We start from the raw sequence: 57,671 nt of genomic DNA on the forward strand, positions 1-57,671 counted from the left end.
GTTGCAGGCTTACAGGCAATTGCTACTGCGAAACGTTTAGGTGCTGTGGTTGAAGCAACCGATTTACGTCCAACGGCGAAAGAGCAAGTGCAGTCTTTGGGTGGTAAATGGTTAGACGTGCCTATGTCTGAGGAAGAACAGCAACGTGCAGCAGATGCTGCAAAAAATGGTTATGGTTGGATGCCAGGTGAGCAATATATTAAAGACCAAGCAGCTATTGTAGATAAGGCTGTGAGTCAGGCAGATATTGTAATTACTACAGCACTATTACCAGGGCGAAATGCACCAAGGCTAATTAAAGCTGAAACTGTGAAAAAAATGAAACCTGGGTCTGTCATTTTAGATATGGCAGTAGAAACAGGAGGGAATGTTGAAGGTTCTGTAGAGAATGAAACAGTCGTTACAGAAAATGGAGTACAAATTTTGGGTATTCCGAATATTCCATCTACTGTAGCAACAGAAGCTTCAGCACTGTACGCACGTAATGTTTATAACTTCGTAAGTACATTATTTGATGAAAATAAGAAGTTAAATATTACTTTAGATGATGAAATTCAAAAAGCACTGCTCGTTACCCATGATGGTGAGCTGTTGTTAAAGCGTAGCTAAGGAGCGAAAAAAATGATTGAAACTATAACAATTTTTGTCTTGGCTGTATTTGTTGGTTATTACGTTGTATGGGGTGTAACACCAGCTTTGCATACACCTTTAATGGCAGTTACTAACGCGCTTTCTTCTATTGTCATTGTGGGTGCTATGTTGCAGACCGTAGGTTTGCCAATGTTGGGTATTGAAGGAAATGTTGCATTTCAGAGCATAAATATTGTGAGTGTACTGGGTGCAATAGCAGTCTTTTTAGCAAGTATTAATATTTTTGGTGGTTTCGCAGTAACAGCAAGAATGCTTGAAATGTTTAAACCAAAGCAGAAAAAGAAAGAAGAGGTATAAACAATGGAATTAATAAGAGAATATTCTGGTTGGTTATACCTTGTTGGGGCAATTTTATTCATTTTGACACTACGTGGACTATCTAGCCCTAAAACAGCTATTCAAGGTAACCGCTATGGTATGGTGGCCATGGCAATTGCTGTTTTAACCACATTTTTTGTGGCAGATCATGTTGTTGTATGGCTTATTTTAGTACCAATGGCACTTGGTGCTGTTGTAGGTGTTGCACGTGCCCGTACTGTTCCTATGACGCAAATGCCTGAAACTGTTGCTTTAATGCACTCATTAGTTGGATTATCTGCTGTATTAATTGCAGTTGCTGCAATTTTACATAATAACCATTTGGTTGACCTATTTGCGCAAAATACAACTGCTTTACAAAGTTCAGGTGTAGAGCAACCACACATGAGCAAAGTACATTTCTTTGAACTATTTGTGGGTTGCTTTGTCGGTGCAATTACGTTTACTGCATCATTATTTGCTTATGGTAAATTGGCTGCGAAAAAATGGGCAAAAACTATTGCGGGTGGTTGGGTTAAACCATTACAAACTATTTTATTTATTGTCATGATTATTTGTGGTGGTTATTTCTTCACTACAGGCAATATGGCTGCTTTTTGGCTTATGACAGCTTTTGCACTTGCATTCGGTTGGGTATGGATTGCACCTGTGGGTGGGGGCGACATGCCAGTTGTTGTTTCATTACTTAACTCTTTTTCAGGGTGGGCGGCTGCAGGAATTGGCTTTACACTTGAAAACAACATGCTCATTGTTGCGGGCTCATTGGTCGGTTCTTCTGGTGCAATTTTGTCTTACATTATGTGTAAAGCAATGAATCGTAGCATTCTCAATGTGTTATTTGGCGGTTCAGCAACTACAGCGGCTGCGGTGGCTTCAGGTGAACAAGTAGAAAGAAACTATCGTTCTGGTTCGGCAGATGATGCAGGCTTTCTTATGTCAAATGCAGACAGTGTTGTAATTGTACCAGGTTATGGTATGGCACAAGGGCGTGCACAAAATGCAGTGAAAGAGCTTGCGATGTTACTTAAAGAAGAAGGCGTAAAAGTGCGTTTTGCAATTCATCCTGTTGCAGGTCGTATGCCGGGACATATGAACGTATTGCTTGCAGAAGCTGATGTACCTTATGAAGATATCTTAGAGATGGATGAAATTAACTCAGATTTTCCTGCTACAGATGTTGTTTTAGTGATTGGTGCGAATGACGTTGTAAACCCTGCTGCAAAAGATAATCCAGGCTCTCCAATCTATGGTATGCCAATTTTGGAAGCTTATAAAGCACGTACTATTATGGTGATTAAGCGCTCTATGGCAACAGGTTATGCTGGACTAGATAATGATTTGTTTTATGATGAAAAAACAATGATGATTTTTGGTGATGCAAAAAAAGTTGTTGAAGATATGACAAAGTCAATTAATGGTTCTGGTCATTAAGTCGTATTATACTGAAATAGGGCACATTTTAGATGTGCCTTATTTTTTTATATAAAGATAACTATATGTTAAATAATATTTTATTAAAATAAAATGTAATATTTTTTATTGAGAAAAATTCTTATTATCGTTAATATCCACTCGCTTAGACTTCTGCTTAATTTCCATTTTTATGAAAATATTGACTCATTTTGTAAGAACTGCTTTATCTGTCTCTCTGTTCTCTATATTACAAACAACTTTTGCCAACGAGGCTGTATTACCTACTATTTTGGTTAACTCAAATGATGATCCTGATATTGTAAAAACAACAGAAAGTTTTAAAACACATCAAACTTTATTTAAAACTGCAAGATCTGTCAGTGTGGTAAGTAAAAAACAGATTGAGCAGAAACAAGCCATGAATTTAACAGATGCACTCAATGGCGTTTCAGGTGTGATCTCGGCACCTCTTGGACGACGAGGTGCAGATGACTTTATTATTCGTGGGCAACTTGCTTCAGATGCAATTTATATAGATGGACTTAGGCAAGCACAAGCAAGCGATTCTCCAGTAGATATTACAGGGTTAGAACGGGTAGAGGTAATTAAAGGACCAAGCTCAATGGATTTTGGTTTGAGTGCACCGGGTGGTTTAGTAAATCTTGTAACAAAACGAGCAATACAGGATAACTTTAATACAGTTGAATTACGCTATGGCTCTCAAGATCTACGCCAAATCATATTCGATACAAACCATACTTTAAATGAAAGTAGTAAAGCTGCATGGCGTTTGAATACTTCATATTCAGATCAAAATGATTCTACAGATAATGTTTATTTTAAAAATTTTTATATCTCGCCAACTTACACCTTCGATTTGGGCGATCAAACCGATTTATCTGTAATAGCGAGTTATAGTCATAAAGAGTATATGAGGCAACAAGGCATACCTGTATACGGTAGTCTTTTAACAAACTCATATGGTCAGCTTAACCGTAGTTTATTCATTGGAGAGCCAGATCAAGACCCTTATATTTCAGATGTATATCGTGTTGGATATAATTTTGCACATCGTTTTAATGAAGGATGGGAGTTTAAACAAAATTTCGCACTTCAGAAAACACGCTTAGATGGACAAGTTATTTTTGCAAATAGTTCAAGTTTAAATAGTCAGACCATTAAACGTTCGGGCAGAGATCAACTATATAAAGATCTAAATTTTAGTGTGGATAATAATTTATCTAAAACATTTGACATGGGGGCGACCCACCATCATGTGATGTTAGGTGTAGATGCAATTCATGATACACGTGATATATGGAATTATACCTGTACCGTAGCAGGAAACTTTAATATTTATCGTCCTAACTACTTAGGAAATAGTTGGTGTTCTAAAAAAACTTTGCGTAGCGACAGTGTGAAAACTACATTAAAAACAGTCGGCACTTATTTAAAAGATCGTATAGATTTGACTGAAAATCTAAATTTAGATTTGGGAGTACGCCATGACTGGGCCACAGTATCGGCTTTAAGTCATTATGATCAGTCAGATAACAGTAAAAATAGTCATGCATTTTCAGGAAACATAGGAGTTTTATATGATATTCATCATATTATTTCTCCTTACATGAGCTATTCAACATCATTTTTACCAGTTACTGATGTTGATGAAAATGGAAAAATTTTTGAACCAGAAAAGGCAAACCAGTATGAGGTTGGTTTTAAAATTCAATCACCATCTCAACGAATTCAGGCAAGTTTAGCATGGTTTGATCTTACTCGTTTTAATGTCGTTTCTTCCGATGCAGATGGTGTAAATTATCAAACAGGGAAACAAAACTCAAAAGGCGTAGAAACCGAAATTGTAGCAAAAATCCGCCCAAATTGGCTTGTTTCGGCAAACTATACCTATACGCCTACCGCTAAAATCGTAAATGATGAAATTACAAGCTATATTGGTAAGCGATTAAACAACGTCTCTAAACAAGCATTTAATTTCTCTACGCGTTACGAGTTTTTGGGTGAAATGCTGTCAGGTTGGTATATTGGTGCAGGTGTGCGTGCAGAGTCTGAAAAGACTAGCTATAAATATGCGTATACTGTTCCGGGGTATGCACTGTGGGATGCGGAAGTTGGATATAACACAACACGTTGGCAAGCAAGTTTAAATGCAAAGAACATTTTTAATAAAGAATATTATGCTGGGGGTGTAAACAGTAATATTGTGGCTTTAGGTGATGATCGGCAAGTTAATTTCAACTTCCGTTATAGATTTTAGAAAGATAAAAAAAAGCGACATATTCTGTCGCTTTTTATCATTTACATAAAGGATTTTATGCAAGTGCTCTTTCAGGAGTGGCACGCCATAGACTTTCTAGATCGTAGAACTTACGTGCTGTTGGAAGCATCACATGTACCACAACGTAGCCAAGGTCGATAAGAACCCATTCAGCATCGAGTTCACCCTCTACACCAATAGGTCTAAAGCCTGCTTGACGTGCTTCATCTGCAACGTTATCTGCAAGTGCTTTGACATGACGTGTTGATGTACCGCTTGCAATGACAATTGCATCTGCAACATTACTAATTTCGCTAACGTCTAACTCGATGATATCTTTTGCTTTTACATCTTCGAGTGCTTCGTGAACGATGGCTAAACAGCGTGCTACATTTTCGTTTTGCGCATTCATCGCGCTTTCTTGAGAATTAGAAGCGCTGGGCGATGGTTCTAAATTCATAGAAGTCAATAATTCCTGACAATTACTCAGTATGTAATATAGCGTTTTTGCGCACACAATTCAAATATTGTATGAAAGTATCCTGTAACTAACTGCTTTTTAATTAAATATAAATTATTTTCTTATGGGTTAAGGTACTGGCTCAATTTTTTCTGAGCAGCTTCACGTGTATGTTGAATGACCTTTTTAAGCTCATTAAAGCGTAGAAGAGTTTCTTGAATGAAACTTTGATCTGCCCGCCGTTTCTCTTTACGCAAAGTTGAAATAAATTGCTCAAAATCTCCAGTAATTTCTTGGAGTTTAGGTGTGCCGACATAGCGCGTAGCCCCATAGAGTCGGTGTAGTACATGCTCTAATTGAGGGAAGTCTTCGAGCTCAATGAGTTGTTGCATTTCCTCAACTTCAGCGTCAAAACTTTCTGTAAGCATTTTAAGTAAATCTACAGCCAATTCCTCCTTATTTGCCGCAAGTTTAACACTTTGTGCCCAGTCCAGAATATTGCTATCCATTGTGGTAGAAAACTCATTGTGTAACGGAGTTTGGTTGTTTTCAAATCGGCTATTTGTCCATGTAGTGAGAATTTGTACAAGCTGCTCTATCTGAATTGGCTTGGTTACATAGTCGTTCATACCGACAGTAAGTAAGTTTTGTTTTTCATCTGAAAGTGCATGTGCTGTAAGTGCAATAATTGGAAACTCTTTACTCTTATTCAAAGTAGATTCTAATGAACGAATTGCACGAGTTGTATCTACTCCAGACATTACAGGCATTTGAATATCCATAAAGATTAAATCAAACGGTTGTTGTTTTTGTTCAATATTATTTTGAATCAGTCGGAGAGCTTCTTGTCCGCTCAGTGCTTTGGTGGTTTTTACTTTTAGCTCTGCCAGTAACGCTTCTAAAACAATAAGATTAGGTAAATGGTCATCTACTGCTAGGACGTGTAAACCTTCACCATTGAAGGTTTTGCTGACATGCTCCTCTTCTACTTGGATTTGGTTTTTAAGTAGCTGAAGTAGGGCGTGTCTACTCAGAGGTTGATAAAGTGGAGTTGCATGAAACTGACTTAATGTATTGGGTTCTAGAGCCATTTGATAGCCATAGACGGCTAAATGACCTTGATAACGCATACGAATTTCTTGAAGTAATGTGTGCGTATCACCTGCATGATCGACAATAACCCAAGTGTCATCGTGATTGGTGAGTTGATTTAAGCGGTTAAACAAGTCTAACAGAGAGATACTCTCTGTATGTTGGACGTTGTAATTTTCTAAATAATGTCGAAGAATATTTGCTGTGGCTGCATGGGAAATAAAAGATACAACTTTTACATGACTTAAATTTTCTTTTTGAATGTGTTGCGTACGTTGGTCTAAATCGAATTGAATGTTAAACCAAAATGTGGAGCCTTTTTCCGTTGGTGTACGCTCCTGATTGTCTTCAAAACCAATATGACCATGCATCATTTGTACAAGCTGTTTTGAGATTGCAAGCCCTAAGCCTGTACCACCAAATTGACGAGTAATGGATGCATCCACCTGTGAAAAAGAATCAAATAATTTTTTTCGATCTTGTTCACTTACCCCAATACCACTGTCTTGTACGCTAAAGTAAATTTGACAATGCTGATGGTTTTTATTTTCCAGACGAGTACGGACAATAATTTCACCCTCAGGGGTAAATTTAATTGCATTTGAAATGAGATTCGTCAAAATTTGTTTAAAGCGTAATGTATCGCCAATGACGTACTGTGGTAGGTCGTGCGCGAAGTAAAATGCCATATTAATATTTTTCTGAGCGGCCAAAGGAGACAACATATCCATGACATCAAAGATGGTCTCTTCAAGATTAAACTGTGCTGTTTCAAGCTCAAGTTTGCCCGCATCAATTTTTGAGAAATCTAAAACATCGTTAATCAATGCAAGTAAATGTGCAGATGACTTTCGTATAGTTTGTAAATATAGGTTCTGATCATTAGTAAGGTTGTCTTGTCTGAGCATGAGATGGATAAAGCCATCAATACTATTTAAAGGCGTTCTTAATTCATGGCTAATATTGGCAAGAAAAACAGATTTTGATTGATTGGCTGATATCGCTTGGTCACGTGCTTGTCTATAAGTAATATTTTGGACTTCAAGCGTATCTAACGTTCGACGTAAATCATCTTCAGTTTGTTCAGTATGGTCTTTAAGCTCTAAAAAGCTATGGTGCAATCTTTGTAAGGTATTTTCGATATCGCGCTGTAATAATTTTAGTTCACCACTGCTATTGAGTGTAATAGGCTGATCTAAATTATCTGCACTTAATCGTTGTAATTGCATTCGAATTTCGTAGAGGGGTGCAATCCATCGTCTAGAATAAAAGTTTAAACACATCATGAGTAAAAGAAGTGTAATAAAACCTGTAATGGCCAATACAGTCAGAATACGATAATGTGCCAATGCTAAAGGTTGGTCATCTAATTCAATGAGCAACCATGTGCTAATCCCTTTACTATTGGTCATAATTTTACTGCCATAGACCGTATTGTGATTATACGATATAGGGCCAATAAATCGGGCAGAATCGTTCACTGTGGGCCATGGTAAATATCTACGCTGACCAATGTTGAGTTTAATATGGTTGTCGCTGTCTATAATGGCAACGCGCTGCACATATTGCTCGTTTAAAACGCTTTGTAAAATATTTTCTGCACGTGGTGTAATATTTGGTGAAGTATCAATTGCTGTTGAAAGTAGTTTGGCCGTATGTTGATAGCGTGATAAGGTCGCAATTGCTGCATACTGCTGTTGGCTTTTTGCAGCAACACGGGTTTCGTTAACAACAAGGGTTGTTCCTACAAAAACAAGTACTGAAATTGGAATAAAAATAAATGCGACCAATTGCCCATAGGCATGGTTTAGCTGTAAGCGTTGTAATAGGTTTTTTCTTAATTGCGCCATAATCGAAAATAAACGATTCTTCTTGATCAGAATCTTACCATGCTTTTAATAGGCGGGTCGCGTGTATTCTTTGTAGAAAAAACAGTGAAATGAGTGCAGGATGATTATTTTTTTCATACAATAAGCACACCTAAAAACAGGTACATACTATGAGTGACAATATTCCAGACTTTTTTTCTGACGATTTTTTATTAGATCATTCTGTTGGAAAGACCCCTTTAGTTAGGCTACAACGACTTGGAAAAGATACCAAGGCAACTGTACTTGCTAAGCTTGAAGGGAATAATCCTGCAGGTTCTGTGAAAGATCGTCCTGCTTATAATATGATTATACAAGCAGAAAAACGAGGGGATATTCAGCCTGGGGATACATTAATAGAAGCCACCAGTGGAAATACAGGTATTGCTCTTGCAATGGTCGCTGCTATGCGTGGTTATCGCATTAAGCTTATTATGCCAGACAATATGAGCCAAGAGCGTAAAGATGCCATGCTAGCATATGGTGCTGAATTAATTGAAGTAACTCAGCAACAAGGAATGGAAGGCGCACGCGATCTTGCTTTAAAAATGCAAGAAGAAGGACAGGGGTTTGTATTAAACCAATTTGGTAATCCAGACAATGTTCAAGCGCACTATCTCACGACTGGGCCAGAAATTTGGCAACAAACAGGTGGTCAGGTGACACACTTTGTGAGCTCTATGGGGACAACGGGAACCATTATGGGCGTATCTAAGTATTTAAAAGAAAAAAATCCAGATATTCAAATTATTGGATTACAACCAGAAGAGGGTGCAAGTATTGCAGGTATTCGTCGCTGGCCAGAAGCATATTTACCTACAATTTTTGAGCATGAGCGTGTAGATCGTGTTATAGACATTGCGCAAGACAATGCAGAAGTGACCATGCGTCAATTGGCCAAAACAGAAGGCATTTTTGCAGGTACATCGTCCGGTGGTTCGGTCTGGGCAGCATTACAAATTGCGAAAGAGAATCCAGATGCTGTGATTGTATGTATTGTATGTGATCGTGGAGATCGTTATTTGTCGACTGGTTTATTTTCAGTTCAAGATAAGCAATAGGGAAAAAAATGCGTTTACCCGTTCTTGTATTTGATATTGAAACAGTAACTGACTTAAAAGCAGGTGCACATCTTCATGGTTTAGAGGGTTTATCTGAAGAAGATGTTGGACACGCTTTAACAAAATTGCGTCGTCAGGAATCAGGTACAGATTTTCAAAGATTACCTTTGCATGAAATTGTCTGTATCTCTGGTTTATGGGTAGATGAAAAAGGTTTTCGACTCTTTTCTTTTAGTCAGAATGACAATACTGAAACAGAAATTTTACAGAAATTTTTATCTATTTTTCAAAAACGCCGTCCAGTCTTAGTAAGCTGGAATGGTCTACAGTTTGACTTACCCGTGATTTCTTATCGTGCTTTATATCATGGTTTGTCTGCACCAAATTTGTTTGATCAAGGTGAGTTGAATCAGCAACGTCGTTTTAGTAATTATCAGAATAGATACCATCATCAACATGTCGATTTAATGGATGTGATGGCTGTATTTAATGGTCGAAATTTTCAGAAATTAGATGATGTTGCTCAATTTTTAGGATTGCCTGGAAAGCGTGAAAAAATAAGTGAGCATATTTCTTCATATATTCAAAAAAATGCTTGGGATCAGCTAGAGGCATACTGTGAAGGCGATGTTCTAAATACGTGGCTAATTTATTTACGATGGAGCTTATTAAAAGGACAATTGTCATCAATTGACCATTTGAAAGCAGTGCAACAAACCATAGAATATCTGACCAATTTATCCAAACATCAGCAATTTTTAAAGGACTGGGAACATAGTGCACAAAGTACGACTTTCAGTTCAACATTTTTCCTTAAATAATTAGGTTCAGTTTTGAAAAATATTGCCAAACCCCGTTTGAACAAGGTATTCGCATCTCAGTATACGTTTGATGTCGAATCATTGTCGCATGAAGGACGAGGAATAGCTCATTATACAAATCATGCTGAGCATCCAGCAGATAAACAAGGAAAAAAAGTCTTTATTCAATTTGCATTACCGAATGAAAGAGTGAGTGTTAATATTACTCGGCAAAGTAAGCGATTTGAAGAAGGCGATACGATTGATGTGATTGGGGCACCCTCTAAGCATCGTGTCTTACCAATTTGTGATCACTTTAAAGTATGTGGTGGTTGTAGTTTGCAACATATGGAAGCAAACGAGCAGATCCGTTTTAAACGAGATGTATTGCAATCTCATTTTCAACACTTTGCTGGTGTGGAGCCTGTGGAGTGGTTATCTTCTATTCGAGGTAGCCGAGAAGATTATCGTCGTCGCGCACGTGTCGGTATTCGCTATTTAGATAAACCGAAAAAGCTGATGATGGGTTTTCGAGAGCGACAAAGTAATCGTTTGGTTAATATTAATCATTGTCCTGTTTTAAATATAGAATTGAATACAGCACTTCCTGAAATAAGAGCAGTATTGCAAGGGTTAGATGCAAAAAACCATATCGGACATATTGAATTAAGTATGGGTGATAAACGCATTGCTTTGTTGGTTCGTCATACTGCCAATGTGTCTTCATCTGATCTCTCTAAATTAATAACGTTTACAGAGAAAAAGGGTTGGAAGCTTTATTTACAACCTCAGGGGCCTGAAACGGCTCATGAAGTTTATACAAATAAAAAAGATGAAACTGGGTTATTCTATACACTGCCCGAATTCAATTTGAAATTAGAATTTCTACCTACAGACTTTACGCAAGTAAATGCTGAGGTAAATCAGAAAATGATTTCATTGGCATGTAAATTGCTTGACCTAAAGCAAGGTGAGCATGTGTTAGATTTATTTTGTGGTTTGGGGAACTTTTCTTTACCTTTGGCGCGATGTGTTGGTGATACAGGCAAAGTAGTGGCTGTTGAAGGAAGTGAAGACATGGTCAAGCGTGGTCAAAGAAATGCACAGTTAAATGAGATTACACATGCTCACTTTTACTCACAGGATTTAACCAAAGATTTCTCACAACAATCTTGGGCGAAAGAAGGCTTTGATGCATTATTAATAGATCCTCCTCGTGCGGGTGCCGAGCAAGTGATGCATTATATTGCAAATTTTTCTGCAAAAAGAATTGTATATATTTCATGTGACCCTGCAACTTTGGCAAGGGATACTGGCATTTTGGTACAACATGGTTACCAATTAAGAAAAGCAGGAGTAATGGATATGTTTATGCATACCAGTCATGTTGAATCAATTACTCTTTTTGAAAAAATAGAACAGCGTTGCAACGAAAGTGAATAACATAATTATAGGAGATGGGTATGGTCACGGTACGTGAGCAGTTACCTGAGAGACTCACTCAGTTGTCAGAAGAAACGGCTGTAGAGCATGCCTTACAACAGCAGGATTTAGCCGAGTGGTTAAATCGTGTGAGGCAACAAACAGATGCAGAGCTAATTCAACTCGAAGAAGTTGCACATCGCACGTTAGATAAAGGCTTAAAAATAGAGAAGCCGGGGAGAAATAATACTTTTACTACAGGTATTGGTATTGCAGATATCTTGGCGCATCTTTATGTAGATGAAGCAACACTCATTGCTGCGATGTTGTATCGAAGTGTACGTGAAGGCTTAACCTCTTTAGAGGAAGTCACCGAATACTATGGACAAGAAGTTTTAGAGCTTGTTCAGGGTACACTGGCGATGGGTAAATTGTCAGACCTGATTGAAAAAAATAAACGTTTAGAAGACCATTTTAATAACAATAAGCGAGAACATCTCACTGGCATTTATAAAATGCTTATTTCTGTGACCGAAGATGTGCGTGTGGTATTGATTAAACTTGCAGAACGTACATTTGAGTTGCGTGAGCTTGCAAACTCTCCGAAAGAGCGCCAAGAACGTGTTGCTCGAGAAATTTTGACTATTTATTCACCTCTCGCACATAGGTTGGGGATTGCTCAACTAAAATGGGAATTAGAGGATCTTGCATTCCGTTACCTTGCACCTGATCGGTACAAAGAAATTGCAAAGCTACTTAATGAAAAACGTCTAGAGCGAGAACATTACATTGAATCTGTAGTTGAGCAACTTAAAGGTGAACTCGGAAAAATTAATATAACTGCTGATATTAGTGGTCGTGTTAAACATATTTATTCGATTTATCGAAAAATGAAGAGTAAAAACCTTAGTTTCGACCAACTATATGATATTCGTGCATTACGTGTGCTGGTAAATACGGTTCCAGAGTGCTATCACGTTTTAGGAATTGTTCATCAGATTTGGAGGCATATTCCACATCAATTCGATGATTATATTACTAACCCTAAAGCAAATGGTTATCGCTCATTACATACTGCAGTTATTGCAGAAAATAAGTCTTTGGAAATACAAGTACGTACGCATGAGATGCATGAAGAAGCAGAGCTAGGTGTATGTTCTCACTTTAATTACAAAGAAGGTGGCAAAGCAACAGACTTCTCTTTTAACCATCGTTTACATTCATTACGTGCAGTACTTGAACATTACCAAGAGCGTAATGAAGCAAGTGCACATGCAAAAGATGAAGAAGATGATGACTTTGAGAAAATTCAAGATTTTGAAGACTTTGAAAAGATTTATGTGTTTAGTCGCGATGGTGATATTAAAGAGCTACCACGCGGCTCAACAGTACTAGATTTTGCATATCATGTTCATACTGAAGTTGGAAATCATTGCTATGCAGCACGTGTGAATCAAAGGTATGTGCCGCTAACCTATACTTTGAAAACAGGTGAGCAAGTCGAGATCTTAACAAAAAAAGATCGTGATCCCAATCGAGATTGGTTGGTGAGCTCTCTTGGATATATTCGAACTTCACGTGCAAGAGATAAATTACGTCATTGGTTTAGACAACAGGATCGTAGCAAAAATCTGGAAGTGGGACGAGAATTACTCACGAAAGAATTACAGCGTCTTGCGATTCATCCGAAAAGTATTGATCTAAATGAATATTGCTCACACTTTAATGTCAAGTGCGGAGATGACATTCTTATTGGTTTAGTGAGTGGTGATATTAGTCTTCATGGCCTGATGAATCAGGTGAATAGACATATGAATCTAGACCAAGATGAGCCAGAGTTGATTTTAAAACCTGCACTTAATCCACGTGCGAGTCATACACTTTCGGCTCATGGTATTTTAATCGATGGTTTAGATAATGTAGAGCTACACGTCGCACAGTGTTGCCAGCCTGTTCATGGTGAGATGATTTGTGGCTATATTACGTTGAACCGTGGTGTAAGTATTCATAAAAAGGGTTGCCCTGATTACAACCGTATGATTACTCAAGAACCAGAACGTGCTGTAGATGCTGACTGGGAGTTACAGCCGACACGTGGTCAAAGTATTCAAATTGTCGTAGAAGCTTATGATCGAAGAGGATTACTCAGAGATCTGACGCAAGTTATTTTTGCTGACCAAATTAATATTCGCCAAGTAAATACTGTTTCAGAAAACGATGGTATTGCGAATATGAAGTTGCTTATTGAGGTAAAAGGTCTGGCTCAGTTGTCTCGACTTTTAGCGAGATTGGAACAGCAACCAGGTATTATTAGCGCGCGCCGTCTTGTACAAGGAAATTAGTTAAATGAGCCAGTCTTTTCTGGCTCTTTATTTGAGAGAGTTATGCCTTTAAATCAGTTGCTTGAAGTGATGAGCGTATTGCGTCAAGAATGCCCATGGGACAAAAAACAAACTCCAAAGAGTCTCACAAAATATGCAATTGAAGAAGCTTATGAGGTGGAAGATGCTGTTCGCTCAGGAAATATAGAGAATATTAAAAGTGAACTCGGCGATCTACTTCTACAAGTTGTTTTTCAATCGCAAATATATTCTGAGCAAGGCGAGTTTGATTTTAATGCTGTCGTAGATACGTTGACACAAAAGTTAATTCGTCGGCATCCTCATGTCTTTCAAAAGGAAAAATTTGATCATCTTTCAGAGCAAGAGGTAAGGTTGTTATGGCAGACTATAAAAAAACAAGAAAAGTCTGATAACAATATTTCTTCTTCAAAGCTTTCAGATGTAAAGCATGGCCCATCGCTACAGCAAGCACAAGAAATTCAAGAGAGAGCGGCTTCCGTGGGCTTTGATTTTGAGAATATAGATGATGCATTTTCAAAGGTCGATGAAGAGTTAAATGAGCTTAAAGAAGCAATACGTCGTCAACAACAAGCGGATATTCAGGCTGAGTTTGGAGACTGTCTATTTGCACTTATTAATGTAGGAAGGAAGCTTAATCTTTCAAGTGAAATGTCTTTATTGTTGACAACATCTAAATTTCGGAATCGATTTGCGTTTATTGAAGAACATGCAACTGCACAAAATAAAAGTATGGACGAGATGACTTTAAAAGAAATGGATGAGTTGTGGGAACAAGCAAAGGTCATAGAAAATAAATAAAATCAATAATATGATTTTGAAAACAAATATTCATAGATAGGTTTTTTGTGAAAAATGTTATGTAAAAGTGTTTCACAGTGTTTCTCGCTTAGTATAAGATACTGCAAATTGTCCTTGAAAAGGGCAATGCTCAATTATGGGCAACAGTTATTAAAATATTCATTACAGACGTAGGAGAGAGCGTCTTTTGCACACTTTACGCGCGTCAAAATATGGTTTATCCATTAAGAAATTACCCCCTTCAATCATTGAAGTGATTGATGCTCTCAGTAAGGCTGGTTACGAAGCATACATCGTTGGTGGTGGTGTTCGTGATTTAATGCTTGGATTAAATCCTAAAGACTTCGATGCGGTGACCAATGCAACACCAGCACAGGTGAAAGCAGTTTTTGGTCGTCGTTGTCGGATTATTGGTCGTCGATTTGAACTCGCACATGTTTATATTGGACGAGACCTTATTGAAGTAGCTACTTTTCGTGCACCTCCTAAAAAAGAGGTGACTAGTGCTCAGGGAATGATACTACGAGATAATAATTGGGGAACCATTGAGCAAGACTTTGCTCGAAGAGATTTTTCAATTAATGCCATGTATTATCAGCCAAGAAAAGGGATTGTTTTAGACTTTTGCAATGCCATTGCTGATATAAAAAGTAAAACATTGCGTTTACTTGGTGATCCAGCAAAACGCTTTGAAGAAGACCCTGTTCGCATGTTGCGTACTTTACGTTTTGCAGCAAAACTTGACTTTAAGATTTCTGAAGAGATTTTAAATGTTTTTAATGCTGAAACGGCAATGTTACTTAGAGATGTTTCTCCACATCGACTTTATGATGAATCCCAAAAATTATTTACGATGGGGCAGTTACAACGTATTTTACCGTTATTAATTGACTTTGGTGTGTGGAAACAACTTTTTGCAGACATTAAGCCGAATTTAACGCCATTTATTACGCTTGCAGCGAAGAATACAGACCAAAGAATACAGGTTGGAAAAACTATTAATCCAGCATTTTTCTATGCTGTATTGTTATGGGAAAACTTTTTAGAGCGTACACAGTTCTATTTAAACAAAAGTTTAGTACCTGCTGAAGCACGTGCTCAAGCTGGCCTCGATATTCTAAAAAGACAATGTACCCGCACTGTTATTCCACGATTCGCTGAAACTTTTATTCGTGAAGTTTGGGAAATGCAAACAAGATTATTGAATCCTAAACCTCAGCAGATTGAATCTTTGGCAAGTCATGCAAGATTCCGTGCCGGTTTCGATTTTCTATTGTTACGTGAGAAGTCTGGTGATGTGAATACTGAGGATATGGGTTACTGGTGGGATATATACCAGAACATGTCAACAGATGAGAAAGAGTCAGCAATAGCAAAGTATAATCGTCAACGTGTGAAGAAACGCCGTAAGGTATCTTCTGATGTTGCCGAAGAGGTTCCTGTATCTACTGAATCTTCTGTTATAGAGCCATTGGTTGTTGAGCAAGAGAATAATTCACGTCGTGCAAGACGTGCAAAAGCGAAAAGAGTGGCAACATCTTCTCAAGGTAATACAACTGCAGTAAATACGTCGTCTAATGTAGAAATTGATGAACGACACCCAATCTTAAAGCGTAAGCGTGTGCAACGTGACCTGAAGCATGTTGTGTTCGGGCCTACGCAATGATAACCACCTATATTGGTTTAGGAAGTAACTTAGGCGATTCAAAAGAGATTTTAAGTGAAGCCGTTGCTAAGTTACATGCATATGGGGATATAAGAATATCGCAGTTATATTCAACCCCTCCTATGGGACCTCAAGATCAGCCAGATTATCTTAATGCTGTACTTGAATTGATGACAGATCTAGAACCTTTGGCACTGTTAGATGTTCTACAGCATATTGAAAATGAATCTGGAAGAGTCCGCTTACGTCGTTGGGGTGAAAGAACATTAGATTTAGATCTCTTGCTATACGATGATGTTCATTTTTCAGATGAACGATTGACGATTCCACATATTGGTCTGTTAGAACGAGATTTTGTTCTTATACCGTTATTAGATTTAAATGAAAGTATAAAAGTGCACAATCAGCGTATATCAGAATTAGATGTCGTGAAAAATACTACACTTAAACCTATTGCTCCCTCATCTTGGTGGGTAAAGTAAACAACGATATCTTTTATAAAGTATATGCTGTTCGTTGTGAGGAGATAGAATGATTAGCTTAAGCGATTTACGCCGTTTTAAAAAAGAAGGCCGTAAGTTTTCTTGCTTAACTTGTTATGATGCAAGTATGGCAAAAGCAATGGAAATTGCAGAGATTGATACGATATTAATTGGTGACTCGTTAGGCATGACAATGCAAGGTCACGATTCTACAATTCCTGTTGAAACTGATGATATTGCTTACCATACAGCTTGTGTCCGTCGTACGAATCAGCATGCTTTTATTATGGCTGACCTTCCTTTTATGGCATATGCCACAAAAGAAGATGCTTTAAAAAATGCAAAGAAAGTCATGCAAACTGGTGCCCAAATGATAAAAATTGAGGGTGGTGCTTGGCTAGCAGATACAGTACAGTCATTAACACGTAATGGTGTACCTGTATGTATGCATTTAGGGCTTACACCGCAGTCGGTTCATGTGCTTGGTGGGTATAAAGTACAAGCGAAAACGCGTGAAGCTGCAGATCGTTTAATTGAAGAATGTCAAATTTTAGTTGATGCAGGTACTGCGATTATTTTATTAGAGTGTGTACCTGCTCAAGTTGGTAAAGAAGTTTCAGAAAAATTTCCGCATATTCCTGTCATTGGTATAGGTGCGGGTGCAGATACAGATGGACAGGTTTTAGTTGTACAAGATATGCTTGGACTAACGTTCGGACACGTGGCTAAATTTGTACGTAATTTTATGGTAGAGCAATCGGGTAGCCAAGCGATTTTAAATGCGCTTCAGGCCTATCATCAAGCGGTAAGAGAACAGGAATTTCCAGCTGCTGAACATACATTTCGAGTAGAGTTGTAAACATGAAAACGGAAACCACGATACATGGTCTTACTGCGTCATTAAGCCCAGCAAAACATGCAAAAAAACTCATTGGTTTTGTACCAACCATGGGTAATTTGCACGAAGGGCATTTAAACCTTGTTCGTGAGGCAAAGAAAATTTGCGACCTTGTGGTCGTTAGTATTTTTGTGAATCCAACTCAATTTGGTCCAAATGAAGATTTTGATAGCTATCCAAGAACGCTTGAGCAGGATAGTCATCTTTTAGCAGATGTTGGTTGCGATATTATCTTTGCTCCTGCAGTTGAGCAAATGTTTGCAAAAGCACCAAGAAAAACTAATATTCAAGTTACAGATATTACGGATGGTTTATGTGGCCATGCACGTCCTGGTCATTTTGATGGCGTTGCTTTAATCGTAACGAAGCTATTTAATATTGTTCAGCCCAATTATGCTTTTTTTGGGCAAAAAGATTTTCAACAATTGGTTGTCGTGCAACAATTGGTACGTGATCTGAATATGCCACTTGAAGTGATTGGCGTACCTACGACACGTGCTGAAGATGGTTTGGCGCTAAGCTCTAGAAATGGTTATTTGACTTCCGAAGAACGTAATAAAGCACCTCAAATTTATGCAAGTTTACAGCATGCAAAAGGTGCTTTAGAACAAGGCGAATTGTTAACTAGCGTGCTTGAAGATATGCGAAGTCATTTACAAGCTTATGGCTTCGAAATAGATTATGTAGAGGCACGTACACCTGAATTACAGACAATAACTGATTTTAATCAAGATATTGTGTTATTTGTAGCAGCAAAGCTTGGTAAAACACGCTTAATAGATAATTTAATCGTTCATTTCGCGACTTAGATACGATATCAAGGATATAGTGATGAAGCGTATTTTGATTGTTACAGGCCAATCTGGATCGGGAAAATCTTCTGCACTACAGGTATTGGAAGATTTAGGCTACTATTGTATAGATAACTTACCTTTAGCACTATTGCCTGAAATTGTGTCTAAACTTGACCATGAAAATAATCTTGAGCAATTGGCCTTAGGTGTCGATGTTCGAAGTACACAAGCAGACCTAGAAGAGTTTGATACGGTCTTTGAACAGCTGAAAAAACATGGCTCAGTTGATGTTATTTATTTGAGTACTAGCGATGGTCAGCTGATTGCTAGATTTAGTGCTTCAAGACGTCCACATCCACTAAGTGGTCGTTGTAAAAGCTTAAATGAATGCATTCAGGAAGAAAAAAGTTTATTATTGCCTATCCAGCTAAGATCGACTGTAAATATTGATACAACTGATAAGAGTGTGCATGATTTAAAACATACACTTTTATCTAAACTTGGACAGTCAGATAAACTCATCTTAATTTTGCAATCTTTTGGTTATAAGCATGGTATTCCTTTAGATGCAGATTATGTATTTGATGTACGCCATTTGCCTAATCCACATTGGGATTTAAAATTGCGTAAATTATCTGGTTTGGATGAGCCTGTTCAAAAGTTCCTTGTGGAAAGCGACCAAGTCAATGAAATGTATGACGACATTCATACATTTTTAAATAAATGGTTGCCAGCTTTTGCAGAGGGACACCGTCACTATTTAACCGTATCTATTGGATGTACTGGTGGTCAGCACCGTTCAGTTTATATCGTTGATAGACTCAAGAAGGCTTTAGAAGCCAACTGGTCTATCCAAATTTTACACAGAGAAATGAAGCACTGGTCATGATTGACACAACGGTAGATGTAATTAACAAACTTGGCTTGCATGCGCGTGCATCTGGTAAGCTTATTGAAGTCACTACAAAGTTCCGTTCTAATATACAGATCGGAAAAGGTGAAAAGCTAATTGATGCTAAAAATATTATGGCATTATTGATGCTTGGTGCAGGTAAGGGAACAACATTACGTTTAGTTGTAGATGGACCAGATGAAGAACAGGCTGTATCGGAAGTACAGGCTCTGTTTGCAGCAAAATTTTACGAGGCAGATTAATCGTGGCACGTCGACCGCAAAAAAGTTATACAAGTGAAGATTTTGAATCATTAGAGGGGCGTGCAAGTAAAAGCGAGCAAAAACGTGCAGTACAGCGAATGGCTGCACTGGGTGAACAACTTGCTGAACTCTCTGAAAAACAGATTCGACAATTGCCTGTAGAAGATCGATTAATAGACGCTTTACTTGATGTGCGTGAAATTACTTCTTTTGAAGCACGTCGTCGTCAATTTCAGCGTATTGGAAAATTGTTACGTAATGAAGATGAGGCTGTTATTTTATCTTATCTTACGCCAAAACAAGGACTCAAGCAGCAGGCTTTATTAACACGTTGGGTAGATCGTTTAATCGAGCAAGGTGATGCGGCAGTGCATGAGTTTAGCAAAAAATATAATGCCACTGAGAAGCATACATTGCGTCAGCATGTGCTTCGTTACCATCGCGATAAAAATTTACAAGCAACACCAGATGAATTAGAGCAAGCGCGTCAAAAAATTGTAAATTATGTTCAACAAGTTGCATTACTTTCAGATCAAGGAAAAGCCAAAGGCTAAGTACAAATTTCTGAAGCATTGACTGGTAATAAGTTCATATCAATACTTTCGAAAAAGTCTTTATAGATGTAAACTTATTGCCTTAATTTTATACAACCACCGTTTTTATATTTTGAGGTTTCCCTCGATCATAATCTCGCGGTGACATGCTCCTTTGTATGGGGCATCACTCCTTAAGGATTTCTTATGCCAATTATTACATTGCCAAATGGCGATAAAAAAGAGTTTGATCATGCAGTTTCTGTCATGGACGTTGCTCAGAGTATTGGGCCGGGTCTTGCAAAGAATACTGTTGCAGGTCGTGTAAATGACCGTTTAGTAGATGCAAGTGATTTAATCTCTGAAGATTCAACCCTTCAAATTATTACACCAAAAGATGAAGAAGGCGTTGAAATTATCCGCCACTCATGTGCGCATCTTGTTGGGCATGCTGTAAAACAGCTATTCCCTGAAGCCAAGATGGTCATTGGCCCTGTGATTGAAGAAGGCTTTTACTACGACGTATATATGCCACGCCCTTTCACATTAGATGATATGGCTGCAATTGAAGAGCGTATGAAGTCTTTGATTGCGCAAGATTATGACGTTATAAAAAAAATGACACCACGTGCTGAAGTCATTGAGTTATTTAAATCTCGTGGTGAAGATTATAAATTGCGTCTAGTCGATGATATGCCTGAAGAAAAAGCAATGGGGCTATATTATCATCAAGAATATGTAGACATGTGCCGTGGTCCTCATGTTCCAAATACTAAATTTTTAAAATCTTTTAAGTTAACAAAACTTTCTGGTGCATATTGGCGTGGTGATGCTAAGAATGAGCAATTACAACGAATTTATGGCACAGCTTGGGCAGACAAAAAGCAACTTGCTGCATATATTAAACGTATAGAAGAAGCAGAAAAGCGTGACCACCGTAAAATTGGTAAAGCATTAGACTTATTTCATATGCAAGAAGAAGCACCTGGTATGGTGTTCTGGCATCCAAATGGTTGGACAATTTACCAAGCGCTTGAGCAATATATGCGTAAGGTGCAAAAAGATCATGGTTATCAAGAAGTGCGTACGCCTCAGATTGTCGATTTTGTACTTTGGGAAAAGTCAGGTCATGCAGCAAACTATGCTGAGAATATGTTTACAACACATTCAGAAAGCAGAAATTATGCAGTAAAACCGATGAACTGCCCGTGTCATGTTCAAATTTTCAATCAAGGCTTGAAGTCTTATCGTGAATTACCAATTCGTATGGCAGAGTTTGGCTCATGTCATCGCAATGAACCGTCTGGTTCACTTCATGGTATTATGCGTGTACGTGGCTTTACTCAAGATGATGGTCATATTTTCTGTACAAAAGACCAAATTGGTAAAGAAGTTGCAGACTTTATTAAACTGACTTTAGATGTATATAAAGATTTTGGTTTTGAAGAAGTTCAAATGAAACTTTCTACACGTCCAGAAAAGCGTGTAGGTGATGATGCACTTTGGGATTTGGCAGAGAAGTCACTTGCTGATGCCTTAGATGAAGCAGGTTTGGCATGGGATCTTCAACCAGGTGAAGGCGCATTCTATGGTCCAAAAATTGAATTTTCTTTAAAAGACTGTTTAGGCCGAATTTGGCAATGTGGTACAATTCAGTGTGACTTTAATTTACCTGAACGTTTAGATGCTTCATTTGTGACAGAAGACAATGAACGTGACCAACCAGTCATGTTGCATCGTGCAATTCTTGGTAGTTTTGAACGATTTATTGGTATACTTATTGAACACTATGCTGGTTTTATGCCACCATGGTTATCTCCAACACAAGTATGTGTAATGAATATTACAGGTACGCAAGCTGAAGCTTGTGAAGGTGTTGTGAAAAAACTTAAAGAGCGTGGTCTTCGCGCTATTTCCGACTTGAGAAATGAAAAGATCGGATTTAAGATTCGTGAACGTACGCTAGAGCGCATTCCATATTTACTCGTGCTCGGTGACCGTGAGGTCGAAGAGGGCACTGTCAATGTTCGTACGCGCTCAGGAAAAAATTTGGGTACTATGTCAATCGATGCTTTCGTTGACTTAGTGGAAACAGCCGTTGCCGAACGTGGCCGGTACATTGTGGAGTAAGAAAGATTAAACAGTCTGATCGTAACCAACAAGGTGGTAAAACTAATCGCCCTGCGATTAATGATGAAATTCGTGCAAAAGAAGTTCGTTTAATTGGGGCCGATGGCGAGCAAAAAGGCATTGTTGCTTTGACTGAAGCAATTCGTGTTGCAGAGCAAGATGATCTTGATCTGGTTGAAATTGTTGCCAATGCTGAACCACCTGTTTGTAAAGTCATGGATTACAACAAGCACTTGTTTGACCTGAAACAAAAGCAAAAAGATGCGAAGAAAAAACAGCATCAAGTGCAAGTAAAAGAAATTAAATTACGCCCAGGTACGGATGTCGGTGATTACAACGTAAAATTACGTGCGATTATCCGATTCCTTGAGGATGGCAACAAAGTAAAAATTACGTTGCGTTTCCGTGGGCGTGAAATGGCTCATCAACAACTCGGTTTAGTACAGCTTCAAAAAATTGAGGCAGATGTTGCTGAAATCGGTGTTGTTGAGCAAGCACCAAAAATGGAAGGTCGTCAGATGGGTATGTTACTTGGACCGAAAAAGAAAAAGTAATATTGATCTGCTAGACGATAAAAAGCCAGCTTCTAAAGCTGGCTTTTTATTGAGTATTTAAAAGATTAAGATTGAGTTAAGATATTGGTTTACTTGTGCTTATCAGACAGGTTTATATTATTTTATGTATATCTTGTGATTTCTCTTATTTTTTAAGAACAAAGTTTATTCTGATAGTGAATCACGCATAAAAGTATTTATATGGTTTAAGTTGTTGTTTTATATGTATTTAATTTAATTCTTAAACTTTTTTATTCATTTTTTTGAATTAATAAGTTTTTTTATATGATCTATTTTAAAAATAAATTCAATAATTTCAATGACTAGAGTGTTTATTACAAATTACATCTCTCATGTATCAGTTTGGTGAAAATGATCTTGTTTACAATGTAAACATGTGTATATTGCTCATTATGAAATAGCGTATCTGATTGAATATCGGTGCCTAAATATAGAAATGAGAAGGGGGCTAACATGAGCCAAGAAGAAAAGTTACCAAAGATTTTAATTGTAGAAGATGATGAGCGACTAGCACGTTTAACTCAAGAATATTTAATTCGTAATGGATTGGAAGTCGGTGTTGAGCCTGATGGTAATCGTGCTATTCGTCGAATTATTGCAGAACAACCAGACATGGTTGTGTTAGATGTGATGCTTCCTGGAGCAGATGGTCTAACAGTATGTCGTGAAATTCGTCCTCATTACCATCAACCGATTCTAATGTTGACTGCACGTACAGAAGATATGGATCAGGTACTTGGTCTAGAAATGGGTGCAGATGATTATGTCGCTAAACCTGTACAACCTCGTGTGCTACTTGCACGTATTCGTGCATTACTGCGTCGTACAGACAAAACAACAGAAGACGAAGTTTCTCAACGTATTGAATTTGACGATCTAGTCATCGACAATGGTGGCCGTTCAGTCACTCTAAATGGCGAGCTTGTCGATTTTACAAGTGCAGAATATGATTTACTTTGGTTACTTGCTTCCAATGCAGGTCGTATCTTGTCTCGTGAGGATATTTTTGAGCGTCTACGTGGTATTGAATATGACGGTCAAGATCGTTCAATTGATGTGCGTATTTCAAGAATTCGTCCGAAGATTGGTGATGATCCTGAAAACCCTAAACGTATTAAAACTGTTCGTAGTAAAGGTTACTTATTCGTTAAAGAAACGAATGGAATGTAAACCATTGATGTTTGTTGCTGTTGCTTTTCCTAAAGGATAGATAGTTCGTGTTTAAACACAGTATATTCTTACGTATCTATGCTGGCGTTGTTATTCTCGTTGCGTTGGTTGCTGTCTTTGGTTACTTGTTGGTACAGGTAATTAACTATCAGCGCGCCCAAGAATACCGTGAGTCATTAACAGATGGTATTTCTTATGTCATTGCACAAGGAATAGAACGCCAGCCAACAGCACAGCAAAAGAAAGATTGGATTTCCGATGCATCTGATCTTTTAGAGTTACCTATTTATTTAGTAGATAGTAGCAAAGTTGAATTATCTCGTTCTGAAAAGAAGCGAATGGATAATCAACAAGCTGTTGTACGTTATGATGCACAAACGTCAGTTGCAGATATTTATCTTGGATTGCCTAGTGATCCAAAGCATTATTTATTTATTAATGCGAACAAAATAGGCGAGCGCCAAATTAAGGCACTTCCTATTTTTATTTTAGACTATCTGATTTACTATCCCGGACAAGAAAAAGAGTATTTAGACAAAATACATCGTCACTTTTCTTATCCAATTGAAATTCAGCCTATTTTGAGCCTAGGCTTAGACTCAGAGCAAGTGGGTCGACTGCGCCAAGATCAGAGTATTTTATTGTACCGTGATAACGCAACAATGCGTGGTACAACGATATCTATCGTATCTCCAATACCAAATAATCCATCTGAAGTCTTAGTCATAGGTCCTGTACCTATGTTTAATTGGATGCCATTTCAAATTGCCGCTGGTATTACTTTATTAAGTCTATTCTTATTAAGTTTGGGCGTATATGTGCTTATTTTTCCATTACAAAGAAAAATTAAACAGGCAATTCTTGCACTTAATAAAATTAAAACTGGTGATATGTCTACACGGTTACCTGTAGAGGGTACAGATGAAATGGCAAGCCTATCTTCAAGTTATAACGATATGGCAACACATATCCAACGTTTGATTGAAGCACAGCGTGAGCTTATGCGCGCGGTATCACATGAACTAAGAACACCTGTTGCACGTATTCGATTTGGTATGGAAATGCTTGCAGAGGAAGAAGAATATGAATATCGCTTAAGTCAGGTGGAGATGATCGATAAAGATATTGAAGCATTAAATACTTTAATTGATGAAATTATGACTTATGCAAAACTTGAACAAGGTATGCCATCATTAGATATTCAAAGCATAGATATTGCTGGTGTACTTGAGCAAGTAGAGCGAGAAACACAGGCCTTAAAAACACAAAAAGATATTCAATTAATTGCCCCAGATATTGATGTGGTTGCAGATGCAGAGAGAAGATATTTGCATCGGGTGGTGCAAAACTTAGTGGGTAATGCAGTACGTCATTGTGATCAGCGTATTCGTATTAGCGGTGGTGTTGAAGAGGATGGACAAGCTTATGTTTGCGTCGAAGATGACGGGCCTGGTATTCCAGAAGAAGATCGTGAACGAGTTTTTGAAGCATTCGCAAGATTGGATGACAGTAGAACGCGTGCATCGGGTGGATATGGTTTAGGCCTATCTATCGTGAGCCGTATTGCATTTTGGTTTGGTGGAAGTATTAAAGTAGACAGTAGTCCAGACCTCGGCGGTGCAAGATTTATAATGAGATGGCCTGCTCAAAGAAGTACGGTACAACAATTAAGTAAAACAAATAAAAGCGACCTATAAGGTCGCTTTTTTAATTAATCATAGTCCATTGAATTTGGAAATAAAATAGGCTTTTTTTCATCAATCCATGATTGGATTACGCTTTCAGGGATATTTAGAATTAACTCTTTATCTTCAACATCAATCGCATATTTTTGAATAATACGCTCATCACCCGAAAGTGTTTCAATTTTATATTCACTGGCGATATGTAGAATACTATCTAGATTTGTACTTGTTGCAGCAGTATCCTCTTGAAAAATATGTTTGAGTTTTTCAAAAGAAATTCTAATTTGATGTAAGGTTTTGTCCTTATTTAATTGATCTTCAATATGTCGAATCAATAGTTGTGCATACAAAAAATAGTTTGGTTTATGTGTAAATTCTAGGTTCATTTTTTCTTTCCATTTTTACCTTTTTTATGTCGTCACATTAACAAATTTCGTAGAAATGATTTGTAATAGATTTGCTAAAAATAAGTATATTTTTCAAAGATAAATATTTATATGAGAAATGATTTAATACAAAATTATTTTAAATATAAATAATGCTGTATTTCACATAAATTAATTTTTATGTGCTTATATAAGAAGTATTCTCATTATAAGATATAATAAGGCTTTATTCCGACTATTTTGATTGGTTTTTTATTATTTTATGATTTTGGTAGAAATAAAGAAAAATATAAGATTTATTGAAAAAAAAGTGAATACTTTTTATTTTAATAGTATTCATCAATAAGTATATATACCTAAGTCTTAGGTCGGTTTTTTAAATGAAAGTGTTTAATTTCTAGTCTTTTTGACCTGATGGTATAACCTAGTAAGCAAAATAATAAATGAGTACAATAAATCTGTTTAAAGTTAATTTGTAAGCTATTTTTGAACAGTTATACAAATTTTTTTTTTTAAAACAGGCCAGCCAGGAGTTATCCCCGCATGAGTGCCATTACCTCAGACGATTGGGCAATTATTGCCTTCGTAATCGGTGTTACATTCCTTTGCGTCTTCATGCTTACTGTTCCACAGCTTCTTGGTGGAAAGTCGTGGGGACTTGCCAAACAAGAGCAGTTTGAGTCTGGTGTTGTTGGTGCAGGTGGCGCACGTATGCGTTTGTCTGCAAAATTCTATCTCGTTGCTATTTTCTTCGTTATTTTCGATATTGAAGCGCTTTATTTATATGCATGGGCAACCTCTGTTCGTGATGTTGGGTGGTTTGGTTATACAACCGTTGCAATTTTTGTGATTGATCTTTTAATTGGTCTTGCTTATGCGCTTTCGACAGGTGCATTAAACTGGTCACCATCAGATCGTTTTAAAGCTGCAAATAAACAATCCCTCGTTAGTTCTGCGCATATGGATATTGCACAGATCACACGTTTCGATTCTGTTGATGAATTAGTAAGAGATCCAACAGGAAATATACCAGCCCAATCACGTGTAAAAAAGAAAGTCATTACTGACAAGGAGTAATACGGGATGAAGTACACATTAACCCGTGCTAATCCGCAAGCGGATGAATATCCGTTACAAGAAAGACAAATTGTGGATGATCCACTTCAGGATGAAGTGAATAAAAATGTATTCATGACCCGCCTAGAAGATGTTGCCCATAGTGTTGTGAACTGGGGAAGAAAAAACTCAGTTTGGCCATTTAACTTTGGTACTTCTTGTTGTTATGTGGAATATGCAACCACATTGACGGGTGTTCATGACATGTCACGTTTCGGTGCTGAAGTGATTCGTGCATCACCTCGACAAGCAGATTTAATGATTGTTGCAGGGACATGTTTTATGAAAATGGCACCAGTCATTCAACGTTTATATGAACAGATGTTAGAGCCTAAATGGGTTATTTCGATGGGTGCCTGTGCAAATTCAGGTGGCATGTATGACATTTATTCAGTAGTTCAAGGTGTAGATAAAATTATACCTGTAGATGTGTATGTACCAGGATGTCCACCACGTCCAGAAGCACTCATTCAAGCTTTATTATTATTACAAGACCAGATTCAGTTAGAGCGCCGTCCGCTCTCTGCTGTGATTGGTGATGATCTTCAGCCAGTTTATAAGCCAAAGATGATGCCAGAACGTGATCGTAAAAATGCACAGCGCATTGCGGTAAAAAATCTTCGCTCTATGGATGAGATTAAATAATTCTAACGATAAAAAAATAAAGACTCTGGATGAGTCATTTGTCGTTAAGGATCATTAATAATAATTTGTAATAAGGAAGCCAAAACAATGGCTGAAACGGAAATTGCTATGCCAGACGAATCAAGCAAAGTTGATTCACGCCCAGCATTTGCCATCATAGAAGAATTAAAATCCAAATTTGGAGAGAACTTCTATGTGCAACCGACGTTTGAAGATTTTCCAACGATTTGGGTTGAGCGTGCTCAAGTGCAAGACGTTCTTATGTTCTTGCGTACTATTTCACGTCCCTATGTCATGCTGTTCGATTTGTCGGCAGTAGACGAGCGTATGCGTCAACATCGTGAGGGACTCCCTGCCTCAGATTTTACAGTTTTTTATCATTTACTTTCGTTAGAGCGCAATGCAGATATTCGTATTAAAGTTGCTTTAAACGAAACCGATTTGAAATTGCCTACAGCAACAAATATTTGGCCAAATGCCAACTGGTATGAGCGTGAAGCTTATGACATGTTCGGTATACATTTTGATGGTCATCCAATGTTACGTCGTATTTTGTTACCAACTTATTGGGAAGGGCATCCGTTACGTAAAGAATATTCTGCACGTGCAACGGAATACACGCCATATATGCAGAATCAGGCGAAGCAAGATTTTGAACAAGAGCATTTACGTTTTGTCCCAGAAGATTGGGGACTGAAACGTGGCAATGATGATGAAGACTTCATGTTCTTAAACTTGGGGCCAAACCATCCATCTGCGCATGGTGCATTTCGTATTATTTTGCAACTTGACGGTGAAGAAGTAAAAGATTGTGTACCTGACATTGGCTACCATCATCGTGGTGTGGAAAAAATGGCAGAGCGTCAAACATGGCACTCATTTATTCCATATACAGACCGTGTGGACTATTTGGGCGGTTGTGCACAAAATATGCCGTATGTGATGGGTGTGGAGAAACTTGCAGGTATTACTGTGCCTGATCGTGCGCAATGTATTCGTGTCATGATGTCTGAGCTATTTCGCATTAATAACCATCTATTGTTTATTGGTACAGCGATTCAAGATGCAGGGGGAATGACACCTGTATTTTATATGTTTGCCGATCGTCAAAAAATTTATGATGCAATCGAAGCAATTACAGGCTTTCGTATGCATCCTGCATGGTTCCGAATTGGCGGTACAGCACATGACTTGCCAAATAATTGGCAAAAGCTCATTCGTGACATCTTAGATTGGATGCCTAAACGTTTAGATGAGTATTACAAAGCAGCATTACGTAACTCGGTATTTATTGGACGTACCCGCAACGTCGCGCAATATAATGCAAAATCTGCCCTTGCATGGGGTGTAACAGGGACAGGGTTACGCGCAACTGGCATTGACTTTGATGTACGTAAGTACCGTCCATATAGTGGTTATGAGAACTATGACTTCGATGTGCCTGTAGAGTATGAAGGCGATGCTTATGCACGTGTCATGGTGCATTTTCACGAAATCAGAGAGTCATTAAAAATTGTACAACAGTGCTTAGACAATATGCCATCTGGTGCATATAAAGCGGATCATGCACTGGCAGTTCCTCCACCGAAAGATAAAACCTTACAAGATATTGAAACTCTAATTACCCACTTCTTAAGTGTGTCCTGGGGCCCTGTTATGCCTGCGGGCGAGTCTTCTGTGATGGCCGAAGTTGTGAAAGGAGCGAGTAATTATTATCTCACTTCAGATAAAGCAACCATGAGTTATCGCACACGTATTCGTACGCCAACATTCACGCATCTACAGCAAATTCCATCTGTCATTAATGGCAGTCTTGTTTCGGATTTAATCATTTACTTGGCAACCATTGATGTGGTTATGGCTGATGTGGATCGCTAGGGGATAATACAGATGATGATTTTAACTGATCGAAAACCACGTGTGAATGTTGAGGGAATTTTAACGCAAGAAGAAATTCATGAGATTCAACATCATGTTGGGCATTACCCTTATCCACGTGCAGCATCTTTAGATGCACTTAAATGTGTACAACGTCGAAATGGGTGGGTAGATGATGCGCAGCTTAACGCGATTGCACAACTGCTGACTATCAGTACTGCTGACTTAGAAGGTGTAGCAACATTTTATAATCGTATTTACCGCCAACCTGTAGGTAAGCACGTTATTTTACTGTGTGACTCGATTGCTTGCTTTTTAATGGGTGCAGAAACTTTAGCTGAAGCATTTCAGCGTGAACTGGGTATTCAGTTTGGACAAACTACAGCAGACAATCGTTTTACTTTATTGCCAATTTGCTGTTTAGGAAACTGTGACAAAGGGCCAACACTCATGATTGATGAAGACACACATGGGTTAGTAGATGTTGCCTCAGTCAAACAATTGTTGGAGAAGTATGTATGAATACGACACCAAAACCAATTTACGGCGATGGCAATCCTGAAACACATCCTTTAACTTGGCGTTTAAGCCAGCAAGAATATGTTCATTTGCTTGACGACTATGAGCGTCTAGAGGGTTATGCAGGGTTTAAAAAAGCAATTACTATGCAACCTGCAGAAGTATTAGATGTGATTAAAGCTGCGACAGTAAAAGGTCGTGGTGGTGCAGGTTTCCCAGCAGGCATTAAGTGGTCGTTAATGGCACCCAATGATCAGAGTGGGCCACGTTATTTAATTTGCAATGCCGATGAGATGGAACCGGGGACGTTTAAAGACCGTTTGCTCATGGAAAAGCTACCGCATCAACTTATTGAGGGGATGCTTATAGCAGGTTATACGCTTGAAGCAACGCATGGTTATATCTTTATTCGTGGTGAATATATTGAGGCTGCGCAATATCTAAATCATGCACTTGATCAAATTCGTGCCAAGGGGTATTTGGGTGAAAATATCTTAGACACCGGTTGGAATTTTGAGCTTCATGTGCATACAGGCGCAGGGCGTTATATCTGCGGTGAAGAAACTGCGCTTATTAATTCGTTAGAAGGTCGCCGAGCGAACCCACGTACAAAACCACCGTTTCCACAAGTTGCAGGTGCATGGGGTCGTCCAACAATTGTGAATAATGTTGAAACATACAACAACTTGCCTGCAATTTTGCTACGTGGTGCGGAGTGGTATGTTGGCTTATCGGCAGGAAAGTCTAAAGATCCCGGTACAAAAATTTATGGTGCTTCTGGAAAAGTAAATTTTCCGGGACTTTGGGAACTTCCTTTTGGTACAACGGCGCGCGAAGTCATTGAAGAGCATGCAGGTGGTATGCGTGAAGGCTTAACCTTAAAAGCATGGTTGCCGGGTGGTGCTTCAACCGACTTTTTAACGCCTGACCATTTAGATATCCCAATGGATTCAGACAGCATTATGAAAGCAGGCTCGCGTTTAGGCACATGCTTACTCATGGTGTTTGATGAGCAACAATGTATGGTTGCTGCAACACGTAATTTAGAAGAGTTTTTTGCAAGAGAGTCTTGCGGTTGGTGTACGCCTTGTCGTGATGGTTTGCCTTGGAGTGTAAAAGCATTACGTGCAATTGAAGCAGGTGATGGGAAGATGATGGATATTCAGCATCTCCAAGAGCTCACGAAAAAACTATGGATTGGTAAAACGTTCTGTGCCCATGCACCGGGTGCAATGGAACCGTTACAAAGCGCATTAAAATATTGGCGTGGTGAGTTTGAAGCAAAAGTGACGGATCGTCCTGTTGTTCAAACCACACATGCTGAACAAGCTTAAGGAATTCGACTATGGCTACAATACATGTCGATGGAAAACAGTATGAGGTCAATGGGTCAGAGAACCTATTGCAAGCATGTTTATCTTTAGGAATAGACATCCCGTATTTTTGTTGGCATCCATCTTTAGGTTCCGTGGGTTCTTGTCGTCAATGTGCTGTGAAGCAATATGCAAACCCAGAGGATACACGCGGGCGTTTGGTCATGTCATGTATGACACCTGCGTCTGACAATACATTTATTTCAATTGAAGATAAAGAAGCTACCGACTTTCGTGAGTCTGTGGTTGAGTTTTTAATGACAAACCATCCACATGACTGTCCTGTCTGTGAAGAAGGTGGTCACTGTCATTTACAAGATATGACAGTGATGACGGGGCATGATCGCCGTCGTTATCGTTTTACTAAACGTACTCATTACAACCAAGAGTTGGGTTCATTTATTGCACATGAGATGAACCGTTGTATCGCATGTTATCGTTGTGTGCGTTATTACAAAGACTATGCAGGTGGTACAGATTTTGGTGTGTATGCCAATGCATCTCGTGTGTATTTTGGACGTCCTGAGTCAGGTGCGCTTGAAAGTGAGTTTTCAGGTAATTTAACTGAAGTATGTCCAACGGGTGTATTTACCGATAAAACACATTCTGCACGTTATAACCGTAAGTGGGACATGCAGTATGCACCAAGTGTTTGTCATGGTTGCTCATCGGGTTGTAATATTTCTCCGGGCGAACGTTATGGTGAATTACGCCGTATAGAAAATCGTTTCAATGGTGAAGTCAATCAATATTTCCTCTGTGATAAAGGTCGTTTTGGTGCAGGCTATGTCAATTTAGACAGTCGTCCTCGTCAGCCACAATTTAGAAATAAACATGAAGTTTCTAGCATTTCAGTAGATGAAGCGCTTGATGCAGTGATTGCAACGTTGAAAGGTAAAAAAGTACTCGGCATTGGTTCACCGCGTGCGAGCTTAGAGTCTAACTTTACACTGCGTGAATTGGTGGGTACATCATCTTACTCGACAGGAATGAGCCAAAAAGAGCAATCTCTTGTAGAGTTGGCTGTTTCTATTTTACAAAGTGAAGGAATTCATAACCCGAACTTACGTGAAATTGAAAGCTATGATGCAGTTGTCATTTTGGGTGAAGACCTAACACAAACTGCACCACGTATGGCACTTTCGGTACGTCAAGCGGCAAAAAATAAAGCCAAAGAAATGGCTGCAAAAACACGTACACCTGCATGGCTTGCAGAACCTGTTTTGCGTATTGGTCAAGATGAGAAATCTCCAATTTATATTTTGGCAGCAACACAAACACGCCTTGCCGATGTAGCAACGGCTGAAGTTGTCGCATCGCCAAATGATATCGCGCGTTTAGGTTTTGGTATTGCATCTGTGCTAAAAGGTGAGCATGTTGTTGGTCTAGATGATGATGCTAAAGCGTTTGCTGAAAGTATTGCTGATACGCTAAAAATAGCAAAAAAACCGCTTATTATTGCAGGGACAAGTTTACAAGATGCCTCAATTATGGAAGCAGCGGCTGAGCTTGTACAAGCCTTAGGTGATAATGCAGGTTTGAGTTTGGTTGTACCTGAAGTGAACTCGATGGGTGTGGCACTGTTAGATGGTTTAAGTCTCGAACAAGCGCTTAGTCAGTCCTACGATGCATTGGTTATTGTTGAAAATGACTTATATAGACATTTACCAAATGCACAAGTTCAAGCGGCTTTTGAGAAAGCTGAACAAATTATTGTGCTCGATCATAGTGAAACGGCAACACTTCAACAGGCCAATATTGTGCTTTCTGCAGCGAGCTTTGCAGAGGGTGATGGTACGGTTGTTAGTCAAGAAGGGCGTGCACAACGTTTTTATCAAGTCTATGATCCGAGTTACTACAAACCTGAATATGCGATTAAAGAATCTTGGCGTTGGTTGCATGCAATTCAAACGGGATTGCGTGGTCAGTCAGTATCATGGACTGTATTGGATGATGTAATTGAACATATTGTGAAACAAGTGCCAACGCTTGAAGCAATTCAAGATGTTGCACCAAATGCAGGTTATCGTGTTCATGGTTTAAAAGTAGCACGTGAACCAAGACGTTACTCAGGTCGTACTGCTATGCGTGCACCAATTTCGGTACATGAGCCAAAACAGCCTGTAGATTTAGACTCTGCACTTACATTCTCTATGGAAGGTTATGTAGGGCCACAAGATGCATCATCACTTGTGCCATTTGCATGGGCACCGGGTTGGAACTCTCCGCAATCTTGGAATAAATATCAGGATGAAGTGGGTGGCCATCTTAAAGGGGGCGATTCAGGTATTCGACTTTTCGATCTTTTGCCAAAACGTCCTGCACGCCACTATGTAACACCAGTCGCGACCAGTCAACGTACAGACAGCTTCCATCTTATTCCAATGCATCATATTTTTGCATCAGGCGAATTCAGTATTAAAACACCTGCCATGCAGTCACGTATTCCAGAGGCAACGTTTGCCTTGGGTGAGCACGATGCAAAACGGTTAAATATTCAAGATGGACAGCAAGTTACGATTCAAGTCGGTGAAAGCCGTATTTGTTTGCCTGTGCATGTCATTGACTATTTGCCTGAAGGATATATTGGTTATCCAATTGGTCAAGCACCGGCAGTTTCTTGGGCAGAGCCTGTGGCACTTTCGTTGGGAGCACACGCATGAACGAAACTTTACGTGTACTTCCGCAGTGGGCAACAGACTGGCCTGTTGCATACAGTGTCATTCAAGCGATTATTATTTTATTGGTTGTGGTGGTTTGTGCGGCTTTAATGTCGTTTATTGAGCGCCGTTTGCTTGCGTTGTGGCAAGACCGTTATGGGCCAAACCGTGTTGGGCCTTTTGGTTCTCTACAAATTGTGGCAGACATGCTCAAGATTATGTTCAAGGAAGATTGGACACCCAAATTTGTAGATAAATTGACGTTTCGACTCGCACCTGCGGTGGCAATGGCAACAGCTGTTTTATCATTTATGATTATTCCAATCAGTCCTTATTTAGGGGCGGCCGATATGAATATTGGTTTGCTCTTTTTTATGGGCATGGCAGGAATAGCAGTCTATGCAGTACTGTTTGGTGGTTGGTCATCAAACAATAAATATGCACTATTAGGTGCACTGCGCTCATCGGCGCAAACCATCTCTTACGAAGTGTTTTTAGGTATTTCTTTAATGGGTGTGGTTGCGATTGCAGGCTCATTTAATTTAAGAGATATCGTCGAGTCACAGCGCGATATGTGGAACATTATTCCACAGTTCATTGGTTTTATGGTGTTTGTGGTGGCAGGTGTGGCAGTAACGCACCGTCATCCATTTGACCAACCTGAAGCAGAACAAGAGCTTTCCGAAGGCTACCATGTTGAATATGGTGGCATGAAGTGGGGCATGTTCTTCGTTGCCGAATACGTCAATATTATTGTGATATCAGCATTAATTGTGACGCTGTTTTTTGGTGGTTGGTTAGCGCCATTTAATCTTGATATACCGTTTATTCCAGCAGCGTTTTGGTTCATTCTCAAAACAGCATTTTTTGTCATGATGTTTATTCTTGCGCGCGGTTCATTGATGCGCCCACGCTATGACCAAGTCATGAATTTTGGCTGGAAAGTCTGTTTGCCACTTGCACTCGTTAACCTTTTGGTGACAGGTGCTGTCATTCTACTTAGACATTCAGCCTAAAACAGCAGGGAGAGCATTTAATGATTAAAATTCTAGCTGGTGTTGGCTCAATCGTGCGTTCGTTGTGGATGGTGTTTAGCCATGCAACCCGTAAGCGTGACACCATTTTATACCCAGACGTACCTGCAGAAGACATTGTTCCTCCGCGTTATCGTGGTCGTATTGTTTTGACTCGTGACCCCGATGGAGAGGAGCGCTGTGTAGCATGTAACCTCTGTGCGGTGGCATGTCCTGTCGGATGTATTTCATTACAAAAAGCAGAGAAAGAAGATGGACGTTGGTATCCTGAATTTTTCCGAATAAATTTTTCACGTTGTATTTTTTGTGGGATGTGTGAAGAAGCATGTCCAACCACGGCAATTCAGCTCACACCCGATTTCGAATTGGGTGAGTATGTACGCCAAGACTTGGTTTATGAAAAAGAAAATTTACTGATTTCAGGGCCGGGCAAATACCCAGATTATAATTTTTATCGTGTAACAGGAATGGCGGTTGCAGGTAAAGATAAGGGTGAAGCACAAAAAGAATCGAAACCTGTAGATGTACGGAGTTTATTACCATGATTTGGCCATTTTATTTGATGGCTATCGTGGCCATTGTTTCAACCATTCGGGTTGTTACGAATACGAACCCTGTACATGCTTTGCTTTGTCTGATTGTTTCTCTGCTTGCCGTTGCAGGTATTTTCATGACAGTCGGTGCGCCGTTTGCAGGTGCTCTTGAAGTGATCGTGTATGCAGGCGCAATTATGGTGCTTTTTGTCTTTGTGGTGATGATGCTGAATCTTGGACAGCATACCATGGAGCAAGAAAGAAAATGGTTGAGCTCCGATACATGGGCCATTCCTGCGTTAATGAGTTTTTTACTCGGTTTAACATTGGTGTGGATGCTTGGCAGTGATTACAACACAAAAAATGCTGTACTGGGTACAAGTTTAATCAGTGCTCAAGATGTAGGAAAAACACTGTTTACACAATATGTCTTACTGGTAGAAATTGCTGCAATGTTGCTATTGGCTGCATTGGTTGCTGCGTTTCATCTAGGTAAACGTGAACCAACTGAAGAACAGGAGCAAAGTAATGGGTAATATTCCTTTAGAACATGGCCTGATCGTTGCGACTATTCTTTTTGCATTAGGCTTTTATGGCGTGATGGTTCGCCGTAACTTCTTATTCATTTTGATGAGCTTAGAAATCATGATGAATGCTGCTGCTTTGGCCTTTGTTTTGGCAGGCAGTGTGTGGGGACAAGCAGATGGACAAGTCATGTTCATTTTTATACTGACGCTTGCTGCGGCAGAGGCATGTATTGGATTGGCACTTGTGCTTCAGTTCTATCACAGATTCCATCATTTAGATGTGGATGCAGCCAGTGAGATGCGCGGATGAATTTTCTATTTTTAACAGTACTATTTCCGCTCATTGGTTTTATTTTATTGTCCATTGGGCGTGACAAGCTCTCAGAAAATATAGCTGCAATTATTGGTGTAGGTTCAGTTGGTTTATCCGCTTTATTTGCTGCGATTGCGGGCATCAGTTTTGTAGGTAGTGGTCAACCTGTTTTTGTTCAGCATTTATGGACATGGTTCGATGTCAATGGATTTGCACCGGGCATTAACTTGCAGCTTGATGGCTTATCGTTACTTATGATGGGAATGATTACAGGTGTAGGTTTTCTCATTCATATCTTTGCATCATGGTATATGAGAGGCGATGAAGGCTACGCCCGTTTCTTCTCATATTTTAACCTGTTTGTTGCAAGCATGTTGGTATTGGTACTTGCAGATAATTTAGCGCTTTTATTCCTTGGTTGGGAGGGCGTGGGGTTATGCTCGTATCTACTTATTGGTTTTTACTATGCTAACCCTTCTAATGGGTGGGCTGCCATTAAAGCATTTACCGTAACACGTGTCGGTGATGTGTTTTTATTAATCGCACTCTTTTTGTTGTATCAACAATTTGGCACATTGCATATTCAAACGATTGTAACGCATGCGTATGAAGTGTTTGCAGGTCAGCATAATTTAGCTTTTTGGACAGCACTCATGTTGTTCTTAGGTGCTGCAGGTAAATCTGCACAAATTCCACTGCAAACATGGCTTGCAGATGCAATGGCAGGGCCAACGCCAGTTTCGGCGTTAATTCACGCTGCAACAATGGTAACAGCAGGGGTTTATCTCACTTGCCGTACACATACAGTATTTGAAATGGCACCTGAAGTGTTGCAGTTTATTTCTGTGACAGGTGCAGTCACTTTATTGGTTGCGGGCTTTGCTGCACTGGTACAAACAGACATTAAACGTATTTTGGCCTATTCGACCATGAGTCAGTTGGGCTATATGTTTATGGCTGTGGGTGCAGAAGCATATCAAGCAGGTTTATTTCATATGCTTGCCCATGCGTTCTTTAAAGCATTGTTATTCTTATCTTCAGGTGCGGTCATTTTAGCTTGTCACCACGAGCAAAACATTTTTAAAATGGGTGGTTTGTGGAAGAAGATTCCATTTGTATTTGCATGTTTTGTAATTGGTGGCGGTGCACTTGCTGCAATTCCATTTATTACGGTTGGTTTCTTCTCTAAAGATGCCATTTTAGGTGCAGTGTATGCACATGGTATGTTAAGCAATTTGCCTTTATACAATACATTGTATTGGGTAGGTGTTGCAGGTGCATTCTTAACCTCCATTTATACGTTCCGTCTAATTTGGATTGTATTTTTTGGCAAAGAAAAAACCCATGCACATGCAATCCAAGGTGTGACATATTGGGCGCCGTTATCTATTTTATTTGTACTGTCTACGTTTGTTGGTGGCTTTTTAAAAACACCTGTTGCAAATCTATTAACGTCTGCAAGTATTCCTCAATTTTTAATGCCAGAACAGGTTGAAAGCGCTGTTCAGTCTGCTGAGCACACCGCTGTGATTATTGCCTTAATTGGCTTGGCAGTGGGTGTCGGTTTATTTGTATTTGCGTATGGTGCTGTCAAATCATTTGCTAAAACTTGGTTCGGTGCAGGTCTTGTACATATCTTAGAAAATGCATTTGGTTTCGATGCGTTATACAACATTGTATTTGTGAAGCCATATTTGTTATTCGCCAAACTATTTGGACATGACCCAATTGATCGTTTATGGCTCGTGTTGCCTGCAATTGTAAAAGCAGGGAGTGGTTTTACAAGTTCACGTCAAACAGGATCGTTGCGTGAATATGCATCTAGTATGTCATTCGGTGTGGTCGTTTTATTAATGATCTTAATTGCCGTACAGATTGTGGGGAAATAAAATGGAAAACAATTTAATTTTACCCGCACTAATTCTTGTACCTTTTGTAGCAGGTTTTTTGTGTTGGTGTGTCGATAAGGTCGATCAGCATCTACCACGTTGGATTGCTATGATTGGGATGGTACTTACTTTTGTATTGACGTTATTGTTATGGAGTCAAGGCAATTACCATTTTCAATTGGGTTCAGTACAGCCTACCTTTGCTTCTGAATTTCAACTTCCATGGATTACCAGTCTAGGTATTAGTATTCATTTGGCTGTCGATGGCTTATCTTTAATGATGGTTGGATTGACTGCACTGTTAGGTATTTTGGCTGTCGGATGTTCTTGGGGGGAAATTCAAAAGAATGTAGGATTCTTTCACTTAAATCTGTTATGGAGTTTAGGTGGGGTAATAGGTGTATTTCTTGCCATCGACCTATTCTTATTTTTCTTCTTTTGGGAAATGATGCTTGTTCCAATTTATTTCCTCATTGCATTATGGGGACATAAAGGAGAGAAAGGGAAGTCACGTGTATATGCTGCAACAAAGTTCTTTATTTATACCCAAGTTTGCGGACTCATTATGCTTATTGGGATTTTAGGGCTTGTTGTTTGGGGTTATATCTTAACCAATGGCATGGTGAGTTTCGATTATAGTTTCCTCATGCAAGTTGCACATAACATACCACCAGAGTTCGCTTTTGGTTTTATGTTGTGTCTATTTATTGGCTTTGCTGTGAAACTACCAGTATTTCCTTTACATGGTTGGTTGCCTGATGCTCATGCTCAAGCACCAACGGCAGGTTCTGTAGATTTGGCCGGTATTCTCATTAAAACCGCAGCGTATGGTCTTTTACGCTTCGTTATTCCATTTTTTCCAACAGCATCGGCACAATTTGCCGATACCGCAATTGTATTTGGTTTAATTGGTGTTTTTTACGGTGCATGGTGTGCTTACCAACAAACCGATATGAAACGTTTGTTGGCATACACCTCAATCTCACACATGGGCTTTGTTATTCTTGCAGTCTATGCAGGAAGTGTTTTAAGTTATCAAGGTCTTATGATCATGATGTTGGCACATGGTTTATCGTCTGCGGCACTATTTATTATGTGTGGTCAAATTTACGAACGTCTACACACACGTGATTTACGTTTGATGGGCGGTATGCGCGGTCAATTCCGTTATTTACCATTCTTCCTCATGTTCTTTGTGGCTGCATTGGTTGGTATTCCAGGATTAGGTAACTTTATTGGTGAGTTCCTTATTCTCATGGGTGCTTATGCAAAGTTTCCAAAGTTTACGATTATTGCAGCAGTCAGCCTTGTCTTTGCGGGCTTATATGGTCTGATTCTTATTCATAAAACTTTATTCGGTAAACCGAATGAAGCACAGCAAAAACATTATCCTCATCCACTGAAAGATTTAAGTGTACGCGAGATAAGCTTACTCATGATTTGTGTGGTTGGATTAGTATGGTTGGGATTATTTCCACAAACATTCTTAGATATTTCAAACTCTACAATGCATTGGTTAGCCAATAGTTATATTCCTGTGCACAACAGCGTTGAAGTCATGCAACAGGCAGCGACCCAACTTGACCATGTGGAGGTCCAATAATGAATTACTCTGCATTTATGCCACTTGTGCCTGTATTTATTGTTGCAATAACTTCTGGGATTGTCATGGTCATTACGGCCATTAAACGTAACCATCACTTAATTGCAACAGTGTCGGTCATTGGTTTGAATTTGGCTGGACTCTCTATCTTAATGACGATGTTTGGTGGTGGTTTTAAACCAGCAGACATTATGGGTATGTTTGTTGTCGATCCATTTACGATGCTGTATCAATTACTTATTCTAATTGCAGCATTGGCATGTTGTACGCTATCTCACGCATACATTGAAGGTTATAACAATAATAAAGAAGAGCTTTATATGCTCATGTTGTTATCTGTGATTGGTGCAATGCTTATGGTTGCCAGCAGTCACTATGCATCATTCTTTATTAGTCTAGAGCTGATGTCTGTGCCTATTTATGGGTTGGTTGCATATACACATGAGCGTGAAAAATCACTTGAATCTGGAATTAAGTATTTAATTTTATCTGCAACTGCATCTGCAATGTTACTTATGGGTATGGCATATATTTATGCCTATACAGGAACATTATCTTTCTATAATGGGTTTCAGCAGTTACTACATTTAATTCAGGCAGGTAATCCAATGGTCATTCTTGGCATTGGCCTGATTATTTTTGCTGTTTCATTTAAGTTGTCTTTAGCGCCGTTTCATAAATGGACGCCTGATGTGTATCAAGGTGCACCTGCACCACTTGCTACATTTTTGGCAACCGTGGCTAAAGTAGGTACGATTGGTTTATTAATTAGATATTTATTGGCATCGGGTGCAATGATTGCATCAATTACCTTTATTTTATCAATTATTGCTGTACTTTCAATTTTAGCAGGGAATTTGCTTGCAGTACGTCAGTCTAATTTAAAGCGAATTTTGGCGTATTCATCGATTGCTCACTTTGGTTATTTATTGGTGGCATTTGTCAGCAAGAATTACTTTAGTTTAGACAGTCTAAATATGTATATGATTACTTATATACTGACCACCATTGGTGCTTTTGGTGTGGTCACACTTATGTCTAGTCCATATAGAGAAATGGGTGAGGCTGAAGGGTTATCTGCATATACAGGCCTCTTTTGGCGTCGACCAATTCTGACAGCAACACTTACAGTGATGATGTTGTCGTTGGCAGGTATTCCATTAACTGCGGGCTTTATTGGTAAGTTTATGCTTATTAAAGCGACCGTAGATGCAGGGCACTGGTTCTTAGCTGCCATGATTATTTTAGGTAGTGGTATCGGGTTATATTATTATTTACGTGTAACCGTTGTTATGTATATGACACCACCGAAACTGGTCAAAATTGATGCAGCACAACATTGGGGGCAAAAAGCAGGTGGGATTATGGTATTACTTTGTGCAATTTTAGTTCTGCTCATTGGTGTGTATCCAGATCCTGTTTTGAAAATCTCAACAGCATCTCAAATTTTAGCACCTATTCAAACGGTATTATTTAATCATTAATACGATTATTTAATCACTTAAAAGCTCTCAGTGATGAGGGCTTTTTTATTTCTACTGAAAACTCGTTATACTATGTCTAATTTGAGCTATTTTTAGGGTGTTCCTCGTGCCAATCCAAGAAATTCGTCATCCACTGATTCGACATAAAATTGGCTTGTTACGCCGTGCAAATATCAGTACGAAAAACTTTCGTGAACTTTCACAAGAAGTCACCATGTTGCTGACATATGAAGCAACACAAGATTTACTTGTGGTTGATCAGGAAATTGATGGTTGGGCAGGAAAAGTAACGACTCAGCGTATTGCAGGCAAAAAAATCACCGTTGTTCCAATTCTACGTGCAGGCATTGGTATGTTGGACGGTTTCTTAAACCTTATTCCGAGTGCAAAAGTGAGTGTACTTGGTTTAGAGCGTGATGAAGAAACACTAGAAGTACGTACTTACTATAAAAAGCTCGTACCAGATGTGGCAAGTCGTATTGCTATGATTATTGATCCAATGCTAGCAACAGGAAACTCACTAATTGCTGCCATTGATGTCTTAAAAGAAAGTGGTTGTAAAGATATTCGAGTGATGGTGCTTGTTGCTGCACCTGAAGGTATTGCAAAAGTTGAAGCACATCACCCAGATGTACGTATTTTTACTGCTTCTGTAGATCAAGGTTTAAATGAGCAAGGTTATATTGTTCCGGGTCTTGGCGATGCAGGCGATAAGATTTTTGGTAGTGTTCAAAAAGACTAGGTATACGCGTTGAGCAAATAAAAAAGGCACTTATTGTGCCTTTTTATTTACATTTCCAAAAAGCTTTGCGCCTCACAAAACTTCTTAAATGCTTTGAGTCCTGGACCCTGATATTTATGATGGTGAATGAGCATATATAGAGGACGCTTCAGCTCCCAAAATGGGGTGCTTAGTTCGACCAATTGTCCAGTTTTTAACATGGGTTTGAGGGCAAGCTTAGAAATACAAGATAAACCTAAGCCACCTGCAATAATTTTTAAAATGGCTTCATTGTGTCCAAGCGTTAAACGAATATTTGCACTGTTTAAATCTTTTAAAATAGCTGTATTAAAAACATCGCGCGTTCCTGAACCTTCTTCACGCAAAATCCACTCAATATTTTCAAAATCTTTAATGGTCAGTGGACGATCTAATTGTGCAAGTGGATGGTCAGGAGAACAGCATACAGACAATTCATCATCACGCCAATGAATGGTATGTAGTTGTGGAAGATGGCATGCGCCTTCAATAAGTGCAAGATCGAGTTGAAACTGACTGACTGCTTCAATCATTTGTCGGGTATTACCAACTTGAAGTTGTAAGTGAGCTTGAGGATGCTGACCTAGGAAACCTGCCATGAGATCTGGCATAAGATAGTCGCTAATGGTGAGTGTTGCACCTAAACGAAGATCTATACTTTGTAGCTCACCTTTTGCAATCTGTTCAAAAGATTCACAACGGCCAAGAATTTCTAAGGCTTGAGGGAGTAAAAATCTTCCCAAATCATTGAGTTGTAGTCTTTTTCCAAGACGGTCGAATAGTGGTGCGCCTAGACCGTCTTCTAGGTCAGCTAATGCCATACTTGCCGCACTTTGTGTCAATTTCACCGCATCACTTGCTTTAGTGACAGTTCCTTCTTGAGCTACGGCTACAAATACAGCCAATTGGCGTAAGGTCATGCGCATGGGTTGAAGCCTTAATTGTAAAAATATCAAAATTTCTAGGGTCATGCTAACATGGAGCTACATTTTCATGCACCTTGAAAACATGACTTCTGAAAAATTTAGTATCGAAAAAGTTTTATCTGTACATCGCTGGGCAACCAATTTGTTTAGTTTTACCATGACGCGACCTGCTCATTTTAAATTTACAGCTGGGCAATTTGCACGTATTGGTATTGAAGTTGATGGCGACTTGGTTGTTCGAGCTTACTCAATTGTATCATCTCCTTACGATGAAACTTTGGAGTTTTTTTCAATAGTTGTTCCAGATGGCGCCTTCACTTTGCATTTGAAAGATTTGCAAGTGAATGATGATTTATATTTAGAAAAAATTCCGTATGGTTTTCTAACTTTGGCACGTTATCAAACGCCTGCACCGCAGGACTTATGGTTACTCGGTACAGGTACAGGACTTGCACCATTTTTATCGATGTTACAAGAGTTTGAAACTTGGCAAAATTACACAAATATTTATCTCGTTTATAGTGTACGTACACAAGATGAATTGGCATATGTAGAAAAAATTAAAGCAACGGCTGAAACCTTTGGCGAAGGGCATCAAGGCTTTAAATTCATTCCAATTATTACGCGAGATGAGTCGGCAGAGTTGCACCACCGATTGCCTATTCTTATTGAAAATGGTCAATTAGAAAAAGTAGCAGGACGTAGTTTTGATGCATCATCAAGCCATATTATGCTATGTGGTAATCCTCAAATGGTAGAGGACACCAAGGAGGCACTAAAATCGCGTGGTTTAACCATGAATCGCCGTGGTGTGGGGAATATTGCTGTTGAAAATTATTGGTAAATAATAATGACGCATCCATCTTTAGGGCCACATGAAGGCAACGAACTAGAATTAATGCTACAAAATAAAAAAGAGCTCGCATTTTTTTATACAGGTAGTGAAATACCTGATGCGTTTAATCCATACCTTAAGACTGGGCGATTGCATTGTAAAACGATTAAGTACGATCGGTTTTTGCAAGGTTTAGATGGAGAGATGTATCAGGTGATTCATTACATTATTTCACAACAACCTGAGTCTAAAAGTGGACTGAGGTTGGCAGCAGTTTTAGCCGAAATTATGCAAAAGGGATTTTGTCCTGATTTAGAGCGAGAAATCGGTCGTTTACTTGGATATGATCATGAAGATATTGAATACTACATTCAACATTGTCAGAGCAGGAGATAAAGTCTCCCTTGTTTTAATGAACGAACATATCCATAAATGTACGAATTTCTAACAGCGCTGTATCTACGCTTGAGGTCAGCCAAGTCGGTTCAAAAAAGCCACTATAAAATTCGAGCCGATCTTGTGGAACAACGATGCGTATAGGACATTCTTCATCTACCAGTTTCCAAGGAATAATTGGTACATCCTGATCTATAAATGGTGCAACATCACGAATATCTACAATCATAGCTACAATGCAGTCCGGATAAGGCATCACAGAAAATTCTTCTGTACGACGTCGAATGTACTCTAAATCTTGCCATTTTAGCTGATAAGTTTCCTTATGAAATTTAATCACACCAATTAAATGTTGATCACGTGTGTAATGCAGATAACACTCATGAGTGACATCAGTCGTTAAATCAAGGGAAACAGCTTGTAGCTTGTATGACATATAAAATGATCAGATAAAAGTGAGCGCGTAATTATAACGTATTTCGTCCGAATGCTAAAACATTATGGAATCATCTTTGATCCCAAAGAAGCATTAATATAGTTATATGTTTAATGTCATCAAATGCTAATTTTAATTATTCCGATAGAATAAAAAATTACTCTCCAACTAAGTGATATGTAATATTCATTTAATATTTTTGAAAAAAATCACATTTTATATTAAATTTGTGTCTTAATTTTGATTATTTATTGTATAATTTACTTTTTATTTAAATAACTTTTTCTAATGATCAGTGATGTTTTTTCTCTTTTAGAAAGTTTGGGGTTTGGATATCAAACACGAGCGATTCACGCTCAATTCTCAAGTCTGCTACTTAATCCACAACTTTTTATACAACGCATCGATGGCCACCATGAAGTGAATAAAGGCCTGAGTTGTGAACTCATTTTAATTGATTTGACTCTAGATAAAAAACCTAATCGAGAAACTGCAGACCATCAGATTCAAGAACAATATATGTTACGTTGGTCATTCTAAACCATCCGTTATGATGAAAGAATACTATTTCTAACTCAGATAAAATGACCCTTGATGAATTGGAACAAGCATTTAAGAAAAATCGTATAGCCACCTTTCACAAAAATGAGGTTCTTTTTTGTCTTCTCAATGAGTTGTTGTAATTGTTGTTTTTGTTCAGTAGAGAGACTGGTCTTTGTGGTAGATACTCCCGCTGTATCTCTAGTCGTTCCAGATTGTACACAACCACTTAAGGCTATGCTCGAGAGTAAGAGAAGAGCGAGTTTTTTTTGAATCATGGTCTAAAAAGTCGATGCACTAAAAGAGTCATGTATTAAATTTTAATTCAAATAAGATAATTTTTTCACTTAATTTTAAATAATTAATATTTAGTTTGAACATAATATGAAGCCTATATATAGCATCGGAAGTAGGGATATCTCTCACTAGATTTTTTCAGAGTAGATATTTCTATAATAAGCCAATATTTAATAAGATAATTTTTTTAATACATATCGAAAATCGTTAGAATCGTACCTATAACTTGAATCTCGTTATGTTAAAAGCCTATCTAAAAATAAGGGTAATTTTCTATAAAAAAGAGAAATTTGATATCTAAATTGGTTTTTTGGTATGTGTGACCTAAATGTTATAAAACAAATATAGTCTAGCTCTATCTATTTAAAAAGTTTTTTTATACTTATTGTTATCAGTTTTTTGATTATGATTAGATATCTGTATACTTATAAGCAAGTCATAACGTTAAGGCAGGTTATATCTATAATAAAGTACGGATGATATGACCTTATAATACGTATAAAAGCAAAATAGTTGGATAGACACATATTTTTATTGTGACTCATATCTCAATTTATTAAAGAAATGATATTGTTTTTATAGTGTTACGGTTATAAGCTAATACGAAGAACGAATGCTAAAGAAATAATGCACTTTATTATTGATGTAAAGATGCTTATCTAAATGTGTAATAAAAACAAGAGGGTATAATAAGATGGATAACTATCTAAAGGGCATGCAAGGAGGATTTGACTTCCATTACTATTGGAGTCAGTTCCAACCAATATTAGGCGCAATCATAATTTTTATTATTGGTTGGATATTGGCACTTGTTATTGCTGCTGGCGTAAAAAAAGCACTAAACGCAATTGATACAAATAAACGTTTGTCTACTGCAACGGGTCAAACACCTGAGTCAGATTATGAAGGGCTCATTTCAAAATTTGTTTTTTGGTTTGTCCTAATTATTGCAGTTGTTGCCTCATTTAATGTTCTAAATATCAATAGTGTAAGTGGTCCGTTTAGTGCCATGGTTACACAAGTATTGGTGTTTATTCCAAATCTCATTTCAGCAGCCGTTATTGGCGTGATCGGTTGGGTTGTTGCGCGTTTAGCAAGAGCAGGGTTAACAAACTTACTGGCAAGAACTGAACTTGATGAAAAATTGAGTGGAGATGTTGGTGTACAGCCAGTTAGCCAAAATATTGCAGATATTGTTTATTGGTTAATTTTATTACTATTTTTGCCAATTATTTTATCTATTTTAGGCTTAACAGGTTTACTTGTACCTGTACAAAACATGGTAAATGAGGCAGTTGGTTTCTTACCAAATATCTTCATTGCTGGTGTAATTATCTTTGTTGGTTACATTCTTGCAAAAATCGTACGTGGCATTATTGAAGGTTTAATTAATAGCTTTGGCTTACAAGCACAAGTTGAAAAATTTGGCCTATTTAAAAATACGGGTATTGCAAAAGTTTTAGGTTCTTTTGTTTCAGCACTAATTATGATCACATCATTAATTATTGCATTCGAAGCTCTAGGAATTCAGGCAATTTCTGAACCTGCAACAGCAATGCTTAACCAAATCATGTCTGCGATTCCAAATATTATTGCAGCAGGTTTAATTCTTGTTATTGCTTATATTGTATCGCGTTTTGTTGCGAACCTTGTAAAAGACGTTATTTCTGGTACAGGTGTAGACGATATTCCTGCGAAAGTTGATGTTCAACGTTTCATGGGAACAACAAAAGTTTCAGGTATTGTTGCATCTTTAATTGTATTTTTCACAATGTTGTTTGCGGTTTCTGAAGCAGCAAACCGTCTAGGATTTGATCAAGTAAGCCACTTAATTTCAATGTTTATTGAATTTGGTGCGAATATTTTACTTGGTGCCGTTATTCTGGTTATTGGTTTCTGGCTTGCAAATGTTGTTGCAAACATTGTTCAACGTGGTGAATATAAGAGTTCACGTTGGTTAGGCTGCTTAGTTCGTGTGTTAATCATGGGCTTAGTGCTTGCAATGGGCTTACGTGCAATGGGTATTGCAGATTCAATCGTAAACCTTGCATTTGGTCTAACACTCGGTGCTGTTGCTGTTGCATTTGCACTAGCGTTTGGCTTAGGTGGCCGTCAGCCTGCAGAGCGTCTTCTTACAGATCTTATGGATAAAGCAAAATCTGAAGGTTGTGCTTTAGACAAAAAATCTGAAGATACTTCTTCTACACCAAAGTTGAATGAGACAAACCCAACTAACGAACGTCCAAATGGCGAATAAGCAATAATGGATAAGTAGTTCTTAAAAGTTCGATCATCTTATGGTGATCGAACTTTTTAATCACTAGGAGAAAATGATGAGCCGTGAAAATAAAAAACCTGGTCGTTTTTTTGGACCTTTAGTTATTACTGGCATTACTGCTGGTGTGTTGTATTCGGCATATAAAGCGATTTTTAAAAAGCCCGAATATGAAACAACATATACAGAAAATGATGACTTTACGACGACAGAGCCGAAAAGTGTTTTACATCATAAAGATGATGAAAAAACCAAAAATGTGTCTGAAGAAGAGGAAAAAACTGAATCAGAAGATACACATGAGCCTAAAAAAGATCAAAATAATGAACCAAAGAATGGTTAATTATACATATTCTGCAGCGGCAGCTGCAGATGCCCATGCCCATTGAAAGTTAAAACCACCTAAATGGCCTGTCACATCTAAAATTTCCCCAATAAAAAATAAACCTTTAACTTTATTACTTTCCATTGTTTTAGATGACACTTCTTTGGTATCTACACCTCCCAAAGTGACTTCCGCAGTTCGATATCCCTCCGTACCCGATGGTTTCACAGAAAATGCATGAAGCTGTTTTGCAATTTCATTTAACCTTTGGTCGCTTATTTGACCAATCGCAGTTTCTGACTCTTGTGCCCAAAAAAGTTGTTGGAACTCTTGAATAATACTTTTTGTGGTATATGAACTTAATATAGTCCTTAATAACACTTTAGGTTGTTCTCTTTTTTTCTCTTGAAATAGCTGCAATACATCAAGTGTTGGAAAGAAATTAATCGTAAGTGGTTCACCATGTTTCCAGTAATTAGAAATTTGTAATGCGCTTGGTCCACTTAAACCACGATGGGTAAATAGTAATGCTTCGGTAAATGATCTCAGAGAGTGAGATAACGTGACATCTAATGCATTTCCACTTAAACGAATGGCAACATCTTTGATGTAGTCTGAAAAAGTAAATGGAACAAGGCCTGCGCCCGTTGGGTAAATATGGTGTCCAAATTGTTTTGCAATTTCATAACCAATACCTGAACCGCCTAGAGTTGGAATAGATAAGCCTCCACTTGCAACGACGAAAGATTCACAGAAGAAATGTCCATGATTAGATGTGATCTCAAATGAAAGATCATCACGCTGATGAACCTCTGTGACTTCATGATCTGTTTTAATCGCGACATGCTGGGTTTTAGCGCACTCATCTAGTAGTAAGTTGAGAATGTGCTTAGAGCCTTTTGTTGTGAAAAGTTGACCATGTTTTCTTTCCTCATATTCAACTTGATAGTCAGATACAAGTCCAATGAAATCCCATTGTGTGTAACGAGAAAGGGCAGACTTTACAAAATGAGGATTATGGCTGATATAGTTATCTGGTTCGATATAGAGGTTGGTAAAATTACATTTTCCACCCCCAGACATTAATATTTTTTTACCTACTTTGTTGGCTTTTTCTAATACAAGTACAGAACGACCACGACGACCCGCATGTGCTGCAAGCATGAGTCCTGCTGCTCCTGCACCTAAAACAATTACATCAAATGTTTGTTGTGTCATGACCTTCTGCCGTTAATGAAAAGCGCTGAATTATACGTGATTTCGAATAAACTGTCGTTACATCAAACTCGATTTTCCTTGCAAGCCACCTGTATGAATGAGTAAGATTTTTGTACCTTGTGGGAAAATGGATTGATTAATTAAGTCAAAAATTCCATAACACATTTTTCCTGTATATATCGGTTCTAAAGGCATACCGTATGCTGTTTCAAACCATTTTATAAAACTGATTAGTTCAGGTGAGGTTTTTGCATAACCACCGAAACAATACTCATCTGTAATATGCCAATGTGTTTTGGTTGTCAATTTTTTGAGGTCTTTTGCAAGGAAGTCTCCTTTCAATGCTGAAAAACCCAATATTTTACATGAGGGAGGCGTTGACTGAATTAAACCTAATAATGTTCCACCTGTACCTACAGCGCAACAAATGATATCGTATTGACTCGTTTCAGATGGTTTAAGAATTTCTTTACATCCTTCAATAGCGAAAGCATTGGTTCCACCTTCAGGAATAATATAAATATTGGGATATTGTGCTTTTAATTGTTCTAAGTAATTGTATTGATCACGCATCTTATATTCGCTTCGAGACACAAATGAAAGTTGCATCTGACATGCATCATGCGCAAAGCTGAGAGTATGGTTTAAAGGTTGGTTAGCAAGTTCTTCGCCACGAATAATACCAATACTCTTAAAATTATAATATTTTGCTGCATATGCAGTAGCAGCAATATGATTAGAATATGCGCCCCCAAAAGTAAGAATCTGTGAATATCCTTGTTGTTTTGCTTCTATTAAATTGTATTTGAGTTTATAAAATTTATTGCCTGAAATATAAGGATGAATTTGATCAAGGCGTTTTATATCAACATGTACACCATTTTTAATGGTGACATGTTCAATAGGTGTATTATTTTTAATATCTTGGAACATAGGGCATTATTTGGCTGAATTTGTATCTACTGAAGTTTCGACAGACATTCCTGGACTTAAACGAGAAAGATCTTGTTGATTGTCATCAATACTAATACGTACAGGAATACGTTGCACGACTTTTGTAAAATTGCCTGTCGCATTATCTGCTTTGAGTACACTAAATTCTGAGCCAGCAGCAGGTGAAATCTGTTCAACGTGGCCTGTGAATTTCTGGTGGTTAAGTGCATCTACAGTAAAAGATGCTTTTTGTCCGATTTTAATACCATCCATTTGTGTTTCTTTAAAGTTTGCAATAATCCAACGTTTAGGAGGAATTAGAAAAAGTAGTTGTGTGCCAGCAGCGACATATTGTCCAAGACGTGGGGTCACTTCACCAAGTTGACCATCCATAGGCGCTGTAATAATAGCGTAATTTTTAGTGATTTGTGCCTGATCTAATGCTGCTTGGCTATTTTTAATTTGTGCATCTAAACCAATTTGTGCAACTTGAGCCGTTTTCAGTGCTTCGTTAGAAACATCTAAATTGGCTTGGGCTTGTTGCAATAAAGCCAAATTATTTTTCACTGATGCATTTGTAGAGTCGAACTCTGTTTTAGAGATTGCGCCTGTATTTTGTAGCTCTCGATAACGACGTAATTGCTGTAAAGAAAGTTGGTATTGTGCATCTGCTTGCGCAATTTTTGCTTTTGCTGCAAGAATATCTGCTTTGCGTTGCTCAATGGTTTGATTCTGATTTCTAGATGAATTTTTGGCTTGATCAACGGTTGCTTGAGCTTGAATAACTTGTTGGTCGTAACGATCAGGATTAATTTTAATAAGTGGCTGTCCTTTTTTTACGTGATCGAAATCATTAACAAGTACTTCTTGAATATATCCATTAATTTGCGACGACAGTACTGTTGTTTTACCTTTAATATAACTATTGTCTGTTTGCTGAATTGGACTGTTAAAAGGCCCAAGTCGCCATGCCCATAAAATTGCAGCAATACCAATTAATAAAACAAAAAACATTAATATGAGCGTCGATTTCTTCGTTTTAATGAGCTTTCCAACACGAGGAATAGATTTAATTTGTATGTTGGCATCATCCATTTTTTTTGTATTTTTTGATTCAGTATCGTTGGTATTACTCATGTTTTTTACTCAAAATGTTAGGCATTCTTTTTACGGGATGCATAAAACTTATCCCACAAAATATTAAAGCTTGTCCAAAGAAATAGAATAATTGCAATCCAGCTATTTAAGTTGATGACATCATTATAAGCACGTACCTGAGCTTCTCGTGTCGCAATTTGTGCCAGTGATTTGACGGCTTGACCTTGATCTTGTGAAGTATCTGTAAGATTAGAACTATATTTTGCTTTATACTGATTAATTCGATTGGTGACATTTGGATCTGTCGCATCCATAGTTCGGTTAATATCTAACTGATAGACCTGTGTTTGATGTTTTTGATACGTATTATAAAATGATGAGCCTACTAAACTACCAAAGTTTTGGGTGGCAGAAAATAGCACAATAAAGGTGACTACATAGCTTGCACCTTGTTGTAATGTCTTTCCCATACCTGTTAAAAGTAATGGGCCAATAAACACACCATTTGCAAATGCAATGAGGAACTGACTATAAAAAAAGTTTTCTGGACGTACATCACTGGTTAGGTGTGCATCTAATCGACTTGCAATAAGAATGAGGAATGTTGCGAGTAGAAGGTGTAAGACTGTTCTTTCACGAGAAAAAGTAAGTGCGCTAAAAACAACACCACATATCGTTGCAATAAAAATAACACTATATAGTCCTACAAATTGGTCTGGGCCCATACCTACGGTTTTTAAAAAATTGACAGCGGCATAACTCTGTTCTGAAAGTAAGAAGCGTAGAAAAAATGCACCAAAAATAAACCGAATCATGGGGATAGTACCCAACCATCGTGTCATTAAAAGAGGGTTAGTTCTTTGATGCTCGTAGAAAAAACCAAATACAATAAGTGTAAAGCCTATAATGAGGATATACGCTAACCATGGGCTATCAAACCACCATAGAATAGGGCCTTGTGTTAAAACAATACATAAACATGCAAAACCTGGTGCAAGAAGTGCAAATGTAAATATATCTCCTTTTTCAAATACAGCAATACGAATACTGCGTGGTAATTTTAATGAAACCACCATGGCATAACAACAAATTGCAAGCCCAAGCTCAAATGTATATAAGTCTTCCCAGTTATTTACATTCACCAGATAAGGGGAAATAATCCACGCAAGTGGTATGCCAAGCTGGCCAAATCCAAAGCCCAAATATAGCCCTTTGAGGCGATGTACCTTACCAAAAGCTTGCATAATGTAATACATGCCTAAAGAGCTAAGAGGAGCTACCACAAAACCACTAATGCAACGTGCAAAAACAGCCATGTGATAATTCTGTACCAACAGGTGAAGTACCATTACAGCAATAAACCCCAGTAAACCAATCTCTGTAAATGCCCGTAAACCGTACTGTTGCCTTGCTTTAAATAAGATAAGGTTTGAACTGACATTCGCCATTACATAAGCTGCAGGTAACCATGCACCTTCAGAGGGGGTAATGCCATACTGACCTTGTAGTTGTGGTAGATTCGCCGTGATAAAACCGTTGCTTAAACCAGAAGTAATGGCAATAAATGTACCAATAATAAAGTATAGATAGCGCTTTGATTTGGGATGATCTAAAGCTGGTGGAGAACCAGGGATGACTGGTTTTTCATCATCCTCCCATGCAGGGGGTGTTTCTAAATATCTGGGTTTATCATTGGACATGAAATACCTAATCTTTGACAATTATGTGGCGAGATTCGTTCTTAGATTTTTCTTATTCTAAGATGTATTACTTAATATATATTGGTATAGGTAACTTCGATTTATAATAAAAATATTATAAATCAAAGCATATAAAAATATTGGAAATTAAATTTTTTATTATGTAAGTCATACTTATTCACTAGTTATATAGTGAATAAATTATAAAAAAAAATTATGATTCAAATTAAAATAATTGAATTTTTATTATTAAATAAATCCTTTAAGTTTATTAAATGTCCTGTAACTAAGAAAGTGAATAATGAAAACACAACACGATATTAATCAAAAACAATATGCAGATAAATCGATCAGTTATTTAAATAGCCAAGTTCATGCACAAGGTATTGAGTTCAAAAAAATCATAAACTTAATTTCAAATCAGCAGAAAAGTTGTGTTTTAGATTTAGGGTGCGGTGGTGGTCATGTCTCTTATCAAATAGCACCTTTTGTGAAAGAGGTTGTAGCATATGATTTATCTGCCGAAATGTTGGAAACTGTTAAAGATGCGGCAAATCAAAAACACTTAAATAATATTAGAGTTCAGCAAGGCCCTGCGGAAAGGCTTCCTTTTTCAGATCAAACATTTGATTTTGTGGTTAGTCGCTTTTCAGCACATCATTGGCAAAATATTAGTCAAGCAATGCAAGAAATAAGACGGGTGCTTACCAAGGGTGGCGTATTTATTCTGATTGATATCGTAGGTTCAAATAATCCAGCATTTGATACATTTTTGCAAAGTATTGAAGTAATCCGAGATCCAAGTCATGTAAGAGATTATAGTTTAGCGGAATGGATTAATTTGGCTGAGAAAGCTGAGTTTGAGGTCGATATTATTGAGAAGCAAAAATTACAGCTTGATTTTCAGCAGTGGGTTGAACGTATGAAAACGCCGTCAGAAGCCATTCATACAATTCGATATTTGCAAGAAAGTGTATCTGATCATGTAAGGAGTTATTTTAATATTCAATCAGATGGAAGTTTTGAAACAGAAGTGGGTTATTTTGTCTTTCGCTAATATCTTATTAAATATGACGTTTATGCCACTGGTGAATGGTGCTCCATCGCCAACTGATTAGAGTCACTACATATAAAATAAGAGAGAAAGATAATGCCTCGATAAGTAGTCCTGAAAACAATACTTTGGTTATGGTTGTATCAATATACCCATGACCAAAATGCGTTAACCAAGTTGAAATCTGATGGAATGTCGTAAGTAAAACTTCTTTATCAATCATTTGTACATGATAAATTTTACTACCAATCCAAAATGCGATGTAGAGAATAGGTGCAATAGTTAAAGGATTGGTTAACCAAGCAAGACTTAAACCAATGGGTAAATTAACTTCAAGTAATAAAATTGCAATAACAATTAGTATACTATGGAATGGGATAGGCAAGAGTCCAAAAAAAGCGCCAATAAATACCGCTTTGGAAATAGATCTGCGATTAACATACCAAAGTAATGGATCTCGCGTACGACTTCCAAAAAGCTTCATCATCTTTGAAGATGCAACTTTTTCAGAGGTCGGTAGCCAAGATTGAAGCGTTTGTTTTAGCATAATTATCGCGTTATCTATTTCATATTTAGTATAACGTAGATTTAACTGATATTAATTTAATTAATCTTAAATGGAAATTATCTATATGATTTGTATAAATAAATATTTTATTTTAAACGTAAGAATTTATAAATAATTATTCCAAAGACCAACCCCCAAAAAGCAGAGCCAATACCAAGAATTTGTATACCAGATGCGCTTAATAGAAATGTAAATAATGATGCATCACGACTGTCACTGTCTTCGAAAGCAACGCTGATGTTGTGACTAATTGTGCCAAGTAGGGCAATACCTGCAACGGTAATAATAAATAACTGGGGTAGGTTAATGAGTAGGTGGGTAAGATATGTTGCAAATATTCCCATTAAGATATAGCAGATGCCACAACATATTCCTGCAACATAACGTTTTTTGGGATCTGGATGAACTTGATGATCTAAACTAACTGCGGCACTAATAGCAGCTAGACAGACAGAAAAAGCACCAAACGGAGCAAAGCAAGTTTGAGTAACACCAATCCATCCTACAATTTGATTGGTATTTGGTTGATAACCGTAACTTTTGATCATGCCAATTCCTGGTAAAAATTGAGATGAGATATTTACAATAAATAGTGGAATTGCGAGGCCGATAATACTTTGCAGAGAAAAAGTGGGACTTATCCATAAAGGTGTTGTGAGCTCAAGAGATAAGCTAGGAATAGAGACATCGCAAAAAATTGTACTGAGTATAAAAGCAATACATACCATAATAACAATACTATAACGTGGTACATAGCGTTTAAGTATGAAATAGCTAGACAAGGTTCCTAATGTAAAAAACCACTGATCTGGCAAATGAATAAATAGATTTAAACCAAATTTAAGTAAAATTCCTGCAAGCATGGCACAACTTAGACTAAGTGGAATTTTAGACATAATTTTTTGAAATATTCCAGAAAAACCAGTGATGGCAACCAATATACCGCACACAATAAAAGCACCAATTGCTTCAGCAAGTGAGTAGTGTTGACTTGATGCAATGATGAGAGCAATTCCTGGTGTTGACCATGCTGTTGAAACGGGGTATTTATATTTCCAAGAGAGTAATGCTCCGATTAGCCCAATAGATATACCTAATGCAAAAAACCATGAAGAAATTTGAGCAGGTGTTGCACCAAGACGTTGAGCTCCCTCTATGACTAAAACAGCTGAAACACTTATTCCAATAATAAAAGTAATTATGCCTGCAAATGCTGCGCTGAGAGAGAAATCGTTTATAAGCTGTTTTAGCATTAATCAGGCCATTTTTAAGAGTTTATGCCTGTAATTTAGCAACTTAATAGAAGAATGTGCTTTCTAATTTGATTAAAAATTAATAAAATTATTTCAATAATGTGTGTTTTTGGGTAATAATATTTAAAAATTATACTTAATAAGGGGATATTATTTATGTCAGACGTTGGCTTGAATCAGCTATCGAATTTAGATTTAAAAATTATGCGTGCTTTGCAAGAAAATGGTCGTTTGACCAATGCTGAGTTGGCAAAAATAGTAGGTATTAGTAGTTCTTCATGTTGGAAACATACTCAACACTTATTTGCAATTGGTGCAATTGTAGATATCCGAGCGATTATTAATCCAATGATGGTGCAAAAAGAAACGGTTGTACTGGTGGGGGTGGTTCTAGATCGTTCTACACCTGATAGTTTTGAAGAGTTTGAAGCTCATGTAAAGAAACTACCAAATGTTTTGGAATGTTATTTAGTTGCAGGGGAGGTTGATTATTTCTTAAAGCTACGTGTTAAAGATTTAGCTGAATTTAATCGATTTCATAGTGAAAAAGTCATTGCATTACCAGGGGTAAGGCAAGTTAGGACATTCTTTGTCTTAAATGAAGTTATTACAGATGGGCTTTTATCTTTTTGATGAAGAAGTAAAACCTCAGTTAAAACTGAGGTTTTACTACAACTAAAATAACGACGGCAAATAAGATAACTGTAGGCAACTCATTAAACATTCGCCAAAATTTATGCGTTTTATAGTGAGCATTATCCATAAGTTTTTTTCGATAATAGCCACAAATAAAATGATAAATGACAAGCAGACCAACCAATCCAACTTTGAAATAAAACCAAAGTGCTTCATGATAATGTCGAGTTGCATCCCCCCAGTCTACTAAAAAGTGTGCCGTAATGAGTGTCGCGATCATTGCTGGCCACATAATTCCACGATAAAGCTTACGCTCCATAATTTGGAATCTTTCATGACTGACTTGATCATTACTCATTGCGTGATAAACATATAATCGTGGCAAATAAAACAATGCCGCGAACCAGCATACCACCGCGATAATATGTAGTGCTTTTACCCACAAAAATGCACTAGAGGGAGCATCCATAAGCCTTCCTTACATTAGCTTTCCCACTTTTTGAAAATGAGACAAGCATTTACACCACCAAAACCAAAACTGTTACTCATTACAGTATTTAATTTTGCATCACGTTTTTCAAGTACAATATCGAAACCTTCAGTACCTTCATCAAGTTCAGTCACGTTAATGTTTGGTGCAATGAAGTCATTTTGCATCATCAAAATAGAATAGATTGCTTCTTGTACACCCGCAGCACCTAGGCTGTGGCCTGTCATCGATTTTGTTGAGCTGACTGGTGGAACATTACCTGTACCAAAAGCATTTTCCATTGCTTTTAATTCTGTAATGTCTCCAGCAGGTGTAGAAGTACCATGTGAATTCACATAGTCTACTTTCTCAACACCATG

Annotated in this window: 53 protein-coding genes and 1 pseudogene (1 of these 54 running past the window's edge); 41 read left to right on the forward strand and 13 right to left on the reverse strand. The window is 38.0% G+C overall.

The window, feature by feature from the left end; translation table 11 throughout:
* The 4 genes and pseudogenes from I2F23_RS02665 to I2F23_RS02680 form a co-directional block, all read left to right on the forward strand.
* Positions 1-609, forward strand: a pseudogene (locus I2F23_RS02665) (NAD(P)(+) transhydrogenase (Re/Si-specific) subunit alpha); the annotation flags it as partial.
* A 12-nt stretch (positions 610-621) separates the two neighbouring features.
* Entirely contained in the window at positions 622-948 is a 327-nt protein-coding gene (locus I2F23_RS02670) for a proton-translocating transhydrogenase family protein (RefSeq protein WP_195771031.1), read from the forward strand.
* A gap of 3 nt (positions 949-951) precedes the next feature.
* The gene (locus tag I2F23_RS02675; protein ID WP_195771032.1) at positions 952-2,400 is read left to right on the forward strand and encodes an NAD(P)(+) transhydrogenase (Re/Si-specific) subunit beta; all 1,449 of its coding nucleotides are present in this window, start codon (positions 952-954) and stop codon (positions 2,398-2,400) included.
* 172 nt (positions 2,401-2,572) lie between these two features.
* Positions 2,573-4,660, forward strand: coding sequence for a TonB-dependent siderophore receptor (locus I2F23_RS02680; protein WP_195771033.1), 2,088 nt, complete (start codon positions 2,573-2,575; stop codon positions 4,658-4,660).
* A gap of 55 nt (positions 4,661-4,715) precedes the next feature.
* On the opposite strand, the gene rsfS is transcribed toward I2F23_RS02680, so the two are convergent.
* On the reverse strand, positions 4,716-5,120 hold the full coding sequence (gene rsfS, locus I2F23_RS02685) for a ribosome silencing factor (RefSeq protein ID WP_195771034.1): 405 nt from the start codon (positions 5,118-5,120) through the stop codon (positions 4,716-4,718).
* A gap of 122 nt (positions 5,121-5,242) precedes the next feature.
* Positions 5,243-8,062, reverse strand: a complete 2,820-nt coding sequence (locus I2F23_RS02690) for an ATP-binding protein (protein WP_195771035.1) — start codon at positions 8,060-8,062, stop codon at positions 5,243-5,245.
* 149 nt (positions 8,063-8,211) lie between these two features.
* Between I2F23_RS02690 and cysM the strand changes: the two genes are divergently transcribed.
* From cysM to bfmS, 16 genes are all read left to right on the forward strand, one after another.
* The gene (cysM, locus tag I2F23_RS02695) at positions 8,212-9,141 is read left to right on the forward strand and encodes a cysteine synthase CysM (protein WP_195771036.1); all 930 of its coding nucleotides are present in this window, start codon (positions 8,212-8,214) and stop codon (positions 9,139-9,141) included.
* A gap of 8 nt (positions 9,142-9,149) precedes the next feature.
* Positions 9,150-9,962, forward strand: coding sequence for a 3'-5' exonuclease (locus tag I2F23_RS02700; RefSeq protein ID WP_195771037.1), 813 nt, complete (start codon positions 9,150-9,152; stop codon positions 9,960-9,962).
* A gap of 12 nt (positions 9,963-9,974) precedes the next feature.
* On the forward strand, positions 9,975-11,384 hold the full coding sequence (gene rlmD, locus I2F23_RS02705; RefSeq protein ID WP_195771038.1) for a 23S rRNA (uracil(1939)-C(5))-methyltransferase RlmD: 1,410 nt from the start codon (positions 9,975-9,977) through the stop codon (positions 11,382-11,384).
* Positions 11,385-11,404: 20 nt separating this feature from the next.
* The gene (locus I2F23_RS02710; protein WP_195771039.1) at positions 11,405-13,705 is read left to right on the forward strand and encodes a RelA/SpoT family protein; all 2,301 of its coding nucleotides are present in this window, start codon (positions 11,405-11,407) and stop codon (positions 13,703-13,705) included.
* 42 nt (positions 13,706-13,747) lie between these two features.
* On the forward strand, positions 13,748-14,524 hold the full coding sequence (gene mazG, locus I2F23_RS02715; RefSeq protein ID WP_195771040.1) for a nucleoside triphosphate pyrophosphohydrolase: 777 nt from the start codon (positions 13,748-13,750) through the stop codon (positions 14,522-14,524).
* A 187-nt stretch (positions 14,525-14,711) separates the two neighbouring features.
* Complete coding sequence (gene pcnB, locus I2F23_RS02720) at positions 14,712-16,190, forward strand: polynucleotide adenylyltransferase PcnB (protein WP_195771041.1); 1,479 nt, start codon at positions 14,712-14,714, stop codon at positions 16,188-16,190.
* The gene (gene folK / locus I2F23_RS02725) at positions 16,187-16,672 is read left to right on the forward strand and encodes a 2-amino-4-hydroxy-6-hydroxymethyldihydropteridine diphosphokinase (protein ID WP_195771042.1); all 486 of its coding nucleotides are present in this window, start codon (positions 16,187-16,189) and stop codon (positions 16,670-16,672) included. Before pcnB ends, folK begins: the two co-directional genes overlap by 4 nt.
* Positions 16,673-16,721: 49 nt before the next feature.
* Entirely contained in the window at positions 16,722-17,531 is an 810-nt protein-coding gene (gene panB / locus I2F23_RS02730) for a 3-methyl-2-oxobutanoate hydroxymethyltransferase (protein WP_195771043.1), read from the forward strand.
* Between the two features lie 2 nt (positions 17,532-17,533).
* Positions 17,534-18,379: a pantoate--beta-alanine ligase gene (gene panC / locus I2F23_RS02735; RefSeq protein ID WP_195771044.1), complete on the forward strand. Its 846-nt coding sequence runs from the start codon at positions 17,534-17,536 to the stop codon at positions 18,377-18,379.
* A gap of 22 nt (positions 18,380-18,401) precedes the next feature.
* Positions 18,402-19,253, forward strand: a complete 852-nt coding sequence (gene rapZ / locus I2F23_RS02740; protein WP_195771045.1) for an RNase adapter RapZ — start codon at positions 18,402-18,404, stop codon at positions 19,251-19,253.
* The gene (locus I2F23_RS02745; RefSeq protein WP_195771046.1) at positions 19,250-19,519 is read left to right on the forward strand and encodes an HPr family phosphocarrier protein; all 270 of its coding nucleotides are present in this window, start codon (positions 19,250-19,252) and stop codon (positions 19,517-19,519) included. The genes rapZ and I2F23_RS02745 overlap by 4 nt, the downstream gene beginning before the upstream one ends.
* 2 nt (positions 19,520-19,521) lie before the next feature.
* The gene (gene yjgA / locus I2F23_RS02750) at positions 19,522-20,073 is read left to right on the forward strand and encodes a ribosome biogenesis factor YjgA (protein WP_195771047.1); all 552 of its coding nucleotides are present in this window, start codon (positions 19,522-19,524) and stop codon (positions 20,071-20,073) included.
* A 186-nt stretch (positions 20,074-20,259) separates the two neighbouring features.
* Positions 20,260-22,182, forward strand: coding sequence for a threonine--tRNA ligase (thrS, locus tag I2F23_RS02755; protein ID WP_195771048.1), 1,923 nt, complete (start codon positions 20,260-20,262; stop codon positions 22,180-22,182).
* Positions 22,183-22,187: 5 nt separating this feature from the next.
* Entirely contained in the window at positions 22,188-22,736 is a 549-nt protein-coding gene (infC, locus tag I2F23_RS02760; RefSeq protein WP_195771171.1) for a translation initiation factor IF-3, read from the forward strand.
* A gap of 474 nt (positions 22,737-23,210) precedes the next feature.
* Positions 23,211-23,927, forward strand: a complete 717-nt coding sequence (gene bfmR / locus I2F23_RS02765; RefSeq protein WP_023272737.1) for a response regulator transcription factor BfmR — start codon at positions 23,211-23,213, stop codon at positions 23,925-23,927.
* A gap of 47 nt (positions 23,928-23,974) precedes the next feature.
* Entirely contained in the window at positions 23,975-25,624 is a 1,650-nt protein-coding gene (bfmS, locus tag I2F23_RS02770) for a sensor histidine kinase BfmS (protein ID WP_195771049.1), read from the forward strand.
* Positions 25,625-25,638: 14 nt separating this feature from the next.
* Here the strand turns inward: bfmS and I2F23_RS02775 are convergent, their stop codons facing one another.
* Positions 25,639-25,998 (reverse strand): hypothetical protein, encoded by a 360-nt coding sequence (locus I2F23_RS02775; protein ID WP_195771050.1) that lies wholly within the window; start codon positions 25,996-25,998, stop codon positions 25,639-25,641.
* 543 nt (positions 25,999-26,541) lie between these two features.
* Here I2F23_RS02775 and ndhC point away from each other — a divergent pair.
* From ndhC to upp, 14 genes are all read left to right on the forward strand, one after another.
* Positions 26,542-27,075 carry an NADH-quinone oxidoreductase subunit A gene (ndhC, locus tag I2F23_RS02780; RefSeq protein ID WP_195771051.1) on the forward strand — a complete coding sequence of 178 codons (534 nt, stop codon included), beginning with the start codon at positions 26,542-26,544 and terminating at the stop codon, positions 27,073-27,075.
* A gap of 6 nt (positions 27,076-27,081) precedes the next feature.
* The gene (locus I2F23_RS02785; protein ID WP_195771052.1) at positions 27,082-27,759 is read left to right on the forward strand and encodes a NuoB/complex I 20 kDa subunit family protein; all 678 of its coding nucleotides are present in this window, start codon (positions 27,082-27,084) and stop codon (positions 27,757-27,759) included.
* An 87-nt stretch (positions 27,760-27,846) separates the two neighbouring features.
* The gene (gene nuoC, locus I2F23_RS02790; protein WP_195771053.1) at positions 27,847-29,637 is read left to right on the forward strand and encodes an NADH-quinone oxidoreductase subunit C/D; all 1,791 of its coding nucleotides are present in this window, start codon (positions 27,847-27,849) and stop codon (positions 29,635-29,637) included.
* A 12-nt stretch (positions 29,638-29,649) separates the two neighbouring features.
* Positions 29,650-30,159, forward strand: a complete 510-nt coding sequence (gene nuoE / locus I2F23_RS02795; protein ID WP_023272731.1) for an NADH-quinone oxidoreductase subunit NuoE — start codon at positions 29,650-29,652, stop codon at positions 30,157-30,159.
* Positions 30,156-31,490, forward strand: coding sequence for an NADH-quinone oxidoreductase subunit NuoF (gene nuoF / locus I2F23_RS02800; RefSeq protein ID WP_195771054.1), 1,335 nt, complete (start codon positions 30,156-30,158; stop codon positions 31,488-31,490). The genes nuoE and nuoF overlap by 4 nt, the downstream gene beginning before the upstream one ends.
* Positions 31,491-31,501: 11 nt before the next feature.
* On the forward strand, positions 31,502-34,192 hold the full coding sequence (nuoG, locus tag I2F23_RS02805; protein ID WP_195771055.1) for an NADH-quinone oxidoreductase subunit NuoG: 2,691 nt from the start codon (positions 31,502-31,504) through the stop codon (positions 34,190-34,192).
* Positions 34,189-35,205 carry an NADH-quinone oxidoreductase subunit NuoH gene (gene nuoH / locus I2F23_RS02810; RefSeq protein WP_195771056.1) on the forward strand — a complete coding sequence of 339 codons (1,017 nt, stop codon included), beginning with the start codon at positions 34,189-34,191 and terminating at the stop codon, positions 35,203-35,205. The genes nuoG and nuoH overlap by 4 nt, the downstream gene beginning before the upstream one ends.
* A gap of 20 nt (positions 35,206-35,225) precedes the next feature.
* On the forward strand, positions 35,226-35,768 hold the full coding sequence (gene nuoI / locus I2F23_RS02815) for an NADH-quinone oxidoreductase subunit NuoI (RefSeq protein ID WP_023272727.1): 543 nt from the start codon (positions 35,226-35,228) through the stop codon (positions 35,766-35,768).
* A complete protein-coding gene (nuoJ, locus tag I2F23_RS02820) occupies positions 35,765-36,292 on the forward strand; it encodes an NADH-quinone oxidoreductase subunit J (RefSeq protein ID WP_213014642.1) in 528 nt (175 codons plus the stop codon). Before nuoI ends, nuoJ begins: the two co-directional genes overlap by 4 nt.
* The gene (gene nuoK, locus I2F23_RS02825) at positions 36,285-36,593 is read left to right on the forward strand and encodes an NADH-quinone oxidoreductase subunit NuoK (RefSeq protein WP_195771057.1); all 309 of its coding nucleotides are present in this window, start codon (positions 36,285-36,287) and stop codon (positions 36,591-36,593) included. The genes nuoJ and nuoK overlap by 8 nt, the downstream gene beginning before the upstream one ends.
* Positions 36,590-38,485 carry an NADH-quinone oxidoreductase subunit L gene (gene nuoL, locus I2F23_RS02830; RefSeq protein ID WP_195771058.1) on the forward strand — a complete coding sequence of 632 codons (1,896 nt, stop codon included), beginning with the start codon at positions 36,590-36,592 and terminating at the stop codon, positions 38,483-38,485. Before nuoK ends, nuoL begins: the two co-directional genes overlap by 4 nt.
* Position 38,486: 1 nt before the next feature.
* Positions 38,487-40,088: an NADH-quinone oxidoreductase subunit M gene (nuoM, locus tag I2F23_RS02835; RefSeq protein WP_195771059.1), complete on the forward strand. Its 1,602-nt coding sequence runs from the start codon at positions 38,487-38,489 to the stop codon at positions 40,086-40,088.
* Positions 40,088-41,572, forward strand: a complete 1,485-nt coding sequence (nuoN, locus tag I2F23_RS02840) for an NADH-quinone oxidoreductase subunit NuoN (protein WP_195771060.1) — start codon at positions 40,088-40,090, stop codon at positions 41,570-41,572. The genes nuoM and nuoN overlap by 1 nt, the downstream gene beginning before the upstream one ends.
* A gap of 106 nt (positions 41,573-41,678) precedes the next feature.
* Positions 41,679-42,314: a uracil phosphoribosyltransferase gene (upp, locus tag I2F23_RS02845; RefSeq protein WP_195771061.1), complete on the forward strand. Its 636-nt coding sequence runs from the start codon at positions 41,679-41,681 to the stop codon at positions 42,312-42,314.
* A gap of 47 nt (positions 42,315-42,361) precedes the next feature.
* On the opposite strand, the gene gigC is transcribed toward upp, so the two are convergent.
* The gene (gene gigC / locus I2F23_RS02850; RefSeq protein ID WP_195771062.1) at positions 42,362-43,258 is read right to left on the reverse strand and encodes a LysR family transcriptional regulator GigC; all 897 of its coding nucleotides are present in this window, start codon (positions 43,256-43,258) and stop codon (positions 42,362-42,364) included.
* A gap of 82 nt (positions 43,259-43,340) precedes the next feature.
* Between gigC and I2F23_RS02855 the strand changes: the two genes are divergently transcribed.
* Both I2F23_RS02855 and I2F23_RS02860 read left to right on the forward strand, forming a co-directional pair.
* A complete protein-coding gene (locus I2F23_RS02855; protein ID WP_195771173.1) occupies positions 43,341-44,102 on the forward strand; it encodes a ferredoxin--NADP reductase in 762 nt (253 codons plus the stop codon).
* Positions 44,103-44,108: 6 nt separating this feature from the next.
* On the forward strand, positions 44,109-44,489 hold the full coding sequence (locus tag I2F23_RS02860; protein ID WP_195771063.1) for a hypothetical protein: 381 nt from the start codon (positions 44,109-44,111) through the stop codon (positions 44,487-44,489).
* A 13-nt stretch (positions 44,490-44,502) separates the two neighbouring features.
* Here the strand turns inward: I2F23_RS02860 and I2F23_RS02865 are convergent, their stop codons facing one another.
* Complete coding sequence (locus I2F23_RS02865) at positions 44,503-44,925, reverse strand: hypothetical protein (RefSeq protein WP_195771064.1); 423 nt, start codon at positions 44,923-44,925, stop codon at positions 44,503-44,505.
* 288 nt (positions 44,926-45,213) lie between these two features.
* On the opposite strand from I2F23_RS02865, the gene I2F23_RS02870 reads away from it, so the two are divergent.
* The 3 genes from I2F23_RS02870 (at position 45,214) to I2F23_RS14070 (ending at position 48,380) form a co-directional block, all read left to right on the forward strand.
* Positions 45,214-45,465, forward strand: coding sequence for a hypothetical protein (locus I2F23_RS02870; protein ID WP_195771065.1), 252 nt, complete (start codon positions 45,214-45,216; stop codon positions 45,463-45,465).
* Between the two features lie 991 nt (positions 45,466-46,456).
* A complete protein-coding gene (locus I2F23_RS02875; RefSeq protein ID WP_195771066.1) occupies positions 46,457-48,019 on the forward strand; it encodes a mechanosensitive ion channel in 1,563 nt (520 codons plus the stop codon).
* Between the two features lie 76 nt (positions 48,020-48,095).
* Complete coding sequence (locus I2F23_RS14070) at positions 48,096-48,380, forward strand: hypothetical protein (RefSeq protein WP_195771067.1); 285 nt, start codon at positions 48,096-48,098, stop codon at positions 48,378-48,380.
* On the opposite strand, the gene I2F23_RS02885 is transcribed toward I2F23_RS14070, so the two are convergent.
* The 4 genes from I2F23_RS02885 to I2F23_RS02900 are packed head-to-tail and all read right to left on the reverse strand — an operon-like array spanning position 48,381 to position 53,311.
* On the reverse strand, positions 48,381-49,580 hold the full coding sequence (locus tag I2F23_RS02885; RefSeq protein ID WP_195771068.1) for a BaiN/RdsA family NAD(P)/FAD-dependent oxidoreductase: 1,200 nt from the start codon (positions 49,578-49,580) through the stop codon (positions 48,381-48,383). It abuts the gene before it with no gap.
* 57 nt (positions 49,581-49,637) lie between these two features.
* Positions 49,638-50,513, reverse strand: coding sequence for a 1-aminocyclopropane-1-carboxylate deaminase/D-cysteine desulfhydrase (locus I2F23_RS02890; protein WP_195771069.1), 876 nt, complete (start codon positions 50,511-50,513; stop codon positions 49,638-49,640).
* Positions 50,514-50,519: 6 nt separating this feature from the next.
* Positions 50,520-51,608, reverse strand: coding sequence for an HlyD family secretion protein (locus tag I2F23_RS02895; protein ID WP_228284794.1), 1,089 nt, complete (start codon positions 51,606-51,608; stop codon positions 50,520-50,522).
* 59 nt (positions 51,609-51,667) lie between these two features.
* A complete protein-coding gene (locus I2F23_RS02900; RefSeq protein ID WP_195771071.1) occupies positions 51,668-53,311 on the reverse strand; it encodes an MFS transporter in 1,644 nt (547 codons plus the stop codon).
* Between the two features lie 301 nt (positions 53,312-53,612).
* On the opposite strand from I2F23_RS02900, the gene I2F23_RS02905 reads away from it, so the two are divergent.
* On the forward strand, positions 53,613-54,368 hold the full coding sequence (locus I2F23_RS02905; RefSeq protein WP_195771072.1) for a class I SAM-dependent methyltransferase: 756 nt from the start codon (positions 53,613-53,615) through the stop codon (positions 54,366-54,368).
* 7 nt (positions 54,369-54,375) lie between these two features.
* Here I2F23_RS02905 and I2F23_RS02910 read toward each other — a convergent pair whose 3' ends face one another.
* Both I2F23_RS02910 and I2F23_RS02915 read right to left on the reverse strand, forming a co-directional pair.
* Positions 54,376-54,918 carry a DUF2062 domain-containing protein gene (locus I2F23_RS02910; RefSeq protein WP_195771174.1) on the reverse strand — a complete coding sequence of 181 codons (543 nt, stop codon included), beginning with the start codon at positions 54,916-54,918 and terminating at the stop codon, positions 54,376-54,378.
* Positions 54,919-55,019: 101 nt separating this feature from the next.
* Positions 55,020-56,186: a benzoate/H(+) symporter BenE family transporter gene (locus I2F23_RS02915; RefSeq protein ID WP_195771073.1), complete on the reverse strand. Its 1,167-nt coding sequence runs from the start codon at positions 56,184-56,186 to the stop codon at positions 55,020-55,022.
* Positions 56,187-56,342: 156 nt separating this feature from the next.
* Between I2F23_RS02915 and I2F23_RS02920 the strand changes: the two genes are divergently transcribed.
* The gene (locus tag I2F23_RS02920; protein WP_195771074.1) at positions 56,343-56,819 is read left to right on the forward strand and encodes an Lrp/AsnC family transcriptional regulator; all 477 of its coding nucleotides are present in this window, start codon (positions 56,343-56,345) and stop codon (positions 56,817-56,819) included.
* A gap of 19 nt (positions 56,820-56,838) precedes the next feature.
* On the opposite strand, the gene hemJ is transcribed toward I2F23_RS02920, so the two are convergent.
* Positions 56,839-57,291, reverse strand: a complete 453-nt coding sequence (gene hemJ / locus I2F23_RS02925; RefSeq protein ID WP_195771075.1) for a protoporphyrinogen oxidase HemJ — start codon at positions 57,289-57,291, stop codon at positions 56,839-56,841.
* Positions 57,292-57,305: 14 nt separating this feature from the next.
* Positions 57,306-57,671: the 3' end of a beta-ketoacyl synthase N-terminal-like domain-containing protein gene (locus tag I2F23_RS02930; protein ID WP_195771076.1), read on the reverse strand. It continues 864 nt past the right edge of the window; 366 of the gene's 1,230 nt are visible here — the last part of the coding sequence; its start codon lies beyond the right edge, outside the window — the gene reads right to left on this strand; the stop codon is at positions 57,306-57,308.

Origin of the sequence: Acinetobacter pollinis (genome assembly GCF_015627175.1) — a bacterium.
GTDB lineage: Bacteria > Pseudomonadota > Gammaproteobacteria > Pseudomonadales > Moraxellaceae > Acinetobacter > Acinetobacter pollinis.

Excerpts from the sequence above, each read along its gene's own strand:
- nuoL (WP_195771058.1), top strand. The coding sequence starts at position 36,590 with ATGAATTTTCTATTTTTAACAGTACTATTTCCGCTCATTGGTTTTATT.
- I2F23_RS02875 (WP_195771066.1), top strand. The coding sequence starts at position 46,457 with ATGGATAACTATCTAAAGGGCATGCAAGGAGGATTTGACTTCCATTAC.
- hemJ (WP_195771075.1), bottom strand. The coding sequence starts at position 57,291 with ATGGATGCTCCCTCTAGTGCATTTTTGTGGGTAAAAGCACTACATATT.
- I2F23_RS02905 (WP_195771072.1), top strand. The coding sequence starts at position 53,613 with ATGAAAACACAACACGATATTAATCAAAAACAATATGCAGATAAATCG.
- I2F23_RS02900 (WP_195771071.1), bottom strand. The coding sequence starts at position 53,311 with ATGTCCAATGATAAACCCAGATATTTAGAAACACCCCCTGCATGGGAG.
- I2F23_RS02870 (WP_195771065.1), top strand. The coding sequence starts at position 45,214 with ATGATCAGTGATGTTTTTTCTCTTTTAGAAAGTTTGGGGTTTGGATAT.
- mazG (WP_195771040.1), top strand. The coding sequence starts at position 13,748 with ATGCCTTTAAATCAGTTGCTTGAAGTGATGAGCGTATTGCGTCAAGAA.
- nuoI (WP_023272727.1), top strand. The coding sequence starts at position 35,226 with ATGATTAAAATTCTAGCTGGTGTTGGCTCAATCGTGCGTTCGTTGTGG.
- nuoJ (WP_213014642.1), top strand. The coding sequence starts at position 35,765 with ATGATTTGGCCATTTTATTTGATGGCTATCGTGGCCATTGTTTCAACC.
- nuoM (WP_195771059.1), top strand. The coding sequence starts at position 38,487 with ATGGAAAACAATTTAATTTTACCCGCACTAATTCTTGTACCTTTTGTA.
- nuoG (WP_195771055.1), top strand. The coding sequence starts at position 31,502 with ATGGCTACAATACATGTCGATGGAAAACAGTATGAGGTCAATGGGTCA.
- nuoK (WP_195771057.1), top strand. The coding sequence starts at position 36,285 with ATGGGTAATATTCCTTTAGAACATGGCCTGATCGTTGCGACTATTCTT.
- nuoH (WP_195771056.1), top strand. The coding sequence starts at position 34,189 with ATGAACGAAACTTTACGTGTACTTCCGCAGTGGGCAACAGACTGGCCT.
- I2F23_RS02865 (WP_195771064.1), bottom strand. The coding sequence starts at position 44,925 with ATGTCATACAAGCTACAAGCTGTTTCCCTTGATTTAACGACTGATGTC.
- I2F23_RS02670 (WP_195771031.1), top strand. The coding sequence starts at position 622 with ATGATTGAAACTATAACAATTTTTGTCTTGGCTGTATTTGTTGGTTAT.
- I2F23_RS02700 (WP_195771037.1), top strand. The coding sequence starts at position 9,150 with ATGCGTTTACCCGTTCTTGTATTTGATATTGAAACAGTAACTGACTTA.
- rapZ (WP_195771045.1), top strand. The coding sequence starts at position 18,402 with ATGAAGCGTATTTTGATTGTTACAGGCCAATCTGGATCGGGAAAATCT.
- I2F23_RS02915 (WP_195771073.1), bottom strand. The coding sequence starts at position 56,186 with ATGCTAAAACAGCTTATAAACGATTTCTCTCTCAGCGCAGCATTTGCA.
- I2F23_RS14070 (WP_195771067.1), top strand. The coding sequence starts at position 48,096 with ATGAGCCGTGAAAATAAAAAACCTGGTCGTTTTTTTGGACCTTTAGTT.
- folK (WP_195771042.1), top strand. The coding sequence starts at position 16,187 with ATGATAACCACCTATATTGGTTTAGGAAGTAACTTAGGCGATTCAAAA.
- ndhC (WP_195771051.1), top strand. The coding sequence starts at position 26,542 with ATGAGTGCCATTACCTCAGACGATTGGGCAATTATTGCCTTCGTAATC.
- gigC (WP_195771062.1), bottom strand. The coding sequence starts at position 43,258 with ATGCGCATGACCTTACGCCAATTGGCTGTATTTGTAGCCGTAGCTCAA.
- I2F23_RS02745 (WP_195771046.1), top strand. The coding sequence starts at position 19,250 with ATGATTGACACAACGGTAGATGTAATTAACAAACTTGGCTTGCATGCG.
- I2F23_RS02675 (WP_195771032.1), top strand. The coding sequence starts at position 952 with ATGGAATTAATAAGAGAATATTCTGGTTGGTTATACCTTGTTGGGGCA.
- panC (WP_195771044.1), top strand. The coding sequence starts at position 17,534 with ATGAAAACGGAAACCACGATACATGGTCTTACTGCGTCATTAAGCCCA.
- I2F23_RS02785 (WP_195771052.1), top strand. The coding sequence starts at position 27,082 with ATGAAGTACACATTAACCCGTGCTAATCCGCAAGCGGATGAATATCCG.
- I2F23_RS02710 (WP_195771039.1), top strand. The coding sequence starts at position 11,405 with ATGGTCACGGTACGTGAGCAGTTACCTGAGAGACTCACTCAGTTGTCA.
- nuoF (WP_195771054.1), top strand. The coding sequence starts at position 30,156 with ATGAATACGACACCAAAACCAATTTACGGCGATGGCAATCCTGAAACA.
- nuoN (WP_195771060.1), top strand. The coding sequence starts at position 40,088 with ATGAATTACTCTGCATTTATGCCACTTGTGCCTGTATTTATTGTTGCA.
- cysM (WP_195771036.1), top strand. The coding sequence starts at position 8,212 with ATGAGTGACAATATTCCAGACTTTTTTTCTGACGATTTTTTATTAGAT.
- I2F23_RS02890 (WP_195771069.1), bottom strand. The coding sequence starts at position 50,513 with ATGTTCCAAGATATTAAAAATAATACACCTATTGAACATGTCACCATT.
- I2F23_RS02855 (WP_195771173.1), top strand. The coding sequence starts at position 43,341 with ATGACTTCTGAAAAATTTAGTATCGAAAAAGTTTTATCTGTACATCGC.
- I2F23_RS02680 (WP_195771033.1), top strand. The coding sequence starts at position 2,573 with ATGAAAATATTGACTCATTTTGTAAGAACTGCTTTATCTGTCTCTCTG.
- nuoC (WP_195771053.1), top strand. The coding sequence starts at position 27,847 with ATGGCTGAAACGGAAATTGCTATGCCAGACGAATCAAGCAAAGTTGAT.
- nuoE (WP_023272731.1), top strand. The coding sequence starts at position 29,650 with ATGATGATTTTAACTGATCGAAAACCACGTGTGAATGTTGAGGGAATT.
- I2F23_RS02885 (WP_195771068.1), bottom strand. The coding sequence starts at position 49,580 with ATGACACAACAAACATTTGATGTAATTGTTTTAGGTGCAGGAGCAGCA.
- I2F23_RS02690 (WP_195771035.1), bottom strand. The coding sequence starts at position 8,062 with ATGGCGCAATTAAGAAAAAACCTATTACAACGCTTACAGCTAAACCAT.
- I2F23_RS02920 (WP_195771074.1), top strand. The coding sequence starts at position 56,343 with ATGTCAGACGTTGGCTTGAATCAGCTATCGAATTTAGATTTAAAAATT.
- I2F23_RS02775 (WP_195771050.1), bottom strand. The coding sequence starts at position 25,998 with ATGAACCTAGAATTTACACATAAACCAAACTATTTTTTGTATGCACAA.
- I2F23_RS02895 (WP_228284794.1), bottom strand. The coding sequence starts at position 51,608 with ATGGATGATGCCAACATACAAATTAAATCTATTCCTCGTGTTGGAAAG.
- panB (WP_195771043.1), top strand. The coding sequence starts at position 16,722 with ATGATTAGCTTAAGCGATTTACGCCGTTTTAAAAAAGAAGGCCGTAAG.
- thrS (WP_195771048.1), top strand. The coding sequence starts at position 20,260 with ATGCCAATTATTACATTGCCAAATGGCGATAAAAAAGAGTTTGATCAT.
- bfmR (WP_023272737.1), top strand. The coding sequence starts at position 23,211 with ATGAGCCAAGAAGAAAAGTTACCAAAGATTTTAATTGTAGAAGATGAT.
- I2F23_RS02860 (WP_195771063.1), top strand. The coding sequence starts at position 44,109 with ATGACGCATCCATCTTTAGGGCCACATGAAGGCAACGAACTAGAATTA.
- rsfS (WP_195771034.1), bottom strand. The coding sequence starts at position 5,120 with ATGAATTTAGAACCATCGCCCAGCGCTTCTAATTCTCAAGAAAGCGCG.